This is a genomic window from Bacillus sp. D386, from assembly GCF_006346415.1.
This window is the reverse complement of sequence record NZ_VEMV01000003.1, coordinates 173,014-230,684: the sequence shown is the minus strand read 5'-3', so window position 1 is coordinate 230,684 and position 57,671 is coordinate 173,014. Positions and strand designations below refer to the sequence as shown.

The following is a 57,671-nucleotide window of genomic DNA, read 5'->3' as shown; positions in this document are numbered from 1 at the left end:
TAATTTGTTCAATCACATCTTTAAGCTGATCAATCGTTTCACCTGTTGACGTCTTCCATTCTCTCCATTGTTTCCCGTATACATTGCCAAGCTCTCCATACTTCGCCGCAAAGGCATCATCACTTAAGATTTTCTCTTTAAATAAATCCATTTGTTCCAAATATAATTGATTAAAATTTTCATCCTGTAAAGAACGAATACCAAAATCAGTCATATCAGGACCTTTATACTCTGAGCTTTCAACCCATTTTTTAAAGGCCCATTCATTCCAAATATTATTATTATGCTGTAGCAAAAACTTGATATTCGTATCTCCGTTAATAAACCACAGTAATTCACTTGCAATCAAGCGAAATGGTACTCTTTTGGTTGTTAATAATGGAAAACCATCCTTCAGATTAAATCTCATTTGGTGGCCGAATACAGAGATTGTACCTGTCCCTGTACGGTCTTCTTTTTTTGTCCCGTTATTTAGAACATGCTGGCAAAGATTTAAATAGGCCTGTTCATTTTTCACCATTTGTTGATCCTCCTATTTTATTGTTCTTTTACTGTGTACCCATTCTTTTCAATATTTTTTATGATTTCGTATGTGAGAGGGGCCTTTTCCAAACATTCTGCTTTAGTTTCTTGATTGAAGTAATACATCGCAAAAACCTCAGCAAAGTACTCCTCTGAATAATCAATAAAGTATGCTTGATTCGGGAATAGTTGTTGCACTTCTTTTAACCAAGCATCTTGAAAGTAGCCCGTTTCACTAATATTATTCAATATAATTTGATCGACTGAATGTCCAAGCTCATGTAGTTCTAGATTAGTTGAACCATGGCCCGCTCCTTTTTCACTGTGCCCGATTTTTACTAAGACTGTTTTACTGCCACCCATTCCGGGTACTTCATCCCAATTTTTCGAGGAATACCCTCTTGGCTGAACTCCTTTTAAATGGGCAGCCTCCCGTTGATCCGTCAATGCTCCCGTAAATAACTTAATCTTAATTCTATTCTTTTTTAATACTTGAAGTAAGCCTTCAGGTAACCCACTTATTCTTTCTATAATAACCTCAGCCTCATCCCATTGATCTTGATCATCAGGTAAAACAATTATAGTTGATACCAATGATTTATTCTCAATGCCAGATAAATTCTTTAAATAAACTGACTCTGCATAATTTTGCCCTAATGGAAATAATATAAGAGTGGCTACCATAATGAATATAAAAATGAATACAAGTAAATTTCTGGCCTTCATCACAATTCACTCCGAAGATTAATTTTTATATCATAAAAACCCTATTACCAGTCAATGAGAATATATAGGGTTATGTATAAAACTTCGTGAAGAAATCTAGATAGGCGTATATGTATGGTTTAACCATTTATCAACAATGGCATAGATCCATTTCGACAAATCATTAAAAATTATACCATATGATGAGAGTTTCGAAGTGAACGAGTGGTCATAAAAATTATGGAAGTTCATCTGACCGTTTGCAGCTAAACAGCACCATCACAGCATTCCAGCAATCCCCTTTTACAATAAAGTATCCAGGGAGAGGTGGTTAAGATACGGTTCCATCCTGATAAATATAATCTTGATGACGAATTAATGGAAGATTTGTATTCTGCTATGACAGATTGGAGATTAGTGGTATTCGATAGTCTAATTGCTCTTGGATTTTGCATAGGCTTTATTTTCATTCATCTCTCTTAAAAGAATTCCTGATCATATCCTGATCAGGAATTCTTTTAACATATTCTATGCCGACTGATTCTTTCTTTTCTTATAAAAGTGCAACAGAATGGTTGCGCCAAAAATCACAATGATAATGAAAAAGAACATAGTATGATCGATATGTAGACCAAAATTGGAACCAACCATTTTAACAGCAATAAAGGCAATCAAAATATAAGCAGCACTTTCAAGCTCTGGTATTCTATCGATTAACTTTAAGAATACACCTGCCACACCCCTCATCATTAAAACACCTAATATGCCTCCAACGAACAAAACCCAGACTTGATTACTTACACCAAAGGCAGCCAGTATACTGTCTACAGAGAATGCGATATCCATCAACTCTACGGATGCAACTGTCCCCCAAAAGTTACCGAACAATCGTTTGAGCAAGCCAGATTTTTTTACGTCCGGAACATCAGGAGTCGTTTCAAAATGTTTATACTTTTTGTAAAAATACTGAATGGAAAGCCATGCAAGATAACCTCCTCCAATCAGTTTCACCCACAAAATTTCAATTAAATAGACACCTACTCCTATAGCTAGGAAACGGAATAAATAAGCTCCAATCAACCCATAAAACAAAGCTCTTTTTCGTTGTTTTTCCGGAAGATCCTTTACCATTACAGCAAGGACGAGAGCATTATCGGATGATAGCAAGCCCTCCATCAGAACCAGTGTACCAATTAATCCCCAACTGACTGGGTCAGACAATACCTCTATCCACATCTGCCCATCAAAAAACATAGCGTATGTTTCTATTAACTGTGAAAAGAATTCATTCATGGTTGTCTTCATCTCCTGATTATTTTCTTTAACACAAAAAAGAAAATACGTTGATTACAACGTATTAACCTGAAAATAGTAATCTATCAATTAATGATCTGCTTAGCTAATCCACTTAGGAGGAGTGTTTTGACTCCAATAAATCCTTGCCATCGAGTGATGGGCGTCAAAATTATCTTTATATGTATGGTAATGAAATTCAAACCAATGGCCTTCTCCGGGCGGGTTCTCTCTCCTGACATGAAATCTGATGAGGTCTTCATTGGTTTCCCGATCATAAACATGAAATATTTTTTCACTTAAACCGCCGCTTGGCTTTTCTGATATCGCCATATTCAGCAGCTTTTCTTCCGGTACATCAGATGAAAATTCCTGCAAGGCGGATTCAATGTTCGGTAATACACTCGTATAAAATTCATCTTTTATATGGGGACCAATTCTACTCCCAAACTTTTCAAAGGATTGCTCCTCAGCGCGAAGCATAGCATACGATAAAAAATCACTTTGACTAAATACCGTTACAGGAGATTCGCTGCTTACATAATCAGTTTGGCCAATAACAGGATTGTTTTTGGCTTCTTTGACAGTACTTCCTTCATACCATTCCTGATACTGAGATGGAGATATAATTCCAAAGCTTAAAACAGAAAGCCCAACTACCAAGGATTTCTTAAGAATACTTGACCAATTTTTCAAATTAAAATCACCTGCCTATTCAGCAAAACGGGCTATTTCTTCACCCCGTTTTATTAATATTGGAAGAGCGAATTTTGATTTTTTTAACTATTCTAATTCTATCACACCAAAATGAAATTTTGCAGTTTTTCTTTTTTCAACGCTAAATCCAAACCGGGAAAATCGATCACTCCTGAAATGGTCCTTAAGAATAATCCTCTTTTTGGCAACTCTCTTGGCTTCCACTACTGCTTCATCTGTTAACTCCTTGTAGGAAGCAAATGAACTCAAAGACTGAATTCCAGCACTTTCAATGACTCTTTCTGTAAACATTGGATCAAAATAAACAACATCATAGGAGCGATCCTCAGCTTTTTTAAGAAAGGTTAAATAGTCTATGTTCACAGCTTCAATTCTCCCGGCAGCTTCGCCAAATTTCTCATTCTTAAAAGGATAATTTTGCAGTCCCTCCTTAATAACAAAGTAAACAAACGGATTTAACTCTAAAGCAGTTATTTTCCCGCTACTCCCTATGATATAAGAGGCAATCAAGGCATCCGCTCCCATACCAAGTGTACAATCAAGAATAGACATCCCTTGATTTAATCCGGCTGCCCTGACAAATGGATCCACTTCCCCTTTCTCAATTCTCTTCATACGGACTGCGGCCATATTTGGATGGAAAAATAATGGATCTATTCCATGCAGGTCATATAATTCTGTTTTGATCTTCCCCACTACCAGACATGGTTGGTTATAGTAAGATTGCAACTGTTTAATCGTTCTTTTATTGCGTTCAATATACGGGATCCCTAATTGTTCAGCTGTTCTTAATGCTTTTTGATTCAGCACATGATTCGTTTTTTCAATCGTAGTGACAAACACATAAAAAACTCCTTTAAAATCTGCAAGATTTCTTGTTGAGCAGGCTTCTTTAAATCTAAAGCGATAGAAACTTATTTACCCTCAGGCTCATATTAAAAAAAGGAATACTCATGTGAGCATTCCCTTACGTTTATTTACAATACTCAGAAAAAGCATTTAATAAATTCTCTTTAACGTCTTCTAAAGTATGTCCTTCAATCTCATGTCTTGGTATAAAATGAACCACTTCATTTCCTTTTAATAAAGCCATTGAAGGTGAAGATGGAACTTCCCCAAGATATTCTCTCATTCTGGCTGTTGCTTCTTTATCCTGACCGGCAAAGACTGTTACAAAATGATTCGGTTTAATTTCAGCATTTACTGCTTCTGCTGCAGCCGGTCTTGCCAAGCCGCCCGCACATCCGCATACGGAGTTGACTACAACCAATGTAGTACCTTCTGCCTTTTCCATAAATTCATCTACTTGTTCCGAAGTCGTTAATTCTTCAAAGCCTGCTTCAGTCAACTCTGCTCTCATTGGTTTAACCATTTGTCTCATATATTCTTCATATGCCATAGACATTCATAATTCCCCCATTCAAAGTCTTACATTTGTAGGATACATTAGATAGCTTACATGTGCAATCCATGTATTCCCTAATATTGTATGTAACATTACCTAATATAGATGTAAACTCCCCGTTTAAACAGAGGCATATACTCTTTCCTATGCTCAACTAAAGCAGCTGCCAAGTGATTCGACACTGCCTTCCTGATATGCTCTATTATTCTTGAACCTTGTTATTTTTTCTGGCTTCAGTCATTTGTTTCCATACAGACCCAAGGGCTTCATCACCATTTTTAATACGCTCACTGGCCATCTTCGCCTGCAGAGCCACTTCAAATTCTTCATCATTTTCCGCTTTTCGAAGCGCTGGCAAAGCATTTTCCCCACCAACCTCATACAAGTACATGGCCGCTCTCCAGCGTACTAGCTTACTTTTATCAGCTAAAGCTTCAATCATAGCCTGTTCAGCTTCCGGGAAGCCTAAATCAGACAAGCAGTCTCCCGCTGTTCTTCTGACCGTTACACTCTTATCTTTTAGTCCCTTATATAAATATGGCAAAACAATCGTGTCTTCAATCATTCCTAAATAGACCACAGCAAGCCTTCTGATAGATGCTTTTTCATCCTCCAATGCCTTATTGAGGAGTGGCAGATCCAAAACTTCCGGATCCTCCATCTGATCCAATGCTTGAAATCTGGCCTTCCAGTCTTCCTGATCCAAATCAGCTTCCGTAAGCTTTCTTCTTTTCACCTTAACGGGTTCGGACTTCTTGGTGGTGGTGTCCTGAGCGTCTGCAACAAGCTTCGCTAACCGTTCTTCTGGATATAAGGCGATGACTTCATCCATCACCTCTTTCCCAATCTGCTCAAGCTCCCCGTAACGATTGCCAAAATCAATCCATTTTCGGATCAACACAGCATTATCATCCTCAAGCTGAGATACTTGGAAAGCATCCATAAATGCTTTCGGCATAGCCCATCGTTTTTCTTCCAGGTCACTATTTGCTTTAATCTGGATAGGTATCCCTTTAAAAACTTGAATTTGGACCTTCACCTCTCCAAATCCTTTGCCTGTATCAACTGGATTAGCTCCAGTTTCTTCAACTGTCTCACCGAAAACGGTTCGAACCTGTGCCAATATACCAGGCCAATCATATTTAGCATTTCTTTCAACCGCCAGGAAGTCTGCTACATGGTATACACCTTTAACACCTTCAATATGTAAAATTTCTTTTATAAATGAAGGTGCGGTATCAATCGTATCCTTTTTATAATTCGTACTTTTACCAGCCGGCAATTCTTCATTTAAGATAACCTTCATCGTATTCGGGCTCGGTGTAGGCTCAATTGAGACAATCCTCATCATAAAATCCCCCTGATCTATTTATCTAGGGGGATTGTAGCATATCTATCAAAATATTTACATACTTACGATTTAGCCTTCTTGTATTTCTGAAAGATAGGACCATCGTTCAATCAAATGCTCCAGTTCTTCATTTAATTGAATTTCTTCCTCAGCTAATTTATTCGCCAGTTCAAAATCACTGCCTGCTTTATTTAGTTCGGCAGCGACTTCCTCCAGTCGTTTTTCAACCGCTTCTATTTTTTCATCGATGCCTTCCCATTCTCTCATCTCATGATAGGATAGCCGTTTTTTCGTTTTTGTCTCTTCTGCACGTTTTATTTTAGGAGTTGACTCTTTCTCAACGGCAGTTGCAAGTCTTTCCTGCTCCTGTTTCCATTCCAAGTAATCACTTGCCTGCCCATAGTATTGCTGAATCTGTCCATTCCCTGTAAATACCCATAATTTATGACATGTTTTATCCAAGAAGTATCGATCATGTGATACGGTTATAACAACACCCGGAAAATGCTGAAGATACTCTTCCAAAACAGTTAATGTCTGAATATCCAAATCATTTGTCGGTTCGTCCAATAAAAGTACATTTGGAGACTCCATCAATATCTTCAATAAATAAAGCCTTCTTTTTTCTCCGCCTGAAAGCTTCCCGATGACCGTCCCATGCGTATGTGGCTCAAAAAGGAAACGTTCCAGCATTTGTGCGGCCGAAATTCGCTCACCATCTGCAAGCGTGACCGCTTCACTTGTTTCCCGGATATATTCAATCATTCGCTTATTGAGTGGTAAATCTTCATTTTCCTGAGTATAATAGCCAATCAATACCGTAGAACCCCGATCAATTGAGCCACTAGTTAAAGACTCAGAACCGGCAAGCATTCTTAATATGGTTGTTTTTCCACTGCCATTGGCTCCAAGGATACCAATTCGATCTCCCTTTTGTAAAATGACAGAAAACCGATCGATTAAGAGTTTATTTTCATAGGATTTTGAAAGATTAACCAGCTCCAACACCTTTTTCCCAAGTCTGGTTGAAGCAACATCCAAACTTAAATCGTCACTTGCATTACCAGCATTCGCTTCCTCCTGCAAGGATTCAAAGCGCTGAATTCTCGCTTTTTGTTTCGTCGTTCTCGCTTTTGCCCCTTTCCGCATCCAGGCCAATTCCTGTTGGAACAGCCTTGAAACTTTATGAGCTGATTTTGCTTCCATCTCGTCTCTGATCGCTTTGATTTCTAAAAATTTCTCGTAGTTTCCGTCATAAGAATGCAATTGCCCCTTATCAAGCTCCCAAATCTTTTTAGTCACGGCATCTAAGAAATATCGATCATGAGTTACAAATAAAACCGAGCCTTGATATCCTTGGATATACTCCTGCAGCCACTCGATACTGTCATAATCCAAATGGTTTGTCGGCTCGTCTAAAATAAGCAAATCTGCTTTTTCCATTAATGCTTTAGCTAAAGCACAACGCTTTTTTTGCCCTCCGGATAAAGAACCCATTCTAACATTAAGGTCTTTGATTCCTAGCTTATTTAACATAATTTGTGCATTTGAATGGATCTCCCAGCCACCGTTTGCATCCATTTCACCCTGCAAATGAAACATTTTATCAAGAAGAGCTGAATCATTTGGGGACTCCTTCATATGTTCCAATAGCTCTTCGTACTTTCGTACAGTTTGAAATACAGGTGAGTCATTTCTATAAATAAAGGCTGATACCTTTTCATCTTCGTTTACTTCAACATTCTGTCCTAGATATGAAATCCGGTAATCCTTTGGCTTATCAATCAATCCCCCGTCCATTTCTTCAATGCCGGCAATGATTTTTAACAGTGAAGATTTCCCTGTTCCGTTTAAGCCGATTAAACCAATTTTTTCGTTTTCACTTATGCTAAAGTTAATATCCTTAAAGAGAGTCTTCTCTCCGTATTCCTTTTTAATGTCGATTCCTTTTAATACTTTCATTCCATCATATCCTTTTTAAACTGTTCTAAAAACAACAAGATAAATTGATGACGTTCTTCTGCCAACCTTTTACCTGTACGTGTATTCATCAAGGTTTTTAATAGTAGTAATTTATCATAAAAATGCGTGAATGTACTAGGGGCAGAATCATCCTTCGGTAAATAAATAGGATGCCCCTTATGACTGCCATATGCGAAAGCACGGGCTATACCAATGGCTCCCAATGCATCCAGACGGTCCGCATCCTGCACAATGGCTGCTTCAGGGGATAAGCCCTCTCTTAAACCCTCACTAAATGAGATACTGGAGACATCCCTTTTAATCTTTTCCCTAATTTCTTCATTTTTCACATTAGATTCGAGCCATTCGCTAAGTACCGCTTCTCCCGCTTTTTTTGTCCCATTTAATTTGGAATCGGATAGATCATGCAGTAGGGCAATCAGTTCAATTAGCTCAGGATCGCCTGTTTGCTCGGTTTGATAGATTAATAAGGATAGCCTTCTGACACGATCCATATGCTGCCAGTCATGGCCCGTTGTATCGTTAATAAAACGTTTTTTCACGAATTCTTCCGCTGCTTTAATAGCTTCGCGCATAATAAACTCCTTTACTTTTCTATCCATCCGATTCCTACTGTTTCAACGCCTGCGTGAAGGCAAAGGGCAGTCCCGAGCGGATGTATCGTAATTGATAATTCCTCACTGATTCTTTCAACCATCCGGACCCAATCGCTTGTTTGACTGATCTGTTTTCCATACAGCATAAAAACTTCTTCAATCTGGGAGGACCCGAGGGATTGTTTTAAATAGGATTGGATTTTTTCTGTTGCCTTTTTCCATGTACGAACCTTGGTTTTAATCTGTAGACTTCCTTCCTGGAAGGTCACAATTGGCTTTATATTTAAAAGACTTCCCAGGTAATAGCTTGAGGTGTTAAGCCTGCCGCTATTATGAAGCTGCTGAAGAGATCCTATCCAAACATACACTCTTAACTTAGATTTAAGCGCATGGATTGCTTCCACAACTTCTGTAGGTTCATTTGAAGTTTCCCATATTTTAATAGCTTTCTTTATCAATAACGTCAATGGATAAGCAAGATAATGAGTATCCACATTAAAAACCGGGATATCCACCAGCTCGGCAGCTTGAACACTTGTAGAATATGTACCGCTTAATTTATCAGAGATATGAAAGGAGAAGATAGAGTCATAGGTATCAGCCAACTTGTCGTAAAGCTTTTTGAAATCGCCAATCGATGGCTGCGATGAGGTAAGAGTGGATCCCTTTTCTATGTGTTCAACTAATTCATCGGTTGTTAGATCTACACCATCCAAATAAGACTTTCCATCAATTATCATATGGATCGGTAAAACATAAACATCTTTATTGGCTCTAAGTTCATCATCTAATACAGCAGAGCTGTCTGTTACCCACGCTACTTTTTTCATCATGCAACCAACCCCCATACCTCATGGAATACATAACCGATAAATGGCGTTACTCCTATTATAACCAAAAGCGTTTTTAAAAAGATACAAATATAAGACCTCTCCTTTGCTAGGAGAGGTCTGTCCTATAATAAATCAACGATACTTTTCTCTACTTCAGAAAGTTTTGTAGAGGGTGCAAAACGTTTTACAATCTTTCCATTTCGATCAATGAGAAACTTTGTAAAGTTCCATTTAATCGCCTTGGAACCCATCACACCAGGGGCCTGTTCTGTTAAATAATTAAATAATGGATGAGCTTGGTCTCCTCTTACATCCACTTTTGCGAACATAGGAAAGGTAATTCCATAATTAGTTCGGCAGAATGAATGGATTTCCATTTCATCTCCGGGTTCTTGATTCATAAATTGATTGCACGGAAATCCAAGAATAACCAAGCCCTGCTCCTTATATTTTTGGTAAAAGGATTCTAACTCTTTATACTGTGGAGTAAACCCACATTTACTGGCAGTATTCACAATAAGCAGGACCTTCCCCATATAACTTTCAAAGGAAACTTCATCTCCAGTGATTAAGTTAGCCTTAAAATCATAAATGTTCATCATCTTCACTCCCGCTAAAAATACATGACTGATCAAGTTTTACTTTCGTTCAAAAAAATCTAACCTTCTGCTTTCAGTATATGATGGATTTGGCTGACATAGGTATGTAATTGATCAATTTCATCCTCATAAATTGGCTTATCCTGCTTAATTTCAATCGTTACGAATGGATCTTCATGTTTAAATCCAATCGGAGTATGTTTAAAAACCCGGTAATGATACCCTTTATCCCAGATCTGCTTCAATATATGAATATTGCGGAGAGGATGCTCAGGATCGATATATCTAAATTTAATTTTAAGATCACATCCCGGCTCGCGTTTCGTTATGGATGATAGCTTTTCTGACGAGAAAGCTTGTAAACCTGCACTTAAAGAAAGTGTACATTCAACCGCTTTTTCCATCGAAGTATCAAGCCTTGTACTAATCTCAAAAATTCTTGACATATAGGCTAAGTCAACATAATCATGCCTGTCTATGATGGCTAACTCGCCTTCTAAGTCTAAATCATAAAAGGCACCTTCAACTACTACTTTCAGGTTTTCAAAAACTGATGGATCAAACATGAGATCACCCCCATTTTACATAATCTACCTACCCTTATTAAAACAATCCGACCGCATTGCCATTCTCGTCGACATCCATCTTTAAAGCAGCTGGTCTTTTAGGTAATCCAGGCATTGTCATAATATCTCCAGTAAGTACCACAATAAAACCTGCTCCTACAGAAGGCTTTAGCTTTTTGATATACAATGTAAATCCTTCAGGCCTGCCCAACAGACTTGGATTGTCCGATAATGAATACTGGGTTTTAGCCATACAAACAGGGAGCTGCCCCCATCCTTCTGATTCATATTTATGTATTTGTTGCAGAGCTTCAGGAGAATATTCAATCTTTTGTGCCCCATATACAATTTTTGCGACTTTTTCAATTTTCTCTTGAATGGAATCCGTTGATTCGTATAGACGTTTAAATGTATTGGTATTCTCCTTCATAAGGTCTTCAAGTTTTGCTGCAAGGTCCAATCCGCCCTGCCCACCTTTTTCCCACACTTCTGTTAAAGAGAAAGGTAATCCATGTTTCTGACATAAAGTATTGAATCGTTCCACCTCTGCATCAGTATCTGCAGAAAATTTATTTAAAGCGACGATAAAAGGCAATCCAAAAGCTTGAATCGTTTCACAATGCTTCACTAAATTCTGGAACCCTAATTCAATCGCATTTAGATTTTCCTCTTTTAATTTATCCGATTGTACGCCACCATGCATCTTTAAGGCTCTTAATGTTGCCACGATAACGACAGCATCCGGAGTAAGATCAGCAGCGCTTGTCTTAATATTCAAGAATTTTTCTCCGCCAAGGTCCGCACCAAATCCTGCTTCTGTAACACAATAATCAGCTAGCTTAAGGGCTGTTTTTGTAGCAAGTACACTGTTGCATCCATGTGCAATATTTGCAAACGGACCACAATGAATTAGCGTAGGCGTATGTTCAATAGTTTGAACCAAATTAGGCTTTAAAGCATCCTTCAACAATAAAGTTAGTGCACCCTCTACACCCAAGTCTGAAACAGAAACAGGTGTATCCTGATAGGTGTATCCAATCACAATCTTCCCTAATTTATCTTTTAAGTCATCTAAATCTATCGCGAGACAAAGAATTGCCATGATTTCAGATGCTACGGTTATATCAAAGCCATCTTCACGGGGAATTCCGTGCTTATCCCCGCCAAGCCCGATTACAATATGCCGAAGGGCACGGTCATTCATATCAAGGACCCTTTTCCAAATAATTTTCCGTGGGTCAATCTGCAGTTCATTTCCCTGCTGAATATGATTATCAATCAGAGCTGCCAGTGCATTATTTGCTGTTGTGATGGCATGTAAATCACCAGTAAAGTGCAGGTTAATTTCGTCCATTGGGAGTACCTGTGAATAACCGCCGCCAGTTGCACCTCCCTTTACACCCATGACTGGTCCAAGAGAAGGTTCTCTCATCGCTATCATTGCTTTCTTTCCAAGAAGAGAAAACGCATCTCCTAGACCAACGGTTACCGTTGATTTCCCTTCCCCTGCTTTAGTAGGATTGATGGAAGTAACGAGAATTAATTTCCCATCCTTTTTGGTGCTGCGGGATTTTAACACATCAAGAGAGATTTTCGCCTTGTATTTCCCGTAAGCTTCCCAATCTTCTTCCTTTAATCCAATCGTTTCAGCAATTTCTTTTATGGGTTTCATTTTTGCATTTAAAGCAATCTCGATATCACTTTTTACAATTGTGTCCAAATTCATGCTGAGCCCCCTAAAAATCAATAGTCATAATTAGTTTAACAAAAAATATATATCAAACACACATTATTATTTACAACCTCTCAAAAATATGAATACAATGGTAATATTATTTAATATTTTGAAAATTTAAACAAACAAGGAGGTCCATATCTTGCCGATTACGATTCCAAATAAACTACCCGTCAAACAAATTTTAGAAGAAGAAAATATTTTCGTAATGGATGATAACAGAGCTCTTAGTCAGGATATCCGACCTTTAAACATTCTCATTTTAAACTTAATGCCTGAAAAAGAGAAAACCGAAGCACAGCTGCTTCGATTACTAAGCAATACTCCTCTGCAAGTCAAAATAACCTTTTTACGAATGGAAACACATGAAAGTAAAAACACACCCCATACACATTTGGAACAATTCTACTCAACCTTCCCCGAAGTATCAACGAAGCGCTTCGACGGCTTAATTATTACTGGAGCGCCGGTTGAAAAGCTAGACTTCGAGGAAGTTCACTATTGGAATGAGCTAATCAACATAATGGATTGGTCAAGGGAGCATGTAACCTCATCCCTTCATATATGCTGGGGAGCCCAAGCAGCCCTATACCATCATTTTGGAATATCAAAGCAATTATTAAATAAAAAATGTACAGGCATCTATAAGCATAAAGTATTGAAACCATTCGAAAGCCTTGTAAGAGGATTTGATGATGTTTTTTACGCTCCGCATTCAAGATATACAGATATTGAAGCAGAAGAGATCCGCAATCATGAGGAGTTAATCGTCTTAGCAGAATCGGAGGAAGCAGGTTTGTTCCTGGTCGCTTCTAAGGATAAACGATTAATTATGGTAACCGGTCATCCAGAATACGATTTGGCTACCTTGTCCCATGAATATAAGCGTGACTTATCAAAGAGCTCAGGTGCCCCTATTCCTCAAAATTATTTTCCTGAGGACGACCCGCTGCAGCTCCCATTTCATACATGGAAAAGCCACGCAAGTCTTCTATTTTCTAATTGGCTGAATTATTATGTCTATCAGACGACACCTTACCAGTGGAAATAATGATAAGTATTCTTACAATAGAAATTCTTATATAAAATATAAAAGACAGCCTATCAGCTGTCTTTTTCTTCTAATATCCAATATCCTCTTATACTTCATTAATAATCTTAACGATTTCAATATCCCTAAATGCCATTAAATCTATGATTCCCCTTTCAGTCTTTATTAAAGACTTAAGTGGATTATATCGATTTATGAGAAGAATCGAACCATATTCGCCATTATTCAGCTTTACTTTTTTGCCCACCAGCGCCTGAAGCAATCTATCCATGAAAACCAATAAAATATGAGCATCTAATGTTCCATATACATCATTCTGCATTTGTTTGATGATTAAATAAAATGGTGTTGCTTCGTGATAAACTCTTTCTGAGGACATCGCATGATATATATCTGCTATGGCGACAATCTTAGCAAAGTAATGAATTTGCTTACCCTTTAATCCATGAGGATACCCCATTCCATCTTCTCTCTCATGGTGCTGCAAGGCAACAATGGCAGCCGAATCAGGGATATGGTCGAGACTACTTAATAGTTCATGCCCATAGACGGTATGTTGTTTCATTATATTATATTCCTGAGAGGTAAGTTTACCTGATTTATCTAAGATGTTCTCCGGAACCATGGTCATGCCGATATCATGCAAAACAGCAGAAATCATAAGGTCTTCCAGCTCATCTATAGGCAATCTCAGCCATCTCCCGATTAGACCGGATAGAATTCCTACGCAAATGGAGTGCCAGTATGTATACTCCTCTTTACGTTTAGTTTGATGAAGCAATTCAAAAATTCGCGGACTCGATGATGCACTCTTGATAACAGGGATAATCTCCTGTTTAACCCGATTGACGGAAATTTCTCCACGTCTCTTTATATCCTTAAATATATGCCGAATATCCGTACATGCCTGATCCATGCAAAAAGAAACCTCTTCTGTCGTCATCATTCGGAATTCCCCATTATCTTTGATAGAAGGTGTTTTTTGTTCCACCTTATCTCTTATTTCTTTTTGTAATTGATTCATATAAACTCTTTCCAGCAAATAATTAGAAAAACCATTATGATGTGTATCCATCAGACACCCCGACATATGTTTTCATTTCATTTTAACAATTATACCATATTTACCCAATTATCCAGTCACCTCTTAAAAATTTTCAATATTTTTTAAAATCCATTTTGACACTGTATATTTGAATGTTGTATATTGAAATTATCATGACTTATCTAAAGTTTATGATAAATAGTAATTGGCTTTTGAGCCACAGTTTTAGGAGGAATAAATCTATGCAAAACGGTAAAGTAAAATGGTTTAACAACGAAAAAGGTTTTGGTTTTATCGAAGTTGAAGGCGGAGATGATGTATTCGTACATTTCACAGCAATTCAAGGTGAAGGATACAAATCTTTAGAAGAAGGCCAAGAAGTTACTTTCGAAATCGTAGATGGAGAAAGAGGACCTCAAGCCACTAACGTACAAAAAGCCTAATAATGAACCAAAATTAACAGCCGCCTATTGGATAGGCGGCTTTTCTGTTTTCTTATTTAAATTTCCGCCTATATGTTTCAAGGATTCACCAACTGTACACTGATTGATACAAAAACGGTGTGCATGAGTACGGCCGTTATCCCGAACAAGCTGTTTGTGTAGAAAGCAGCCATCACAATACGTACTTAACAAAAAATCAACCTGTTTAAGAGCATCTTTTTTCCCCTTTTTCTTATTCATCGATAACATCACCCCATTTTTGGTAATTCAAGTTGACTGTCTATCTCAATTCCCTCTAGTGCCTGTGTTGCCAGCCGATGTGCTTCCTCATTATCTTTTCTTGGAACTGCCATTGTCTCAAAGTGCAAGCCAAGATTCTTAAGCTGTTCTTCGATCCGATCCAGCCACTTATTTAAATTTTCTTCATAACAAGGCCATTCTCCTGTTAATTGTTTCAATACGACCTGAGAATCCCCTTTTATCATAACTTTTTGATGTTTAACTCCCAGTTCATCAAGCCTTTTGACAGCTGCTAATAATGCACAATATTCCGCTTCATTATTGTCCTCTATATAATCAAAGACTTCATTGCTCCGTATGCGAAACCTTTTATTGTTTTGTGTGTAATAAATCGCAATGCCAGCTCCTGCAAAGGTTTCACCCGGTCTGTGACTTCCATCAAAATAAATCGTTACATTCTGTGGGGTTTCTTCTATTTCCTCTGTCAGCTTTTGAAACTGTTTCTTTGTCCATTCTTGTCCCAGTTCATCAATAAAAATGAAATCTCGCCATCTTCCCGTGCTTTCGAGATCATTGACAAGCCTTAAAGCAAATTGACTTTCCATTTCTTCTGATGTGAAGGTTATAGGAGGTATTTTGGATTTATTGTAGATACCCTTTATTGTTACGTTCATTTCTTTCTCCCTTCCCAATCCTTTATACAATTAATTCATTATATATAAATTATCCTGATACCACTAAAACTATGACAGTAGACATTTAATAAAAATTCATGTACTTTTTAACTTGAAAGGATGTTTTCTTATGATAGAAGTATATGTAGATGGCGCAGCTAAAGGAAATCCAGGTCCAAGCGGTGCCGGTATTTTTATAAAAGCAGATGGTGAAGTCCACCGATATTCCATACCCCTTGGCATCCATAATAATCATGAAGCTGAATACTTAGCCTTGATCCATGCTTTGAAGATATGCCTGGATAAAAATTACGATGTCATCTCTGTTCGAACCGATTCAAAACACGTGGCGGATGCAATGGAAAAAGAGTATGTAAAAAAAGAATCCTTTAGACAATTACTCAATCAGGCACTGGAGCTTTCGTCTCAATTCTCCTTATTTTTCATCAAATGGATTCCAGAATCGCAAAACAAATCAGCTGATCTGTTATCCCGGCAAGCTGTGCAAATGAACGAGCAGAAATAATCATTCAGTTGAAACGGTATGGAATAAAAATAGAAAAGAGGAAAAATCATTGTCGCAAGGGCTTATCCATCATATTGAAATCAATGTATCAGATTTAAATAAATCCATTGACTTTTGGGGCTGGCTTCTAGCTGAATTGGGATATGAACTTTACCAGGAGTGGGATAGTGGACAAAGCTTTAGAATAGGGGATACCTATATAGTCTTCGTTCAGACAGAGGATAAATATATGGATATTCCTTATCACAGATGTGGAACGGGATTAAACCATTTGGCGTTTCATGCCGAATCCAGGCAACAGGTAGACGATCTAACAAAGAAATTAAAAGAAAAGTATATATTAATTCTTTATCAGGATCAACATCCATTTGCAGGTGGGAAAAATCATTATGCCGTTTTTTTCGAAGATCCTGACAGAATTAAAGTTGAATTAGTAGCACCCTAACCTTCCTTAGGTTAGTTGTTCTAATGTATAGTAGTTGAAATTGTAACCCTAGAACATCTTGCCAACTATTTAGGGGGAATTTTTTAGTAAGTCATAAAATAAAAAAGACATATGGTTTAATAGCCACAAAAAAATACCTTGATTTATTGAAATCAAGATACCTGTAAGCCATGTTCCTTCATTAATTGATTTGCTTCTTTTCTGTTGGAAACTTTACCATTCACCAAGGTTTCCAGCAGTGATATATAAAAACCTCCATCAAATCTCTTTTGAGCTTTCAATGTATTTTCCAGTGCAATGTTTACGATCCAGTCTGGTGCTGAAGTCAACTGTTTTCCAAAATAGATAAATCCTATTGCCTCTTCTCCAAGACGAAATCCTTTCGAAGATAATCTACAAATATAGTCTTCTAATTTTTCCATGTATCCCCCAAACACACTCCTTCACAAAATTACTCTTTTATTGTAAAACATTTTTAAAAAGTTGAATACAGGTTTTTGTCGAATTGTCTGAAAAAGGTTGATCACCCAGGTGACTTTTACAACTGAATTAACCCTTCCCTTATTTCCCGGTATCCAATTTTAATAAATATTCATCAATGATTTTTTTATGGCTTTTAACGATTCTTCCCGGTAATTCATGTGGATAAAAGAATTCAAACTTTATAGATTCACTTTCATCTACAACTAATTCACCTTCGTATTCATTTGTATAATACGCAATCGTGACACAATAGAATTCATCTCCATTAGCAGCCTTTACAAAATACTCCGGTCCGGAATATACATTAATAAAATGCAGCTTGCCCAGCGTAAGGCCGGTTTCTTCTGTCACTTCACGTCTGGCTACTTCTTCGGTCGTTTCTCCCAGCTCCATTAAGCCGCCTGAGAGCCCCCATGACTCCTTCGGAAATTTTCTTTGCTGCAACAACAGCCTGCCTTCCTTGTCAGAAATAACGACGACTGATCCAACTAATATTAAGGGACGATGACCCACAATAGCTCTTAAATCTTCAATATAGCCCAATCTCATCTCTCCTTTTATTTACCGCTCTGTAATACTAATCAATGTAACAGCGAAGATTTTGCATGTTTATATGAATCAATCAAAAAAAAAAAAAATCGAGCCCTAAACCTTCAGGCATAAAGCTCGATCATGACTACTCAATATATTTTTAGCTGACACGAATTCTTAATTCTAATTCTTCCAGTTCATCAGCCAAAATATCATGATTAATCTCATACATGAGATGTTCATGAGTCCAATCCTCAAATACATCTATTTGACATATAATTTGGGCCAATTCTTTGCTTATAAAGGCTGATTCCTGTCCTGCCGCCAGCTTTTTCTTGCATCGATTGAATTTTGGATCTAATAATTCCAGCTGTTCATATAGCCCCTCCAGCGTTTGGTAATGCTGGATAAGTGGTAAAGCTGTCTTTTCACCAATACCAGGACAGCCCGGAATATTATCACTTGCATCGCCCAGCAGTGCTTTTACATCGACCCATTGCGCTGATTCTATTCCATAATCCTCACGAAAATCTTCAATGGTATAAACACGATCTCCTGTTTTACTGGCAATAATTTGACTCGTATGTTCATTCAGCAATTGAAACAGGTCACGGTCATTACTGTAAATTAAGCATTTCCCCATGTTATTCGTACTCCACATAGTAGAAATCGCACCGATTACATCATCTGCTTCATAGGAAGGCACAGACAGCTGCTTAACGCCAATCCGTTCTAGACTTGAACGCAATGTTTCATATTGCATAATGAGCGGTGCCGGCAATTCTCCGCGTGTCGCTTTGTAAAAATCAAATTTTTGTCTGCGGGACGATTCTTCGCGCTTTACATCCCAAGCAACAGCTAAATGCGTTACTTGGTGAGTTTTAATAAGGCTGAACATTTTTTGAAAAAACACGCGCAGTGCATTGGTATAAATCCCATTTTTATTTCGATATAATTGATCTTCTGTTTTCCCATAAGCAGTTGCAAAATAACCTCTGCTAAGTAAGTTAAAACCATCTATTAATAATAATGTATTGGTATTTTGATTCATCCTAATCCCCCTGATGTTCTGATTCTCTGTTATCAGATTGTACCATATCCGGGCCTTATTCTCTTCTTAAAAATTTCCCATCAAATCAATTTACTGGTCCGTTTCTATTCTGTTTTCCGGATAGGATATCCAATCGCTAAAGCTGCCGGCATAGATTTTCACATTCGTAAAACCTGCTTCCTTGAGTGCAATATAATTAGGAGTTGCTGTAATACCGGAACCGCAATAAACAATGATTGGCTCATCTTTGTTCAAGTGATTAAAACGGTTTTCCAACTCTGGTACAGGCAAATATTTACCGTTCCTGAAATTTTCAGTCCAATCCATATTTATTGCACCGGGTATATGCCCAGCTTTATGATCAATCGGCTCATGGATTCCTTTATAGCGGTCTGATTCTCTGGAATCTATTAAATAACCTGGTCTATCATTCTCTGCCCAGTCTTTCACTTCAGGGTAAGTGACTAATAGATTCTTATTCATGACAGGGGCATAATCTGTTGGTGTCAGCACAGGAATATCCTCGGTTACTGGATATCCTTTCTCCAGCCAAGCCTTTAATCCTCCATTAAGTACATATACACGCTCATATCCAAATAATTGGGCTGTCCATAGAAAGCGACCGGCAAAAGCTCCCTCGCCGCCATCATAAGCAATAACGGTTGTCTGTTCATGTATACCGATGGCTTTCATTAGTTCAATAAAGTCTTCTCTCGCAGGAAGCGGGTGTCTTCCTCCATGTTCCTTAATTGGACCGGATAAATCCTGAGCAACATCCATAAAAGCAGCTCCCGGTATATGGCATTCTCTATATTGTTCTCGTCCCGCTGTTTTATTGGATAAATGGAATTGGCAATCGATGATACGTAAATCAGGATCACTCAAATGTTCAAATAACCATTCAGACTCTTTTACCAGCTGCAACTGCATTCTCCTCCTCCGATTCTAAAATTAACTTGATTTGCTTTTCAGCCTCCAGGTAAATTTGAGGATTAGATTTCTTGTTTAATGTCAATTCCATACTTTTCAATCGTTCATTGCCTTCGGTTTTCATCTCCTCAATTAATGAAAGACTTATATACTGAATGGCTGATTCAAAATACTCAAACAATTTGTTCTGTTGATCTGTATAATAAACATCTAGATAGTCGTTTAACTTCTCCAAAAAGGCATCAGCCATTGGTTTTCTACCATTCTTTTCAAAGAAATGCTGGGTACCCTTGAAAAGTCTCAGTTCTTCTTTGAAATCATCTGCCGTTAAATTTAATAGCGCTCGGTCGGTATTATATTCGTTTTGTAAATCTGACTTAGGCTCACTGAATGACCAATCTTTATGGATGGTTTGAATCTCTTGAACTAACTGGACATAGGTATCATGCATGGTCTTTTTGACCATAACCTCTAAACGCAAGGATGTAGCCTGTATTTCATTGGCCAATTCAATTCTGACTTGATCAAGTAAACGATTCGTACAGGCTAAAAGGGACTGCCGATGGTCCTTTAATGTACCGGGATTAAAAAATTCTTTAAAATAATTCGGGAAGTTCAGGTTAATCCTTTGCTTACTATAATGAATCAATTCTTCTGTTTCCTGCTTCATCCTGGCCATTTCATGAGTAAATCTTTTTTCATTTAATATCGCTAACACTCGCTCCCAGTTTTCATGCAATTGGACACGTCTTTTCGTCTTCTGCTCCTCGGTTTCATTGGACAGCTCGACAAGTCGACTGGTAAGCTGAAGTGCCTTATCCAAATCCAGCATAGCTGCATTAACTAATATACCTTTAAGCTCCTCCTGAATAAATGAATAGAAAGCTGATTCAAAATGGGAAAACAGCTCGATATATGCCTCATTTCCTGAATTGAGTTCTTCAGTCCTTTGTTGTAGCGCTGCACGGCTTGAAATTGGATAAATCCGTGGATGATGGATTCCTGAAGTTTGCAATTCACTGCGTAAATAATCCTCAACCACCTTTCTCTCCTCCAGATTTTCAGCCAAATCAGCCGCATTCAAAAGGAAAAACATCTTATCCATACTGAATGAATCCTTAACCCGTCCCAGTTGATCAAGGAAATTTCGGTCAGCCCGTGCGAATGGGTGATTATAATACGTAATAAAGCAAATCGCATCTGAATGCTTTATATAATTGAAGGAGGTACCTGTATGTCTCGCATTAACAGAATCCGCTCCGGGAGTGTCAACTAAAATAACGCCTTTTCGCGTTAAATCACAGTCATAATATAAATCAATGCGTTCGATAAAGCATGATTTTGTTTCATCTATTGCATACACAGAAAACTCATCCAATGAAACGGCAAAACTTTTACCAAGATTTTCTTCAAAGGAGTCAATCCCCTTTAAAAATGCCTCCAGGAAAGAAACCTTTAATCCTAGCGCATAGCTTTGTTTCTTGAGCATGGTTTGCGCCTGTTTCCTTGCCATCGCTAGATCCTGTACTTTTAAACCATCCTCAAACCACAGTTCATTTAAATCATCGAGCAGCATGGTCTCAGTCTTAGCATGAATGGTAGCAGTACCATGTTTATGTAGGCTCGTTGGCGGCAAAATACGATTAATGACAGCGGTAGTAGGATTCGGTGAAACGGGTAAAACGTTTGCTCCTAAAAGTGCATTGGCAAATGAGGATTTCCCTGCACTGAAAGCACCAAAGAGAGCTAAAGTGTAAGTTTGATTCATCAGTGAATCTGCCCTATTTTTCAGCTCCTGCGCTAATTTCTCAAGACCAGGTAAGTGGTTCAAAGCCTGGGAAGCTTTTTGCAGCTTTAAAGCCACTTGCTCAGATGTATAAATCGGCTGTGCCGTCTCCACTTTTTTTATTATCCGTTCAGGCTTTGGCTCAGGTTCAATATCTTTAACTTCTTTAATATCCATCTCCACAATTGAACCCTCTTTTTGCTGGCTTTGCAGGAATTCCATGACTTCTGTAAGGTTATATCTGGATCTTTTAGTCAACTCATTCATAATTTTATCTTTATAGCTCCGCTGATTAGTCAGCTGTACTTGCCAATCCTGCCAAATGTGAAGAATAGAATGGTCCGATTTTAATTCCTCCTTCACCCGGGTGAGACGCTGCTCTCTTTCCTCTTCCCACTGACTCACCAAGGTATTGAAAAGAGTTAACGCTTGCTTGCCCGCAGCTTTTTTAATGGAAGATGCCAAATCCTTGGAAAAATTCAACACCAAGTCACTGGTAACAGAAGCTAACTGATCTACCTCAATGATCGTTTCATAGGGAATATCATAGTCGAATGACTGGATGATATTCTGACTCTCCTGTTTGTGTCCTGGATAATCGTTCATCATTCTTTGAAAATATTCATTTAAATTCCACAAAATTGTCGATTCAGTCTGCTGTTTAATATTTTGAATCAGATTAGCTTTACGAGTTTCTTTTTCTTGTTCTGTTTTACTTTTTCCAAATATTCTCCCGACTTTAAAAGATGTAACCATTGATTCCAAATATGATTTCGCCAGTTCCCTGGATTCATATGGAGTGATATTGCTATTTTCGATAATATGCCCAATTTGTTCATCAAATTTATCTTCCTCATGCTCACGGAAATTAATAATGCTTTTACTAAATTTTTCAGCAGAATCAATAATTTCTAACAAGTGATGATTCTGTTTGTCATGCAGCTGCTGCTCCAGATGATTTCTGGCTTGATTGGAATCCGCTTCTTTCCAATTTAGATGCTCCGTTATTAAATGGTTAAGAAGTGAATTCACATCATAAGCTGGCGCAATATCAGCTAATTCAGCTATTTTTTCAGTTACACGGTGAGCTTGGTTAAAGGGATGATCCTCCGCTTTCATAGTAGTAAAGTAAAACTCTTCTACTGGTATATCCCAATCCTTAAAAGCTTGCTTTACACTTTGTTTAAGAGATGTAAAAGAAAGCTCATCCTCCTGATGTTTATCGATTTGATTAATGATGACATATATTCTTTTCCCCATACGTGCCAGATCTCTTGTAAACTGAAAATTTATTTCTGACTGAATATGATTGTAATCGGTCACATAAAAAACCGCATCTGCCAGATGAAATGAGGAGGCAGTCGACAATTCATGGGCTTCATCAGTTGAGTCAATCCCTGGTGTATCCAATAAAACTAAGTTGTCTGCATACGGAAAATTCTGAATCATCAAATCGATTTTTTGGATGGAACCTCCGTTTTTCGCAAATTCTTTAATTTTGTTAAAATCAATTGGCGGCTGAAAGATTAGACATTTTTGATCATTTAAAGTGACCCTGGCTTCTCCATTGCCGCTCCTTATTTTCACGATATTAGCACTTGTCGGAATGGGACTGGAAGGCAATATCGGCTGTTTCAAAATATAATTAATAAGCGTAGATTTTCCGGCCGAAAAATGTCCGCAAAATGCCAAGCTATACTCATTATCATTAACCTTATTCATAATATCGATCGTTTTTTGTGCCCGTACTTGATCCCCATCTTGTTCAAAGTACTTATAAATAGCGTAAAGCTGGTTAAGTGTTACTTCCCTTGTATGCAGTCTCATACTTATCCCCTTATTAATAATCATTTATCTATCTATTTTATCGAAAATTGGAATAGTTGCCCATAAATATCTATTTTGGTAAAAAAATAAGTTCAGACTTTTGTCTGAACTTACATACTTTGATTAGCTTGTGATTGAGCTGCTATAACTTTAGGATTTGCTACATTATTTAAAACATGAACCATGACTCCGCTAAAGGCTGTTACCGTTGCACCTACAAATACCCAAATCATCATCATGCACCTTCCCTGTCATGTAGTTAATTGATAACGTCTCTCATTATAGTTCCAGTGTATCATCAATGATAATCATTTTCAATCAAAATTCTGTTCAAAACAGATATTACCTATACACGCCTGTGCTTTATGTAAGTTCTAAACAACAGGTAAACAATCTCCCCTGAATACCAAGACAGATTGTTCATGATTTATCCGGTTAATTGCCGCTCTTCTTTTCGTTATGCTGAATCGTTATAAAAATTTCCTTCAATCGGTCCTGTCCACAGACATGGCAGACTTTCAGCATCTCATGTAATGAATGGCAATGAATACAATAATACTTTTTCATATGGTGTATCCACCTTTTTTACATACAGTATATGTAATATGGGGGGTGCTGGTTCCTCATTTAGAGTATATTAATTCATTTCTCTTTGTTCATTATTAAAACTGTAAACCACGCCAAAAGGCGCATTATATCAATGCATATGCCTATTTACTTTTATCTGTTCTAATTTCATGTAAATTGTACAGGAATAATATTGACGACCTACATATGATGATTCTGATTATATTTTAATAAAAGGAGTGAACTTTGTGAGTGATGAAAAGAATCAATCCCCACAGTTGATCCCTCAGCAGCTTATTAATTTACTAGTAAGTGATCTTTTTCGAAAAAATGGAATTAACGCTGAGAAGGCTAAAGAAAAGTTATCCGATGAACAAAAGCAAATGATAAAAGAGTTAGTTAGTGATTTGACCAACCAGGTGGAAACATTTGTAAAATCCTCATCAACCGAGGATAACAAAAGCAATGAAAAATGATCATTTTAAAACGCCTGATTAGCAGGCGTTTTTTTTTTTCGATGGACAAACACATTTGAGCTTTTTGTCCAATCAAAACAAAGGACAGCCTCATATTTTATAAAGACCAAATCACAAAGGAGTGGTAGAAAAATGTCAAATTATTTTGGTGACAATTGTGAAAGGGAAAGGGATGAGGAAAAGCGGCACACGGCAGAGATAGCCCAGGACGCTGATCAGTTCACTTCTGAAATCCAAGAATCAGATGAATTAATCATTATCAAGGATTCAGGTAACGTGTTTGTTCAAACTACAGAAACTCAAGCAGCAGTGTCCCTCCAATTAGCTTTGCAACTCGCAATCGCATTGGTAATTGAAATTTCAATTGCAGATTCAGATGATAGCGATGGTGTTGTTCAAGACCTTCTTCAGCACTTTAATTCTGAGCAAAAGAGTGTACAAAAAATTCATATCGAAAATTCAAGGGACGTTAGGGTTACAACTACTGACACAGATATCTCTGCAAACCTTCAAGTAATGCTAGAAGCACTTCTAGCTATTGTAGCCAGATTAGATATCGCGTAAATTCAAAAAATAAAATAAGAGGTGAGAAGAAAAATGAGTGAAAAGAATTGGAGAGCATTAGACAATTTCAAATGTAAAAATGATGATGCGGAAGTCACCCAAGAGGCTGATCAAATCACATCAATCACACAGCAATCCTATGAATGGATCGTCGTCAAAGATTCAGAGGATGTAGAAGTGCATACAACAGATACTCAAGTGGCATTATCTTTACAAGCAGCTATTCAAGTAGCAATCGCAATTGTTATTAGTATATCAGTTGGGGATAATGAAGCCGGCAAAGGGGTAGTTCAAGATTTAAAACAATTTTTCAAATCTAAACAACGAAATACCCAAAAAACAATTATTACTGGTTCAAAGTGTGTAAGGGTCGAAAGTACGGATACTCAAATAGCTTTAAATATACAAGTATTGATCCAAATTCTTGTGGCTATTGTTGCTAGACTAGATATTGGATAAAGATGATGCTCAAGATACTAAAGATGGATAACCTGTATAATATAGTAAAAAGACATGACTAGCTCATGTCTTTTTACTTTTTAATCACTATTTTGAAATAAACTCTTGGAAATTTACTAATAAGCCGGTCACTTACATTTTCGCCATTCCCCTGCCTTCTAGCAGAGTTATGCTCTATCAAACAAATATCACTTGATTCTTCACATCTATTTAATTATTCTTTACTTTGTTGAACAAAATGAATACTACCTTTTCAGTGGACACGCGGACAATCCAACAGTTTTTAGGCATTAAAATAGATAAACTTACCTCAAAATAAATCGAATTAATAAACTATTTCTTCCTTATTTTGAATCAGTGGACTATCTTTTTGGGTCTTTTTGAAGATTACATTAAACAATAGATTTAATCCTATCGCAGTTACTCCTCCAGCCACAATTCCGTTTTCAGTCAGGATTTTCAATGTATCTGGCAGATTAGCAAACATTTCCGGAACAACAGATACCCCAAGACCGATTCCGCAGGAACAAGCAATAATCAGCAAGTTTTCCTGAGAGTGAAGGTCTACTTGACTCAGCATTTTAATACCTGCTGCAACCACCATTCCAAACATGGCTACCATCGCTCCGCCCAGTACGGATGAAGGTATAATTGTCGTGATTGCTCCAATTTTTGGGCTGAAGCCAATCAGGACTAGAAATGCACCTGCCGTATAAATCACATTGTTGGAACGTACACCGGACATTTGGATTAATCCAACGTTTTGAGAAAATGTCGTGTAAGGAAGAGAGTTAAAGATACCACCGAACACAATCGCTAACCCTTCTGCCCGATAACCTTTAGCAAAATCCTCTTCTTTTAAATCCTTTTCACAAATATCAGATAAAGCAAGATAAACACCTGTTGATTCTACTAAGCTAACAAGTGCCACGAGAATCATCGTAATTATTGGTGCCCATTCAAAGGTTGGCATCCCGAAATAAAAAGGAGTAGGAGTTAGGAGTGCATCGGCATCGATTACAGCTTGGATGTTCACCTTTCCCATGAAAGCTGCTGCGACTGTACCTGCAATTAATCCAAGTAAAATAGAGATGGCTCTTATAAAACCTGTTGAAAACTTATAAAGAATAATAATAAATAGCAATGTACCAAATGCCAACAGGATATTAGATGTTGAGCCAAAATCACTCGAGCCTTCCCCACCAGCCATATTATTCATAGCTACCGGAATCAAAGTCATCCCAATAATCGTTACCACTGATCCAGTCACAACCGGAGGAAAAAATTTCAACAGCTTACTAAAATACTTACTTACCAAAATAACAAACAATCCTGATGCTAAAATAGCTCCGTATATAGCCGGTATTCCGTATTCTCCTGCAATATCAATCATTGGACCCACTGCCGTGAATGTACAGCCTAGGACAACAGGCAACCCGATACCAAAGAATCGATTCTTCCATACCTGCAAAAGTGTCGCAATTCCACACATCAGAATATCGATTGAAACTAAATGTGTTAATTGCTCCGGGGTTAAGCCAATACTTCCACCAACAATCAAAGGTACTACAACTGCTCCGGCATACATAGCTAATACGTGCTGGATACCCAGTGAAGCGGTTTTCCATTTATTCATTTGCATTGGCTGTTTCCTCCTCCAAAAAGATTACTTTATTTTTTTCAAGGGATTGGATACGAGCGAGTGATTCTACCCGATATCCTTTATCTCTTAAAATTTCACCGCCATCCTGGAAGGATTTTTCAATAACAATTCCCAGTCCGGCAATTTTGGCGTTCGCTTGGTTCACAATATCAACCAAACCAAAAGCAGCTTGTCCTTTAGCCAAGAAATCATCAATGATTAATACAACATCTTCTTCATTTAAAAACTTTTGGCCAATGCAGATCGTATTTTCTTCTTTTTTCGTAAATGAATAAACAGTGGACGTATATAAGTCGTCTTGCAGGGTCAATGATTTTTTCTTGCGGGCAAAAATAACTGGGACCTGAAGCTCAAGCCCTGCCATAACCGATGGAGCTATTCCAGATGACTCAATGGTTAAAACTTTCGTAATCCCAGCATCCTTAAACCTCTTCGCGAATTCTTTACCTATCGCCACCATTAATTCAGGATCCAGTTGATGATTTAAAAACGTATCTACCTTTAGGACCTCACTTGAAAGGACTTGCCCTTCCTCCATAATTTTAGCTTTTAACAATTTCAACTTTTACTCCTCCAATCCCTTGCTTCAAATAAATGAACAAATAAAAAGGACCTACAAATTGTCACCTACCTAAAAGTGGGTACAACAATTCATAGGTCCTTTATATCCGGACAAATATGAACAGCGCATTATTAACTCGGGCGCTTGTTTCCCACTCATAGTCAGATTATTTCGGTGGCGAACCACACTGGTAATCTGGTAGAAACTCGCAGGCCATATCCCTGCTATTATATGAGTGCGTATGTAATTAGTATGTTGAGAATTATATCAACAAAATACTCGTTTGCAAAGTGTTTTTTCGTCAAAAACTACTTTTATATTGTCCAATATTTGTGTCCAAATAAAAGACGAATCTTCTATAAAGAAACTGTTTTTCACAATTCAGCCATATTTATTTCATTCATCCTACCCATAAAACGCTTGTTATATCAATTTTACACTATTAATACAGTAATAACCTTATTGGTGAACGATTTGTGAAAATGAAATAACTATCATCCATTTCCAATATTATCTAGTAGAATATACTCAAAGCACATTTCCATTATTTTCGAGAGGGGAGAAAAACGTGGCAAAAACTAAATTAAACGTACCCGTCAAGGTTAAGAAGAACGAAGAAACTAATCTTTCCGGAACATTGATTTCTGTCTTAACACTTGGGGCATTCATTTTAATTGTATGGGCAAGCGTTTACTTTTTATTTTTAGATCGTTTGTAGAAGAAGGGAGAGATTATCGGTCATGCATATCCATAAATTTGAAAAGATATGGCTTATATTAGGGGTAACAGCACTTTTTGTATTTTTAACTGTATTAGGGGTCAGTGCATTTTATGATGGAAACCAACCGGCAAGCTGTCTGGTGACGATCGATCCGGAAAAAGTAACAGAAACTAAACCTTTTGATAAACCGGGTTTACATAAAGTTGAAGGGAAAGAATGGGATTACGAATTAGTATTCGTTGTTTCCGCGTTTAAATTTGACCCAGGTGAAGTTCAAATTCCTAAAGGTGCAACTGTAAAATTCATGGCTACCTCAACGGATGTTGTTCATGGATTTGAAGTGGCAGGAACGAATGTCAATATGATGATTGAGCCTGGCTATGTGAATGAATATACAAAGACATTCGATAAAACCGGTGAATATTTAATTTTATGTAATGAATATTGTGGTACGGGTCATGCCATGATGACGTCTAAAATCGAGGTGGTTGACTAATGAATAGGAATCAAACTGATCTTAAAGTAAACAGAGCTGATGGTAAGCTCGCAATGGCCCACTTCTATGTGGCATTTATCGCACTGGCTCTTGGTGGATTCGCTGGCCTTTTACAGGTTCTTGTCCGCTCAGGAAAATACACCCTGCCCGCCGGGATTACATATTATCAAGTTCTTACTGTTCACGGTGTTTTACTAGGACTTATACTGACTACATTTTTTATAATGGGCTTTCAATTTGCAGCAATCAGCAAAACAAGCGGAACACTATCTAAAAAGGCAAGAACGGTTGGTTGGATTGGTTTCTGGATGATGACCATCGGTACAGCTATGTCAGCTACAATGATTCTACTTAATGAAGCATCCGTTCTTTATACTTTTTACGCACCATTACAGGCTCATCCAATTTTTTATTTCGGGCTGGTATTTGTTGTAGTGGGAAGCTGGCTGGACGGCGGAGCTATGGTTGCAGCTTATATTAACTGGAGAAAACAAAATAAGGGTAAAGTTGGACCTTTATTATCATTCATGGTCATTATCAATAATGTATTATGGTTTACAGCTACCCTTGGTGTCGCGGCTACTGTGTTGGTACAGATTATTCCATGGTCACTTGGATGGGTTGATTCTATTAATGTTCTTATTAGCCGTACGTTATTCTGGTATTTTGGACATCCGCTCGTATATTTCTGGTTATTACCGGCTTATATGGTTTGGTATGTCGTCATTCCGAAAGTAATTGGCGGAAAAATATTCTCTGATTCATTAGCGAGATTATCGTTTATTTTATTCTTACTGTTTTCTGTACCTGTTGGCTTCCACCATCAATTAACGGAGCCTGGGATTGATCCTGCATGGAAATTTTTACAGGTTATTTTAACCTTCCTGGTCATCATTCCATCCTTAATGACAGCTTTCTCCATGTTCGCCACTTTTGAAAGTGCGGGGCGTGCAAAAGGCTATAAAGGAATCTTTGGATGGTTTAAAGCCCTTCCTTGGGGTGATGCGCGCTTTACGGTTCCTTTTATCGGAATGGTTGCTTTTATCCCTGCTGGTGCAGGAGGAATTGTCAATGCTTCCAACCAATTGAACCAGGTTGTACATAATACGATTTGGGTAACAGGACATTTCCACTTAACACTTGCTACCTCTGTTGTCTTAACTTACTTTGGTGCCATGTATTGGTTGGTTCCACATTTAACCGGCCGTAAGCTTACTAAAAAGATGAATAAATTAGCGATCATCCAAGCAATGACATGGGCAGTTGGAATGACCTTTATGTCAGGCGCCATGCATTTTGCAGGTCTGCTGGGTGCACCAAGAAGATCATCCTACTCCACATATGGCGGTTCCGCTCAGGCAGCTGAATGGATTCCATATCAAATCGCTCAGGCCGTGGGAGGCTCCATCCTCTTCATTGGTATCATTTTGATTTTGGTTATCTTCGTTAATCTAGCTTTCTTTGCACCAAAAGGTGATGAAGAGTTTCCGATTGGTGAAGTATCAGAAAAGGCTGAAAAAACACCTTTCATACTTGAAAATTGGAAGCTATGGATTGGTATTACAGCAGTGTTAATCATTCTCGCCTATACCCTGCCATTTGTAGACATGATCCAAAATGCCCCACCTGGGTCAAAAGGATATAAGCTCTGGTAAAAATGACATAACAAAACCAATAGGCAGATGTGGAAGACAACTATGTTTTCCGCATCTGTTATTTTAATTATTTTGATATTTGAGAGTTTATTTGTTTATAAAAATGTATTTTCATATATTGGTGAACGCTTTAAAGTAACAATCATACTATTTAATCTAAGTAAAAACTGATTAGTTAACCATTATTGAGCGAAAATGAATTATATGAGCGAATTCCATAATATATGTGCGATTTTTAACTTAAATGAGCGAATTCTTAAATATATGAGCGTTCTCAGAATTAATTGCGCGAATGGGAGAATTATTGAGCAGTTCTGAGCCTAATTGAGCTTTAAAAATAGCCTTTGAGCGATTTATTTAAGGATTGAGCTAAACTAATTCATCCGTTCCAACCGTCATAATCAGCCTCTTTCTTCCCCTGTCATCCATTCTCCACAGCAAGTGAACAAGCCAAAACCTTTCCTCAGCAATAAATAAAGGCGCCGTCAAGCATCTAAACTTCTACTTAACGAACACCTTTTTATTGTTTATAAATCATACAGTGCAGTATATTTTTCTTTTAAATACGTTATCAAATACTGTGGATTTAATCCTTCTCCCGTAGCATCCTTTATAATCTCTAAAGGCAATTTCAACTTTCCATACTGATGGACATGCTTCGTTAACCATCCAGTAATTTTGTTATAGTCTCCATTTTCAATAGTTTCATCGAAGTTCGGAATATCCTTCAGCATTGCAGCTTTGAATTGAGCTGCATACATATATCCGAGTGCATAGGATGGGAAATACCCAAACATGCCACCTGCCCAATGGACATCCTGTAAAACTCCTTCACCATCATTTTCAGGCCGGATTCCCAAGTACTCTTCATACTTATCATTCCAATGCTTCGGCAAATCAGCTACTTTTAGATCACCATTAAACAATCCCTTTTCTAATTCATACCGAATCATAATATGCAAAGGATACGTGAGTTCGTCAGCCTCAATCCGAATTAAGGAAGGCTTTGATTCATTAATAGCCTTATAGAACGTATCGAGGTCAATATTATCAAATTGTTCAGGCGAGACAGCTTTTAATTTATCAAAATTATGTTTCCAGTAGCTAAGATTACGGCTGATAAAGTTTTCAAAGAATAAGGACTGAGATTCATGGATACCCATTGATGTACCGGTACATAAAGGTGTTCCTTCTAATTCTTTATTAATATTTTGTTCATATACGGCATGTCCGCATTCGTGTATGGTACCAAATAGAGCAACACGGAAATCTTCCTCAACATATTTCGTTGTAATCCTCACATCATTTGCGTTTAAAGCTGTAGCAAACGGATGGACTGTATTATCCAGACGTCCCGCTTCCAGGTCATAACCTAATTCCTGAATCAATTCCATACATAATTTTTTCTGTGCATCTTCACTAAATGACTTATATATAAAGTTCGTTTCTAGATTCTTATTCGATTCACCAATCTTTTTCACAAGCGGTACAATTTCTTCTCTTAGCCTGGCAAATACATCATCCAATATCTCAACTGTCATACCCTGTTCATACAAATCGAGTAATCCATCATAAGGATGATCAGCTTTTCCCCAATAGGATAAAAAGTTCTTATTCACATCAATTAATTGTTCCAAATATGGCATAAACAACGAAAAATCAGATGTTTCTTTTGCCGTTTCCCATATACTTTCAGCCTTGGACTGTAGTTCAACATACTCCTTATACTCATTTGCGGGGATTTTACTCATCTTCTCGTATTCTTTTTTACATTCCTCAACAATGGCAATTGTATTTGAATCCAACTGCTCCTTCAGTTCAGGCTTTGATAACTCTTCTATGTATCGTTCCATTTTAGTTCCGGTTGCCATTTCAAAATGTTCTTTCGATAAGATGGATAGCACTTGACTTCTCTTATCAATCGTTTTCTTTGGAGCCCCAGTGCGCATGTCCCACCCAATCAGTGCAGATGCTTCTCTGAATGCATCCATGGTATGTATATAGTCTAAAAACTCTTTTTCTAATAGGTTTGTCATATAGATCCCCCTTCTCCTTAAAGTATACTGAATATTTTACCATATTAAGTATACTAGGTAGATAGTTTTATATACGAATATGCGTACTTTTCCTACCAGTTCTGAAAAAGTCTAATTACCTAGTATTCCACCATTTCAAATTAAATAAAAAATGCCAACCCTTGGGGTTAGCGTTTACTTTTATTGCTGATTGTCTTCAAATTCCCTTTGTGTTTTTTCCGCGGCATCTTACCCCAATATTGAAAATAAATCTGTACAAATAAAATCCTTGAATACCTTTCGTTTTTTCGTGGCGTGTTTGATAACACATGAATTTCTTGATCACTTACGAGTACTATTTCAGATATTTTTACCTGATTACTTTTTCGCATATAAAAACCATAAACAGGCTGGATAAAAAATTAATTAGGACAGATAAAGCTATAGAAATATGGTATACACAAAATAAATCCCTTTAAGGGTGCTTATTTCTGCCCTCAAGACTAACTTATTTCCTTTGCCTCCTTTATTTTATGAAGTCACTAATTGCGTCTCTAAGGCTTTGTATTACAAGGCAAGAAGTAAGTCCTCATATCTGGGCTTTTCTTTTTCCAAGAAGTAAACGAAACTAAAAAATGTAAATCAAACAAGCAATGATGATTAATACTACAGCGATAGTCCAAAGCATTAGAATCAACTCCTTTCAAATAGAAGAGAAGTAGTGACTATGATTATTTGTATAGCAAGACGCCGCAAAATAGACCAATTAGGCATGTACCAATTATATTTTTGACCACATAAAATAATCAGCTCCTACACAAAAAAGATGAGAAAGACAAAAAAAAGACGACTCTATAAGAATCGTCAATCTATAATGTGGTAAACGTAAAATCAGGTTATTTAATATCTCTGGAAATGACGTCATATCAACCTTTTCTCGGCGGTCTCTTTCCCCAATACTGATAGTAATCCGTACGGATAAAACCATTAAACAGCTTTCGTTTTTTAGTGGCCGGTTTGCCATAAAACTGCTCAAAGTTTTCATCAGAAGTCAGCATATAAACAGACCAAGTTTCAAATGGACGGAGTGCTTCCCCCATCTCTTTATACATTTTCTCAACGGAAGGACGGTCGCTGAGGCGTTCACCATATGGAGGATTCCCAACAATTACGCCATATTCCTTGGTCGTTGTAAAATCACGGACCTGCATTTGTTTAAAGTTAATTAAATCCCCAAGTCCTGCTTCCATAGCATTTTCTTTTGCGATTTCAATCATCTTATGGTCAATATCAAACCCCGAAATGTCTAATTCCTGATCATAATTGGCCAGTTCTTCTGCTTCCTCTCTGACTTTATCCCAAATAGATGAATCAATAATAGGCCAGTCTTCGGAAATAAAATCACGATTAAATCCAGGCGCAATATTTTGGCCGATTAACGCAGCTTCTATCGCAATCGTACCCGATCCGCAGAATGGATCAACAAATGGACGGTCCGGAGTCCAATTCGTCAGCTTCACTAATGCTGCTGCAAGGGTTTCTTTTAATGGCGCTTCACCCTGCCCTGTTCTGTATCCACGTTTATGAAGGGCCTGAGGGCCGGTTGTATCAATCGTTAATGTGGCTTTATCTTTTAAAAGCGATACTTCTACACGATATAATGGTCCATTTTCATCTAACCATCCATCTTTTTTATATGCTTTTTTCAAGCGGTCCACTATGGCCTTCTTCGCAATCGCCTGGCAATCTGGAACACTGAATAATTTAGATTTGACCGATTTACCTGATACAGGAAATTCAGCCGTGACATCCAAATAATTCTCCCAAGGAAGTTTTTTTGTACCTTCAAATAATTCATCAAATGTATAGGCCTTAAATTCGCCTACAAGAATTTTCACCCGGTCTGCTGTTCTAAGCCACATATTGGCTCTGGCAATGGCAAGCTCGTCTCCCTGAAACAGTACTCGTCCATTCTCGACTGTACATTCATACCCAAGGTCACGTACTTCCTGTGCGACAATCGCCTCAAGACCCATTGCTGCTGTAGCTATTAATGTAATCTTCATTGTTTCACCCTATCTAATCATATTACTTTTCCATTAAATTAAGTCGTTCGCGTCTTTTATCATACAACTCATACATTTTGAATGCAAACCAAATCAGCATTTCTCGTCTATATTACCGCATTAAATTGTGGTTGGTTTCATCCATAGCTTCGAAAAATCTGCATAGCCAAAATTCTTAATGCTAATATTCATAATATCATCTGAAAACAGTACACTTCGTTTGGAATAGTATAACGGCAATATTAAAGCAGATTTCATTAATCTTCGTTCCATTTGTTCATGAAGCTCACTCCACTTTTCAAAAGGAGTATTAGCATACTGGTTTAATATCTCGAATCGCTCTCCTTTATCTCCTAGGACTTGGGCAAGCGGAGAGGAACTCAACAATAAAAAATGAAAAAAAGATAAGCTATGATTCATTTCAAATACTTCTCCATGGATAAAAAAATCTGTACCATGATCTGTATATCCATTTTGCAGACTTTCTTCAAACGTGATCTCTTTTAATTTAACAGGAATACCTGCGGTTTCCAAAATCCCCTTTAACCAAAAGATAAGCTTTTCTGTATATGGAGTAGTCTGTAGAACAAGTGGTTTGGATACCTCTATAAATGGAACTTGATCCACTATGTATGGGTCAGATGGAGAGCGCAAAATACCACTTTGATTCGGTATAATTTTTGGATCCAATTGATTAATTTCATTTCTCCTTGCACTGATAACATATTGGATATAATCTCTTACTTCCTGCTTATTTATATCTGAATTGCGGTACGCATTCATAATCACAATACCAAACCCTGAATCACTCTCAACCTTATATGTTTCGATATCATCCTCTTTTACAGAGGATCGATAAATAGTCTCAAACCCCATCGGCATCTGAACAAATTCTATACAATCGAGCAGAGCTCTTTCCTTGTAATAGTCTTCAAACGCACGAAGAATTGTTTTTGTTTCATCATTTTTTTCCAGATAAAAGCTGCCCGTTCCAATTAATTTTCCATTGTTTACTTTATATATACTTGAGTTTATGGTGCTTAAGAGATGCAATATATAGCTGCACTTTTGTTTCAAGTTAATTTCTACCACATACTGTGCGGGGGAATGAATTCTTTGGACAATAAACCATATATCCCTGTGAATTGGATGATCACGCAAAGATTCCAAGCACCTTACAACATCATCTGCTGAAAGGTAGGAACCATCATGAAATTTGACTCCTTTTCTTATGTAAAGTCTTAACAAGCGATTCGAGCTTTCCCAGCTATGAGCAAGCTCAGGCCATATTTCATTATCTTCAGTCAGGTAAATCAAGCGATTGTAAATATTAGAAACTAAGTTAGCGCTATGTATATCGAGAGCTTCAAGAGGATGAAAGGACAAAAATGGATCCTTTCTAGGAATGATGAGTTTATCCTTTCCCTCATCATTAAATCCAAGCTTAGTTTGAAAGAGTCTCATCAGACGTAGTTTGCATTCAGAGGACCAATGCAGAGTTAGCCATTTTGCACTTTTTTCAATTGATTCATGATTGATTATATATTCCATTTCTTTTTCATATATGGATTCCACATTTTTGACCCACTCTATCTTAGTTGAATGTCCCCGTCCTTTTCCTGGCTGCAATCTAAACCACCCCTCCTCATGCCATCTTTGCATATATCTGGAGGTTTGCTTTGGACTAAGTTCGAGTATATCCGCTATCTCTGCCTGTCTTACATATCCCGTTTGAATATGCTGCCAAAGAGTCAGTAGTTTAGGTTCCATCATCTACCCCTTTTCACCATAAAAGTAGACATTTATCAATTAATTGTCTATTTTCAGAAGCATCAGTCTAGTTTAATATAATCGATACAAAGGGGGTAAAACAATATGAAATTGAAGAATTTGCCACAAAATATTAAAGTACGGTTAGGCACATCTTTTTTTAACAGAATGGCATCAAGCTCTGTGATGCCATTTATGGCTTTGTATTTTGCTCATGAATTGAACAAAATCTGGGCAGGTGTCTTCTTGATTTTTACCGTCCTTATTACATTCGTTGCTAACCTGCTGGGAGGATATCTATCAGACCGTTTCAAAAGGAAGAAAATTTTATTAATGACTTCCTCTACAAGTGCCTTCATGTTTTTGATGATGACTTTGACCTTAATCCCTGAGAATGACTGGGTTTGGCTATTTGCAATTTGCTATGTTGGATATATGATTTCAAGTAGTCTTGGAAGGCCAAGCATGAGTGCAATTATTATGGATTCTACTACAAAAGAGACAAGAAAATTTGTTTATGCTCTTGATTATTGGCTCATTAATTTATCCATGGCCATTGGGGCAGCAATGGGAGGACTTTTATACAGTAATCATCAACTTGAATTATTTATCATCTTAACGTGTACATCCACCTTCATTGCCATTGCTTATAAAATTTGGCTGATTGAAGGTACGGTCCGTCAGTTAAAGCAATCACATAAAAACTTTCTGATTGATTTACTTCATAACTATAAAATTGCCCTTCAGGATACTCGCTTTGTAAAACTCGTACTTGGATTCATGTTTATCCTTTCCGCTGAATTCTCACTAAATAGTTATATTGGGGTTCGATTATCAGAATCCTTTGAAGTCATTAACGTATTCGGATACCAAATTGGCGGTGTCCAAATGTTAAGTTTGATGAATATAGAAAATATGTTATTAGTCGTCCTTTTAACGTTTATTGTTTCCAATATTACGAATCGTTTTTCAAATAAACGTGTGTTAATCATTGGCCTGCTTATTTATGGTGTAGGGTATACATTTGTTACATCAGCCAATAGCTGGTATATGCTCTTATTATTTGGGTTTATTGCCACGATTGGCGAATTGATGTATTCACCTGTTTATAATACTGAACAGGCAAATATGATTCCTGAGGATAAAAGAGGTTCTTATTCTGCTTTTAGTAATATATCCTATAATGGCGCCGACTTAATTGCAAGATCAACCATCATAATAGGCGCTTTTGCCGCTCCGATGATGATGTCCGTTTATATCGGCCTGGTTATTGCGGTCGGAACTTCTCTTGTATATTTCAGCCTTTTTTATAAAGAAAAATATCAAAGAAACATCCAGACAAATACATAGTAATAATTTGAGTCAAGCTTTACCTGAAGCATAATGATTGTCATAAAGTACCGCATTAAAACAGGCTGCCGATCTAATCGGCAGCCTTTCATTCTTCCCTTAGTGGAAGTAGTTTTATTCAGGTAATACATTTCCAAGATAACGTCCTGTAAGCCATGTTCTGTTCCTTCGTACTGCAATCGACTGGAATGTCTCGTACTCCGGTGGTAATCATCTATCTTCAGACTCCTACGAGTCTGCCCTTTCCCCTCGTTCATTTCCTTGGGAAAGGCGCCCCTACCAAATTTGGGTTTCTCGCTCGCGGGGTTTACCTCGTTCCACCCTTTTTGTTTCCAAAAAGGCTCCGTCACTGTGGCACTTTTATAGGTACCGGTGCCATATTCTAAAAGAACTTAGGCACTTTCCCAGCCGTCAGCCTAAAACAGACTGCCCTAGCTTATTGGGCTAGGCACGAACACTACAGGCATCTCAGCCTGTGCGAGCATGGACTTTCCTCTACAATTTGCATTGCAGCGATTACCCAGACGTTATCACATGCAAAATTCATTATACCCTCATTTCAACTATAAAACAACTGTTATCATTTGGAAGATATTTTATTCGTAAAGCTTACTTCCAAACACATGCTTTTCTAAGTTGGATAAGCGTTTTAAAATATCGAAATTGGTGGTACCTGTTGCTTGCTGAACTGGTTGTACAGTTCTTTTCGGCTGTTCTTCCAATTGTTTTTTCAGCTTCATATTCTCTTGCTGAAGTGTTTCAATTTCCTGATGAAAAACCTCATAATCCTTTATAACTAGATCCAGAAATTGATCAACATCTTCTTGTTTGTATCCTCTGACACCCGTTTTAAATTCTTTCTCTAAGATATCCTTTGCGGTCAACTTTGTTTTATCTGAGAGCATTTTATTCACCTCAAATTCATACGACTAATATATAATATTTTTTCAAAAAAAGTGCTGTTTGTCAATTTCCTCTTAATAATCTTCCCATTGTGCCTCATCAATTAAACTTTGCAGGTCCCAAAATGTTATTTGATTAATAGGATAATCCTGTTTATTTTGTTTCTTTTTACCTTCAAACCAGCTATATTTAGGGCTTCCGTCCTTTTCATCATCGTACAATATTAACATTTCATCGCTTTTATCGACAATAAATTGGTTCTTTAGCTTTAACTGCCACGGTCCTTCATACGGTTTCTTTGAAATAGCCTCAACATAGTCTGCCTGAAGGAGTACCTCTTCATACAGCTCTTTAACCGGTTCTTTCCAATTATCTTCCTGATTTAAATAGGGCAGTAAAACACCTAGCTTAAGATCTGGATACTCTTCCTGCAAGTCAAAAATCACCTGTGCAGCCCATAGTTCTACTCCGGGTTGCCCTGAAATGATTACCCATTCCATACCTTCCTCGAGAAGAGTTAACAAGCGACTCAGCAGTGCTTTTTTTATGTATTTGATACCCTCGTGATTTTGATCAAAAATACCAAGCTCGTGGGCCTTATATCCTGTTACGAATACGACTTTTCCCATATAAGTTCACATCCATTTATACATTATACATTAAATCATAAAAAGAAGAGGCTTTACGCCTCTTACTTTTAGCAGCAAAATCCACTGCCACTGCCACTTCCAAATCCACTTCCACTTCCACTTCCAAATCCACTTCCTAGTCCGCTACCACTTCCTGAGCAACCAGGTCGCGGTGGAGTTGGTGTACCAAATTGATTAGATTGATTATGAACACTATTGGCACTTTGGAAAGAATGTGGGAAATGATGTTGATGTTGATACACATGCTTATTTACTTCAAGAGTTTGAACAGGATGCACATGCGGAACTATATGTGTATAGCAATTTTCCTTAACAAATTGAATCGGCTGGTGGCAAACCGGTGGGCACACCTGCACTTTGTTACACCCTGGTACTTGAATAGGACCACAATGATGTTGATGACGACGACCGAACATACGCGTCTCTCCTTTCATTATCTATATAGCTTACATAAATAGACTATGAAAAGATGGATAAGACTGTACTAAGGCAATTACCTATTTTCCGTTTATAAAAAAATGTTTCAGCATCAGAACTGCTACATTATAATTAAATAGAATTAAAAATTACCATCGATAATCCAATAACAACAAAGAATAAATAAAAGACAACCTTATACATCCGATTTATGTTCACTTCCTTCTGCAAATTATCAAAGGTGTATAACATTAATTTACATGGGATGGACAAACATAACAACCATTATTTAGTTTTCTTTTATTCCAATTTCTTCTTTATCTAATTTACGCTCCAGTCGACAAATGCGGTGAAGAGTTGATTTTTCATGAATACCATGCTTATGAAAGGAATATTCCCTTATTTTCACCAAAGCTTTATTTGTATACTCCAGAGCTTTAGCATAATCCTTTTTCTTATGCTCAAAATATTTTGCAAGCTCAATCAGGGAACAGCAAACAATTACTGGTGTCTGTGCATCGCACGCCTCTTCCCAAAGCTTTACTGCTGCTTCATCATTTTTATTCTTTTTATGTTCGTTTGCCAAATGAAATAGTACATTCAATCGTTCTTCATCATGCTTGGATTCAGAAATTCCTTTTTCAAAGGAACCAATAGCACGCTCTCGATCCTTTAAATAAGAAAACCACCTAGCCAGTTCAAATGAATCCTCATGCTCCAATGCATCATCATTTAATAATAGGGCGGATTGATGAATGTATAAGGTGATTAAAGATAAAACGTCCCATTCATTATGTTTCATAATTTTAAAAATAGCTTCCGGATTCTTCCTATCAATATAATCAAAATAAATGATAGGGGCAAGGTATCCCGGCACATCATCCTTCCTCTCGAAACCAAGTACCTCTTTTTCAACAACTGATAGCTTTACGCGATCCAATTTGTTTTTCCACAGTCTTCTAGAAGCATGATATAAATCGAAATGACCGAAATTAGGTAATTTCGGCAAGTGCTGACGCAAAAGAGTATGCTGCGTAACTACTTGCGGCCAGTCAAATGCCTTTCCATTATAGGTGACCAACGTCTCATAATTCACTTTTTCTAAAAAGGTCTTATAAAACGGAATTTCAAACCCTGGTCTAGGGAGAAAATGTTGTCTGACCTTGATATTCTCATCCTCCAAAAAAGCATATCCAAGCAAAAAGATGGAAGTTCCTGCACCACCACCCAAACCGGTTGTTTCTGTATCGAAGAAAAACATTTGATTTGCTTCAAATCCTTTGGCAGAAAGAGGGTGCTTTAGATCGCTCTCATTCCAAATCTTCACAATTTGTGGAAGCATATCAAATGTATACTTTCCATGCTGATAATCAAGTGGATAGCTGACCTCCCTGATTAGGCAATATTCATTCTCGTAAATAACAGGAAAGGCCCCGAATTCGCTCCATTGCTCAAAGAAAGGGATGTCAACATTTTTAATAGGTGTATCGGGTTCAGGTTCAGAGCATACTTCCATACGTTTTTTTGAGCCTTCTCCAACATTTGTATTCAAATGCTTTTTCATCCGGTTTAGTTTATTTTTAATGGACATGTAATTTGTCACCGGCCATTCGGTTTCCAAGAATGGATAACACTTTAATGGAATCCTCCTTTAAAGACGAGCCAGTGCCTTCCATTCCAACACAGGATGGGCAGCCATTTTCACATGGACAGACTCTAATTGCCTGAATCGTCTCTTGAATAATTTGTTCACTGTTTTCGTACATATGCTTGCTTAAACCAATTCCTCCCGGATAATGATCGTAAATAAAGATGGTTGGAAGCTCATTATGCGTTGCCTTAACTTGGGGGTAAACATGAATATCCCCTGGATCACACAGCACATAGACTGGAATGATGCCTCGCAGAGCGTGAGCAGCACCCATCAGCCCCTCCTCGAGCCTCTCTTCCTTCCAATCGACACTCCCTTCCATAAGAGAGAGCATACATGCATTCGTATGAATTTCTTCTTCTGGTAAGTGAATTGGTCCCGATCCAATATTTTCATGTGAGTCAAATCTGATTTTCTTGAAAATCGTTGCCATTGCTCGAACGGAAACATCTCCAAATGTAGTTTCACTTTTCGGATTAACGTTTGTTCGGTCAATTTCCAGCACATCTACCTGAACTGCAAGATTTGCATCCGTATAGTAATCCACATTGACCTCGCGTACATATGCCTTCTTTTCTTCCCAATCCAAATACTCTACCTGATATTGGATTCCTTGATGTAAGTATATGGCTTCATCATGTAGAAGAGTCATAGCTGAGAATCGGTCCGTTTCTCCGATAACCTGCACTTTTGGATTAGTTCGGTCTATAATGACCACATTCTCCTGCGAAGCAGATCTAAGACTGATTTCATGTGCTGGGAAAGCATCATTCATCCAATGCCATGTATCTTTATTTTTGTGCAATACATGCTCCTCTGCCAAATATTCCAGAATTTCTGTAACCTCTGCAGCGCCAAATTCCTCCCCTTCTTTAAACGGGATTTCAAAAGCTGCACATTTTAGATGATCAACAAGGATTACCAGATTATCAGGATTAATTCTCGCTGTTTCCGGACTTTTATTAAAGAAGTAATCAGGATGTTGGATGACAAATTGATCTAATGGACTGGAGCTCGCAACCATGATAATCAACGCCTCGCCGTGACGCCTTCCTGCCCTGCCTGCTTGCTGCCAGGCACTGGCTATCGAGCCTGGGTACCCCGTCATAATGCATGCCTGGAGCTGTCCTATATCCACGCCCAGTTCAAGTGCATTCGTGCTGACAACCCCATAGATTGATCCATCTCGCAATCCCTTTTCAATTTGCCTCCTTTGTGTCGGCAAATATCCCCCGCGATAACCCGTAATCGCCTTCGGTCCCAATTGTTTCGAAATTAATTCCTGTAAGTACGTAACCAATATTTCAACACGGACACGGCTGCGCGCAAAAACAATTGTTTGGATTTTATTCCTTAAAAGAGTGCTAGCTATCTTTCTGACCTCTAATATGGAGCTTCTGCGGATATTAAAAGGTTTATTGACGATTGGCGGATTATAAAACACAAAATGCTTTTTGCCTGCTGGTGCACCATTCCGCTCAATTAAGATCATTTTAGATTCCGTTAATTGTTCTGCAAGTTCCTTCGGATTGGCAATCGTTGCAGACGTACAAATAAAAATCGGATCACTTCCGTAAAAACGGCAAATTCGCTTTAACCTTCTGATCACATTAGCCGTATGACTTCCAAATACTCCCTTGTACGTATGAAGCTCGTCAATAACAATATACTTCAGATTTTCAAATAAACTGACCCATTTCGTATGATGGGGTAATATTCCGGAATGTAACATGTCCGGATTTGTCATTACGATATGGCCTGCTTTGCGGATTTTTTGCCTGATACTAGTCGGTGTATCACCATCATACGTATAGCTGTTAATATCTGCATCTGCAGCATCAATCAGTTCCTCTAATTCAGATTTTTGATCATAGCTCAATGCTTTTGTCGGAAATAAATAAAGAGCTCTTGTATCTGCATTCTCAAGAATCGATTGGAGAATCGGTAAGTTATAACACAATGTTTTCCCTGAAGCAGTAGGAGTGACCGCCACAATATTCTTATTATTTCTTATATATTTATAAGCTTCGGCCTGGTGGCTGTATAGAGCTTCAATCCCTCTTTTTTCAAGGGCAGACTTTAACTTTTCATTTAATTCAGTTGGAAAGGGTGAATACGTAGCTTTTTTTTCATCGATGGTATGCCAAAAAGCAATATTGTCTTTGTATTGTTCATCCTGTGAAAATCATCTATGAACTCCACTAAATTTTTCTTCCCAAACATGATGCACACCTCATTTCTGTCATCATTGTACCGAATGAACGTTCCCTTGAAAAGGAAAAAGTCGCATCTTTTTCAAGATACGACCTTCCAATTATTGATTCACTTTTTCTATGAATGAGGTAATAGCCGTGGATACTTGCTCCGGGGTCTCAAATATTCCCATGTGCCCGGCTTTATCAATAACTATTTGTGTAATATGCTCTCCGCTCACAGTAAATACTTTCTCTATCGGTACAACCTCATCTCTTGCACCGGCTACGAGAAGAGCTGGGATATCGTTCCTTTGCAGCACATAATTCTTATCTTCACGATTTTTCATAGCCTTTAAAGCACCGATGATGCCTGTTGGTCTCGTTTCAACGCCAATATCATACAAAGTTTTCAGCATCTCTTGTTCGTTTTCCCTTGTTTCTTTTGACAGCAATTTAGGGATGAGATCCTTAACGAAAAAGGAAACTCCCTGTTCTTCTACTGTAGAGACACCTGCTGACCGTTTTTTCTTTGCTTCAGGGGAATCTGGTAATGCAGTGGAATGAATGAGTCCATATCCGCTGATAAGATCGGGATGGTGATCCACAAAGTCAAGGGTAATATATCCTCCCATTGAATGACCAAATAGATAAGCATCCTTTAAATCATGTTCAATAAAGAAATTATACAAATCCTCTGCCATATCATGAATATCGTATCCAATCTTTGTAGTATCTGTTTCGCCATGACCTCTTACATCAACAGCAATTACTCGGTAGAATTTCCTTAAATAAGGAATCACTTTTTCCCAGTAATCCTTGCTTCCGCAAAAACCATGCAGTAAGATAATAGGCTTTCCAGCGCCTTCTTCCTTAAAAGCTAATTTCACAAGATTATTCTCCATTTACTTCCACACCTTTTCATTTAATGATAATTAAATCTAAAGATCCGTCCCCGCATATTTTCTACGTTCAGGGTGGAGTCTTTTACATGTATGTATGATTCGATATTAAAAAGAGACAAGCTCAACTTCTAAAACTTTCTCTATATTTACCCATTCATTTTACCATTATCCCTCCTGTTATAACATTGCTTAAATATAAAGCAAAACCGCCATTATATAGCCAAATGACTATGATATCTTCGTTTACATCGTACTCCTTTATCACCCTAATTATTTAACAATTAAGAATAGCCTGCATATGCTAAAGATAGAATCATCAGAGGAGGAGAATATATGGCTCAAAACAAGAAGAATGGTGCATTTGAACCGCTCCGTAACTTCATTTCACAAATGGATGATTTGTTAACCGAGAACACAAGGAGCGGACTATTACAGTCTATGGATGATTTTTTCCAGAACCAAAAAATGTTTGCAAGCTTTCCCGTTGAATGGGAAGAAACAGAAACCCATTATATTATTCAAGCTCCTATCGCAGGTGTCGACAAAAATTACATTGAAATTGATATATCGGGTAGTAAATTAACAATATCATATGAAACTGTACGAAAAGTAAATAAAGGCGATCAAATCTATGCTACAGAAAAACAAAAGAAATCGAGAAGCTTTACATTCCATTACCCAATTGACGAAGAACAAATTGAGGCTAGCCACGAAAATGGCTTATTAACAGTCAAAGTCCCCAAATCAAAAAAGAAACGCATATCTATCCGATAAATAAAAAACTGCCGATCTATAACCGGCAGTTTTTTATGTGGTTACTTTAAATATAGAACCTACACCTTTTACTAAATTGGATACCTGATTCATTGAATTTAACATCATTCCCGCAGTATCAATCATTTTATTAAAATCGATACTGCCTTCCTGTGTTTTAAATTGATTAAGAACCGATGAAAAATTACTGCCCTGATTTTTTTGCATAAAGCTTTGTTTAGGATATGGATTAGTAATAGCTGTATTCATCTGCTGTAAAGGATAAAAATCTTCATCCTTAGAGTATAATGGGTTTTGAAATGGATTCACCTGTTCTTTTGGGTATTGATTCGGCATTTCCTGCTGCGGATAGCCGTAAAAATGTTGATCCTCCATCATACCGCCTGACATTGGCATACTTCCTGGATACTGCTCCATATAGTATGGATTAAAGGATGGCTGTTGATACATTTGGTTAGGATAGTAGGGTTGGTAAGCAAGGTTTCCTTCAAAAGGATTCAATTGTTGTTGCTGAATGCTCTCCGGCCCCCAACTACCCTGTGGTTGAACTTGAGGAGCCCCAGTTCCAGCCGGATAGATGTTTCGATATTCATATGGAGGCAAGCGGGATGCAGCCGGCATTCCATAATAAGGATTAAAATCACCATTACGCCTTCTAGCTTTCTTCTCAAGAAGTGGTTTAAGCATAACTCTCCCTCCGCTCTAACTATATACTTATACAGTATGCAGCATCTGGGATTGGGTGCTATACCGTTACTCCCCGTTCACTTCTTCCATCCGAATCTGTTCGAGTACAAACAAAGCTGCATTGCAATGTTTAATGAATCTCGACTTGCTTGACTCCGGAAAGTAACAATGGACAGAAACTTGTAAAACATTATTATGGGTATTCTTAATCTGCATGAGGGATAGATATTTAGGTCTTTTATCAGCTACCCATTGCTCAGCCTCAATAAGCCATTCATCTGCCAGCTGCTTAGTATGGTCGGCAAACGGCTTAATCACAGTGTGGAAATCTGCACGCTCTTCCGTTTCGCGTGCTTCTCTATAGATTTTTTCAGCATCTTTAACGATTTCTATCAAATCGATTGTCTTTTGATAAAAGTTATCTTTCATTTACATTACACCCTTGTTCTTTTTACCTAATCTAAACAGAATTTCCGAAAAAATGATACTATCTTGTATTTTACGTTAAATGAGCCAATTTCAATATAGACAGTTGTGTATCATGTTTGTAATCATCAATAAAATTATTCATTTTAATTTGAATATCTGCCATATCCATATCAATCTTCCTGGCTTCAGTTTTGATTGTATACGTGAACTCGGCTATTGTATCATTTACTTCATTATCTGTTTTTCTAATTATTTCTTCCTCAAGGGCTATTATTTCCTGCTCCAATTCCCTTAGCAATGTGATGATATTTTCTTTGGAACTCATGCACCTCACCCTTTCCTCATTCTTATACACTTAAGGTTTCGATTTAACTATTTCAATCCCTTCATTGACGACAAAACTAGAAGAGTATCGGCAAAGAAAACAGAGAGGGCGCACGTATATGCTTCCTTCGACAACTTGCATAAACTCTCTCAACATAGACAACCTAATGAATAGGAGGTGTAGTCATGAAGAAAAATACATCAGCTGCTCAAGAGAAAAAAAAGAAAAGCAATAACGCATCCAGCAAGCATACAGGCAATCCAAAACTAGATGGTCCAGATAAACCATCAACTTAAATCGTTAGCTACCACTTACTTAATAGCCGGAGGATTTTATATTCTCCGGCTTTTTATTATCCTCTTTCACTTATGTCGCTTAAAAGATGACCTCGGTAACATTCTTCTATCTAATCATATACTCTAACCCTTTTATCTAAAAAGTACCTTTGACGAATCCAGCCAATTTATTATAAACTTCGAAGTGCCTTAGTTTCGTTTACATTCTATCAATTTAGTATTTATTGAACGAGAAATACACGTTTTCTTATAATAAGATTACATAAATGAGTATCTGTACCAATTATTTAAACTTTCTTTGTAAGTAATAATGAATTTTACAATTTTGATGCTATTTTTGTTATGATAAGGATGGGCTTGGAGGGATACTATGTCTATAAAATATCCTAATGGAAAACAATATAACCCGATTGTGAAAACAGGCAGCAAAGTACTGAAACAGAAAAAAGTGAATTATTCTAATCGGGGAATGACATTGGAGGATGACTTAAACGAAACAAATCTTTATTATATAGAGAATAACATCGCAATTGTTCACAAAAAGCCAACACCCGTTCAGATTGTTAATGTTTCTTATCCTAAGAGGAGCGCTGCAGTCATAAAAGAGGCCTATTTTAAGCAAGCCTCCACAACGGATTATAATGGTGTATATAAAGGTAGATACATTGACTTTGAAGCGAAGGAAACCAGACAAACAACCTCTTTCCCTTTAAAGAATTTTCATGAACACCAAATTGTCCATATGCGCAATATCATTAAACATGGTGGAATAGCCTTTATTATTATGCGCTTCAGTGTAACAGAGGAAATTTACTATTTACCGGCTGAGACACTAATCTATTATTGGGAAGAGATGCTATCTGGCGGTAGAAAATCTATACCAAAAAAGGATATCGAACATACAGGTGAAGTGATTCCGCTTGGGTTTTCACCAAGAATTGACTATATTAAGATAATTGACAAAAAATATGGTACCCAACTATTTTAAATGGTCCTTTATCCTGAAAGGAAGGTATGTAACACAATGTCAGATCAATACAAAACGAGGACAGAAAAAAGGAAATATGCAAATTCCAAAAGAAATAAAAAACAAAAGAAACAATCAAAATCATTATTAAAAAGAACCTTAATTGTTTTAGTTGCACTATTTATTATTGCAGGTATTTCAGTTGGAGGAGTTTTTGCATACTGGGCTGTCACAGCTCCTGAGATTGATGACAGCGCCCTGATTGATCCTATTTCTTCGAAAATCTATGATAAAAACGGAGATATATATACAGAAGTAGGCTCAGAAACAAGAGATTACGTCGATTATAAGGATGTTCCTAAATTGATGGAAAATGCCATCCTGGCAACTGAAGATGTGCGTTTTTATAAACATCATGGAATTGATATTATTCGCGTTGGCGGAGCTTTAATTGGAAACATAACAGGCGGCTTCGGCTCTCAGGGAGGTAGCACCATTACCCAGCAGGTAGTGAAAAACTCTTTCCTTAAATCAGAAAAAACGATTAAACGTAAAGTACAGGAAATGTACCTTGCTTTTCAACTTGAGCAAAAATATTCTAAAGAACAAATTTTTGAAATGTATGTTAACAAAGTATATATGTCATCCGGAGTCCATGGGTTTTCCACAGCATCCAAGCTGTACTTTGGCAAAGAATTGAATGAGCTTACCTTATCTGAAGCTGCCACGCTGGCAGGTATGCCGCAAAGCCCAAATAATTACAACCCGTTTACGTATCCGGAAAAAGCGGAAAAACGAAGAAACATCGTACTTAAACTAATGGAAAAAGCAGGTTTCATCACTGCGGAAGAGCGCGAAAAAGCGCAAGCCGAAAGTGTTGAAGATAGCTTAGTACCAGAAGAAAAACGCGAGAAAACAACAAACACAAAATATAATGCTATTGTTGATCAAGTCATCGATGAAGTGGAAGAAATCGGAGACTACAATATATACACAGATGGCCTTCAGGTATATACGTCCATCGATCCTGATGCACAGGAACTAATGGAGGAAATACTGAATAGCGATAAATATATCGACTACCCGAATGATAAATTCCAGGCTGGTACGGTCTTTATGGATACAAAGACCGGAGAAATCAACGCAATGGGCGGTGGAAGAAACCAAGAAGTAGCCCGTGGCTTTAACTATGCAACAGATTTAAAAACAAGGCAGCCGGGTTCAACCATTAAACCAATTCTTGATTACGGTCCAGCAATTGAATATTTGAAATGGTCGACTGCTCATATTATTAAAGATGAACCATATAAATATAGTTCCGGACAATCAATTGGTAGTGCAACGGGTACCTATAAAGGGAATGTAACGATTCGTGAGGCGCTTTATAAATCACTTAACGTCCCTGCAGTTAAAACACTCCAAGAGGTTGGTGAAGATCAAGCTGGTAAATTTGCAAAAAAATTAGGTGTTGACTTTGGGGAAATTTACGAAGCATCCGCAATCGGCGGTGTAGACAAAGCAGCATCCCCTCTACAAATGGCAGGTGCCTATGCTGCATTTGGTAACGAGGGTATCTATAATAAACCGCATGTCGTAAAAAAAGTAGTTCTAAGAGACAATGATACTGTTATTGAAACGGCACCGGAACCACAAGTTGCCATGAAGGATTATACAGCCTTTATGATTACAAACATTTTGCAGGATGTTGTGACTAAAGGTACAGGAACTGCAGCCAATATTCCAGGTCTTCACATTGCAGCAAAAACAGGAACAACAAACTACTCTGCAGAAGACCGGGCAAAATATAATATCAGTAAGAGCAGTTCACCGGATGCGTGGTTTATTGGATATACAACGAATTACACCATGTCTGTTTGGACGGGCTATGATCAACAATTAAAAAATCCGATGAGTAAGCAGGAAACAAAAATAGCCGCAAAAATCTTTAAAACAATGATGGGCAAAATGTCTGAGAATGTGACAACTGATAATTTCAAACAGCCAAGTTCGGTTGTCAAAGTTGCCCTTGAAAAAGGAACAAACGCTAAAGCAAGTGAATATACACCAAGTGATCAAATTGTATATGAGTACTTTGTAAAGGGACATGAACCTACTAAAACATCAGAAAAATATACAAAACCAAATGCGCCTTCTGGTCTCAACGCTGCTTTTGATGAAGCATCTAATCGAATAAACGTGAGCTGGAAATATGATTCTTCTAATGACGCAGAATTTAATGTTCAGGTTGTCGTGGATGGCGGAGACAGACAAACGTTAACCACTACAAAGGAAACTTCCTTTAGTCTCGATGCTCCAGAAGCCGGGAAAAAGTATACGTTCTATGTAACAGCTACTGTAGACGGCCAGGAGAGTGACTCAGCATCTACATCTGTTTCTATTCCTGAAGCTGCTCCAGAGGAGGAAGAACAGCCTGAAGAGCCGACTGAGGACAATACAGAGGATCCAAACCAACCTAACCCAGACAATGGCACAGGTAATGAAGAAGATCCGAATGAAGGTAACAATCCTGAAGAAGGTACTAATCCTGGTGAAGGCACCAACCCTGGCGAAGGCACCAACCCTGGCGAAGGCACCAACCCTGGCGAAGGAACTAACCCTGGTGAAGGAACTAACCCTGGTGAAGGCACCAATCCTGGCGAAGGTACTAACCCTGGTGAAGGCCAGCCAGAACCACAGGATGAGGATGGGCAAGAACAGCCTGCTGCGAGAAGTAATAGTACTTCCCAGCCTGACGAAACTTCCTATCTGATTCCACCTGCTATTCAAGAAATGCCTAGACATATACGTAAAATTGCCTAAACCGTAAACCAGAACATTTTGAAATGAAAAGTTTCAAATTCCTATAAACAATAACTAAAATGCACTTCATGGTTAGACTTATTCTAACAATGAAGTGCATTTTTTTATGCTATATATGCGAATAACTTTCTACTGTAAACTAATCACAATAGATAACTCTGCCTATAGATAAAGTTATCTAACTGCAGAAGTCACCTTTATTTCATCCCCCCTGCTTCACCACAATATACTCCAATCCTCAAAAGATACAATTACTACTACATCAATTTTTTGATCCACTTAATGCAATCCCTTCAATAAACTGCTTTTGGAAAATAAAGAAGGCGATAATTAGTGGAATAATTGCCATGAATGATCCAGCCATCACTAAAGGATAATTAGTAGCATATTGTCCGTTTAGAGTTGCCAAGCCCGCAGATAGCGTCATTTTGTCTGGGGATGTATTTACAATCAACGGCCAAAGCAAAGAATTCCAGCCATATAGCAACGCAAAAATCGATACTGAAATGAGCGCAGGTTTAGACAAAGGCAGGATAATACTGAAAAATATACGTAACCTGGAGCAACCATCAATAACGGCGGCCTCTTCCAATTCTTTTGGGATTGTCATAAAAAACTGTCGCAGCAAAAATGTACCAAAAGCTGAAAACAGACCTGGAATAAATAAAGCTGGAATTGTATTTAATAGATTCATATCTTGGATGATTAAGTATTGTGGAAGTAAAAATATTTGCCCAGGAACCATTAAAACGGATAACATCAGGATAAATAATGTCTTCTTAAAGGGGAATTCAATTCGTGCAAAGGCATAAGCCGCCATTGCAGAAAGAAACACTTGTCCTAATGTGATGACCGCCGTAGAAACGAAAGTATTTAAATAATATTGACTAAAAGGTAAAAGTGTAAAGATGTCGCTAAAGTTATTCCATTGGGCAACTTCAGGAAAAAACTTTGGAGGAATACTGATTGATTCACTTTTTGTCTTGAGTGCAGTTAGCACCATCCAAATAAAGGGGAACACCATCATAATGGAACCAAATATAAGTAATACGTGAACAACCCATTTTCCTTTGTTTTTTTTCTTCATCATCTTGTCCACCTCTTATTCATAATGCACCCATTTCTTTTGAAATCCAAAATTAATAACGGTAATGATCATAGTTAAAAGTAATAAAACAACGGTAATAGCGGCGCCATATCCTTTGTCATTTAATATAAACGCATGCTTATAAAATAAATAGGCCAGGGATTGGACACTTTCAAGAGCCGGATTAGTCTGGGAATACATTAGAAAAATCAAGTCATACACCTGCAGTGCAGAAATCAGCGACGTAATCAAGCTAAAAAAGATTGTCGGAGTTACTATCGGTAACGTAATCTTAAAAAACTTTTGCAAGGAACCAGCCCCATCTATTTCTGCCGCTTCATAGAAAGATCTCGATATTCCTTGTAATCCAGCTAAGAATATAACTATTGAAGTACCAAGGGAACTCCATATACCTACAATAATTAAAGATATCATGGCTGTGTTTGAGCTTGTCAGCCAAGCTGGTCCCTGAATACCAACCTGAGCAAGGATTTGATTTATAATTCCGTAGTCTGAGTTATACATCCATTTCCAAATCATAGCGACTGCAGATGTCATCGTAACAGCCGGAAGAAAGTAGATAACCCGGTAAAAAGATACACCCTTTATTTTGTTATTTAAAAGAGTTGCGATTAATAATGAAATGACCATCGAAATAGGTACAGTAAATATAGAATAGATTATGGTGTTTTTCAAAGCTGATAATACTTCTCCATCTCCAATTAGCTTCTTATAATTAGCAAGTCCGGTGAAAGTATTTCCACCGAACATGCCCCATTTTGTAAATGAATAGAAAACGCTTTGAATCATCGGAAAAAGATAGAAAACGAACAATCCAAGAAATAGAGGGCCGATAAAAAATATAGCTGCCAATATATCTCTTCTCTTATATTTCGATCTTTTATAAGGGATTACGTTACCGTCGTTTTTTGCCAAATCAATCATTCCCTACTCGATTATTTTTTCAATAGTTCATCCGCTTGCTTGGCCAATTCTAAACACGCTTCTTCCACTGTTATTTCACCTGTCCATGCTTTTGTTAGTATATCAGCCTCAATTGCAATGGCAGCTGAGTTATTTTTCTTATTCGGAAGCGGTACTGCATACTCGACAGCATCTATGAATACTTTTAGGTTTTTATCTGGATAAGCATTCATCCATCCCTCTTGTGAGCCTTCATAGGCTGATAGAACCTTTCCTGAGTTAGCGGTATGCTCATTCGCTTCTTTAGTAGAAAGGTAAGCAACCCATTTTTTAGCAGCTTCTTCATTTTCTGTTTTGGCAGAAATAGCATTCGCTAAGGCATTTGACGTTGTAGCTCGGATTTCACCTTTTGGCATAGGTGCCACATCAATATTCTCTATCCCGTATTCATCAGTAAAATACGTTGGTACCATATAAGAACCATCCAGAGTCATAGCAATACGTCCATTTAAAAACAATTCGGATACTGTCGTACTAGCCATTTCTTCAACTGTTGGACTGGATCCTTCTTTAACAAAGTCATACCAAAATTGTACGCCAGCTATCGTTTTTGAATCAGAAAAACCAGACTTTGTCCCATCCTCAGCAAACGGAGCTCCTCCACTCTGTAATAACGTTTCATAATATCCACCCTGCCACGTTACTGGCGCAGCCATGCCATAAATATTCTTGTCTTTATTTGTAAGCTTCTTGGCTACTTCTCTCCATGTATCCCAAGTCCATGTGTCATCCGGATAGGCAATGTTTGCTTCATCGAAAATCTTTTTATTATAGTAAAGTGCATGTGAATCGAAATCCTTTGGAATTGCATATAGCTTCCCATTTCTTGTATAGGAATCCAAATATTGTTGAGGGAACTTATCTTTATCAAATTCAATGTCATCTAAGGGAAGGACAACCTCATTATCAATATAATCAGGTACACGCGGGAAATTAATCCAAAAAACATCTGGGGCATTATTTCCTGTTATGGCTGTTTCTAATTTTGTCCAATATTGCGCCCACGGTGTGATTTCAAACTTTACTTTAATACCTGTTTCCTCTTCAAATTCTTTTGCGAGCTCTTCATAAATTGGCGCTTGCTCCTTATCCCATAAAGCATAAGTAATTTCTTTTCCGTCCCCTTTAGCATCGGACTTAGAATCATTCGAACAACCAACCAACATTGCACTGATAATCAAGAAAAAGACTGCTAACCACTTTACTTCCTTTTTCATAAATATCCCCCTTTAATTTGGTCTTACTTGCTTAATATATATTTCATAGCATTGCTGGTGTCATATGCTAGTTGTATCGAGTTTTCTTTGTAAGGACTTAACTCACAAATCACATCCCCGTTGTATCCTATTTCTCTTAGAGCCTCCATAAGAGACGACCATTTCATATCTCCGCTTAAAAGACCCGTAAATCCACGTATATTCCCTATATCCTGGCGAAAATCTTTAATGTGTACCTTCGTGATTCGTTCACCTAAAATGCGCACCCACTGCTCTGGAAAGCCAAATTGCAACACATTTCCTGCGTCAAAATAAGCCTTTACCGAAGGATGATTGATTTCATCAAGGAAACGACGCATCTCAAGTGGGCTAAGTAAAAATTTATTCCAAACATTCTCCACACCTATAACAATTCCGAGTGGTTCTGCATATATAGCTAATTCTTTTAGAGCCGATTGAGCCAAGTCATAGCAGTCATCATAACTATTTGTTTCCGTTACAACACCAGGGACGATTAATACAGTATCTCCACCAAGGACAGCACATACCTCAATCATTTTCTTAGCGATTTCTAATCCCTTTACCCTTACTTTCTCGTCGTATGAGGTCAGAGGGTATGTCCAATGTAAGCTTGTCGCAATACTACTGATTGGTAACTGATAAGTCACTGATAAATTTTTGATTGTCTCAAGCTCTAACTCTGTAGTTTCAAGGGTTAAAGCTGGGTTATCTATTAACCCTAATTCAGAAGTAATGGAATCCTGAGGCATACTTTCAGACATATTCAGTTCAATTGAATCGAATCCAGCTTCCTTTGTTACTTTAAAAGTAGTTTCCAATGATAAATCAGGTGAAAAACACCAGCTATTTATACCTTTTCTCACTTTCTCAGCCTCCTTTTAATTAATTACTCTGTTTCCTTTTTCAATCGATTGATAGGCCATCCTCGCCATCTTTACAGTGAATAGGCCATCTTCTCCTGATACTGGTGAAGGCATATTTTGATCAATGGCGTCTTTGAAAGCTTTTATCATGGCCATATCCATATCTTCTTCGTAATATGTAAAAGCAGGACTTGCTTTTTGATTGTAGAGTAATGCCTTTCTTCCAAATCCATCGGCGTGAATCCACCCTTTATCTGTGACCAATGTAAGTGAGGCATCACCCCATACTGGATACTCTTTAGGTCTGTTCCATGATGTATCCAGACTCATAAATGTCCCATCCGTAAATGTCACATGCAAGAGCCCTGTATCCTCCACATATGACTCACCAAGTAAATTCTCACCTCTAGCAAATACGGAATCTATTTGAGGAGCAAAAAACCAATTTACTAGATCTGCCATATGAATCGTATGATCAATGATAGCTCCTCCGCCAGAGAGTTTATTCTCTACAAACCAACCACCAGGTGATTTACCATGATTTGTGGCATTAATTGCAATTAGCTTTCCGCATGTCCCTTCGTCTATCATTTGTTTTAAGGACTGCATAGGTTGAGAAAAGCGAACTGGATGAGCAACCATCAATTTAACACCAGCGGCGTAGCAAACCGAAATCATCTTTTCAGCATCTTCAACCGTAAGTGCCATCGGTTTTTCGACAATCACATGCTTCTTATAAGCAGCAGCTGAAACAGTATATTCACAATGAAACACATTCTCTGAACAGATCAGAACCGTATCAATATCTGTTTGCAAAAGGTCATCCAATTGTTCATATGGGAAAATCCCATACTTTTCACTAAATTGAAACATTTTCTCCTTATCCCGATCATAAATACCGACAATTTCAATTCCAAGTGTCTTTAAACATAATGTGTAGCTATACACGTGCATATGAGCACAACCAATGATTCCTACTTTCATGAAGATCCTCCTTTCTCTACCAAAGCCACTTGCCCTGTCTGAAGACTTTGGATTGCTTTACCCCACCATTTCTCAACACGATCATCCTTCATATATTCAGGATTAATCTCAAGCACTTGCAGAAAATCTGATTGTAAAGCTTGTTCAACTGACGAATCAAACACATACAACCCAGTTGTTCCGGCTATCTCCATTTGTTTTATGTAGATTGATCGACTTGGTGAAAAATCAAAAAAGAGGTTAGCTACCGTCCTATCCGTAAATTGACAAGTGATTAGCCAAACATTTTTTTCTTGGCTTGCAGACGTATTAATATCTTTCAAATCCTGATTTATATGAATGTTAGATATCCAATATAAAGCTTCCTTTATATGCTGAGTGATGATTTCAAATGGTTTTTCTGGAGCATGGAAGTTATATCGAATAAAGGTAACGTTCCCTACATTCCCTTCTCGGACTTCTCTTAGGGCAGCTTGATCTTCTAACTTCACAGAGAACCCTCCATTACAATATATTTGTCCTCTTCAATTGATTGTTGGGCAGCAATGACTAGCTCAGAAACGGTGAAACTACTTTCCAGATTAGAACGCGGTTGAGCCCCTGTTTGAATACAATGAAGAAAATCCAAAATCATTTCAGCGTCTCCTCCACCATGGCCAACTGTATTCTCTATTTCGTAGACTAACTTTTCTTTTTTCAAACGATCATGAACTATGATTCTATTGTTCTCATCATCAAAGTATAGCTCACCCTTCGTACCAAAAAACTGAAATTCCCTCCGATAATAGGCTGCAAATTGGCATAATGTATACGTAACTTTCGCTCGATTTTGGTATTGAATTAGCAGAGCCTGATGATCATCTACATTTACCTCAGAATCAAACACACAGTGATCTGGCCAACTTTCTTGCCACTCAATTCCTTTATGCTTCTTGATATTAATTAGGCTCTCCTCACATGTCCATTTATGCTGACATGTTCGACAGTGCAGTTCTTCCTTTAAAGGAGATCCAAACTTTTTGATGGACCCAGGTTCACCAAACACTTCTAAACCTCCAAATGCTGCTACCTTTACCGGCTTGGCTCCAATCATCCAAGATAAAATATCCAGACTATGTGTAGCCTTTTGAAGTAATAAACTGTAGGACTTAGATTTCAGCCTATGCCAATCATGAAAGAATGCGTAACCACCATAGTTAATGTGGTCTGTTCCATTTGCAAGGAATATATCGCCAATAATTCCACTGCTTATTAAGCTTTTTGCTTTAAAATATAATGGTGCGTATCGCAGGACATAACCAACCTGAAAAACTTTTTTATAATCTTTTAAGGCGGAACGAATCATAGAGATTTTTTGCAATGAAATATCTAGAGGTTTTTCGCATAAAATATGTTTGCTAAATTTTATCGCTTCTAAAATAATTTCAGCATGGGTATCATCCGGAGTAGCGATAAAAACTGCATCCACATCCGTGCTCTTTAGCAAGTTTCGATAATCAGTGGTTGATCGAATTTGTTTTTCTTCAAATAAGTTAAAATTTGTGCCTTGTTCATCACATACATAGACTACTTCTATTTCTAGATGAGGAATTAGGGACTGAAGAGCGAATTTACTGCCTCGATTGCCTAATCCTATAACTCCGAACCTAATCAACTGCTTTCTCCCCTTCTTCTTTCAGCCTCAATTTATGTTCAAATGCTTGAATCGACCTGGCATATTCACTCGGACTTAATCCAGTTTGTTGTTTAAAGCAATTCGAAAAATAATGAACTGAATCAAACCCTAAATTTTGAGCAA

The 57,671-nt window shown here is 37.7% G+C and carries 59 protein-coding genes, 1 other RNA gene, 1 pseudogene and 1 riboswitch (2 of these 62 only partly in view); of the genes and pseudogenes, 15 read left to right on the top strand and 46 right to left on the bottom strand.

Translation table 11 applies throughout. The annotated features are described in order from the left end of the window. On the bottom strand, window positions 1-520 hold the 5' portion of the coding sequence (locus FHY45_RS09975; RefSeq protein WP_139891785.1) for a thymidylate synthase. 437 nt of this gene lie to the left of the window's left edge; the window shows 520 of its 957 coding nt (coding positions 1-520); the start codon lies at window positions 518-520; its stop codon lies beyond the left edge, outside the window. Between the two features lie 17 nt (window positions 521-537). Further along, complete coding sequence (locus FHY45_RS09970; protein WP_139891784.1) at window positions 538-1,248, bottom strand: anthrax toxin lethal factor-related metalloendopeptidase; 711 nt, start codon at window positions 1,246-1,248, stop codon at window positions 538-540. A gap of 306 nt (window positions 1,249-1,554) precedes the next feature. Here FHY45_RS09970 and FHY45_RS20525 point away from each other — a divergent pair, with 306 nt between their 5' ends. After that, window positions 1,555-1,710: a hypothetical protein gene (locus FHY45_RS20525; RefSeq protein ID WP_180349947.1), complete on the top strand. Its 156-nt coding sequence runs from the start codon at window positions 1,555-1,557 to the stop codon at window positions 1,708-1,710. A 45-nt stretch (window positions 1,711-1,755) separates the two neighbouring features. Here FHY45_RS20525 and FHY45_RS09965 read toward each other — a convergent pair whose 3' ends face one another. The 11 genes from FHY45_RS09965 to FHY45_RS09915 all read right to left on the bottom strand — a co-directional run bounded on the left by FHY45_RS09965 (window position 1,756) and on the right by FHY45_RS09915 (window position 12,296). Further along, window positions 1,756-2,520: a TerC family protein gene (locus tag FHY45_RS09965; protein WP_139891783.1), complete on the bottom strand. Its 765-nt coding sequence runs from the start codon at window positions 2,518-2,520 to the stop codon at window positions 1,756-1,758. A gap of 102 nt (window positions 2,521-2,622) precedes the next feature. Next, on the bottom strand, window positions 2,623-3,216 hold the full coding sequence (locus FHY45_RS09960; RefSeq protein ID WP_139891782.1) for a YpjP family protein: 594 nt from the start codon (window positions 3,214-3,216) through the stop codon (window positions 2,623-2,625). 87 nt (window positions 3,217-3,303) lie between these two features. Next, window positions 3,304-4,080 carry a class I SAM-dependent methyltransferase gene (locus FHY45_RS09955; RefSeq protein ID WP_139891781.1) on the bottom strand — a complete coding sequence of 259 codons (777 nt, stop codon included), beginning with the start codon at window positions 4,078-4,080 and terminating at the stop codon, window positions 3,304-3,306. A 130-nt stretch (window positions 4,081-4,210) separates the two neighbouring features. Further along, window positions 4,211-4,642 (bottom strand): BrxA/BrxB family bacilliredoxin, encoded by a 432-nt coding sequence (locus FHY45_RS09950; RefSeq protein ID WP_066107248.1) that lies wholly within the window; start codon window positions 4,640-4,642, stop codon window positions 4,211-4,213. A gap of 202 nt (window positions 4,643-4,844) precedes the next feature. After that, window positions 4,845-5,990: a conserved virulence factor C family protein gene (locus FHY45_RS09945; protein WP_139892005.1), complete on the bottom strand. Its 1,146-nt coding sequence runs from the start codon at window positions 5,988-5,990 to the stop codon at window positions 4,845-4,847. A 72-nt stretch (window positions 5,991-6,062) separates the two neighbouring features. Further along, window positions 6,063-7,955, bottom strand: coding sequence for an ABC-F family ATP-binding cassette domain-containing protein (locus FHY45_RS09940; RefSeq protein WP_139891780.1), 1,893 nt, complete (start codon window positions 7,953-7,955; stop codon window positions 6,063-6,065). Continuing rightward, window positions 7,952-8,578: an HD domain-containing protein gene (locus FHY45_RS09935; RefSeq protein ID WP_257469019.1), complete on the bottom strand. Its 627-nt coding sequence runs from the start codon at window positions 8,576-8,578 to the stop codon at window positions 7,952-7,954. The genes FHY45_RS09940 and FHY45_RS09935 overlap by 4 nt, the downstream gene beginning before the upstream one ends. After that, entirely contained in the window at window positions 8,563-9,405 is an 843-nt protein-coding gene (locus FHY45_RS09930; RefSeq protein WP_180349946.1) for a DegV family protein, read from the bottom strand. Before FHY45_RS09930 ends, FHY45_RS09935 begins: the two co-directional genes overlap by 16 nt. A gap of 122 nt (window positions 9,406-9,527) precedes the next feature. After that, window positions 9,528-10,004, bottom strand: coding sequence for a glutathione peroxidase (locus tag FHY45_RS09925; protein ID WP_139892004.1), 477 nt, complete (start codon window positions 10,002-10,004; stop codon window positions 9,528-9,530). A gap of 59 nt (window positions 10,005-10,063) precedes the next feature. Next, on the bottom strand, window positions 10,064-10,570 hold the full coding sequence (locus tag FHY45_RS09920; RefSeq protein ID WP_139891778.1) for a hypothetical protein: 507 nt from the start codon (window positions 10,568-10,570) through the stop codon (window positions 10,064-10,066). Between the two features lie 37 nt (window positions 10,571-10,607). Further along, window positions 10,608-12,296: a formate--tetrahydrofolate ligase gene (locus tag FHY45_RS09915; RefSeq protein ID WP_139891777.1), complete on the bottom strand. Its 1,689-nt coding sequence runs from the start codon at window positions 12,294-12,296 to the stop codon at window positions 10,608-10,610. 151 nt (window positions 12,297-12,447) lie between these two features. On the opposite strand from FHY45_RS09915, the gene metA reads away from it, so the two are divergent. Next, window positions 12,448-13,356 (top strand): homoserine O-acetyltransferase MetA, encoded by a 909-nt coding sequence (gene metA / locus FHY45_RS09910; protein ID WP_066107265.1) that lies wholly within the window; start codon window positions 12,448-12,450, stop codon window positions 13,354-13,356. 88 nt (window positions 13,357-13,444) lie between these two features. Here metA and FHY45_RS09905 read toward each other — a convergent pair whose 3' ends face one another. Then, window positions 13,445-14,431 carry an HD-GYP domain-containing protein gene (locus tag FHY45_RS09905; protein WP_180349945.1) on the bottom strand — a complete coding sequence of 329 codons (987 nt, stop codon included), beginning with the start codon at window positions 14,429-14,431 and terminating at the stop codon, window positions 13,445-13,447. A 212-nt stretch (window positions 14,432-14,643) separates the two neighbouring features. On the opposite strand from FHY45_RS09905, the gene cspD reads away from it, so the two are divergent. Beyond that, complete coding sequence (gene cspD, locus FHY45_RS09900) at window positions 14,644-14,844, top strand: cold-shock protein CspD (RefSeq protein ID WP_066107270.1); 201 nt, start codon at window positions 14,644-14,646, stop codon at window positions 14,842-14,844. Window positions 14,845-14,868: 24 nt separating this feature from the next. Here cspD and FHY45_RS09895 read toward each other — a convergent pair whose 3' ends face one another. Together FHY45_RS09895 and FHY45_RS09890 are read right to left on the bottom strand one after the other, a co-directional pair. Continuing rightward, complete coding sequence (locus FHY45_RS09895; RefSeq protein WP_066107273.1) at window positions 14,869-15,084, bottom strand: zinc-finger domain-containing protein; 216 nt, start codon at window positions 15,082-15,084, stop codon at window positions 14,869-14,871. Between the two features lie 8 nt (window positions 15,085-15,092). Then, a complete protein-coding gene (locus tag FHY45_RS09890; protein ID WP_139891775.1) occupies window positions 15,093-15,758 on the bottom strand; it encodes a reverse transcriptase-like protein in 666 nt (221 codons plus the stop codon). A gap of 130 nt (window positions 15,759-15,888) precedes the next feature. Here FHY45_RS09890 and FHY45_RS09885 point away from each other — a divergent pair, with 130 nt between their 5' ends. Together FHY45_RS09885 and FHY45_RS09880 are read left to right on the top strand one after the other, a co-directional pair. After that, window positions 15,889-16,284, top strand: a complete 396-nt coding sequence (locus FHY45_RS09885) for a reverse transcriptase-like protein (protein ID WP_139891774.1) — start codon at window positions 15,889-15,891, stop codon at window positions 16,282-16,284. A gap of 49 nt (window positions 16,285-16,333) precedes the next feature. Next, window positions 16,334-16,729, top strand: coding sequence for a VOC family protein (locus tag FHY45_RS09880; RefSeq protein ID WP_139891773.1), 396 nt, complete (start codon window positions 16,334-16,336; stop codon window positions 16,727-16,729). Window positions 16,730-16,881: 152 nt separating this feature from the next. On the opposite strand, the gene FHY45_RS09875 is transcribed toward FHY45_RS09880, so the two are convergent. The 7 genes from FHY45_RS09875 to FHY45_RS20915 form a co-directional block, all read right to left on the bottom strand. Beyond that, window positions 16,882-17,151: a DUF6123 family protein gene (locus FHY45_RS09875; RefSeq protein ID WP_066107287.1), complete on the bottom strand. Its 270-nt coding sequence runs from the start codon at window positions 17,149-17,151 to the stop codon at window positions 16,882-16,884. A gap of 139 nt (window positions 17,152-17,290) precedes the next feature. Then, window positions 17,291-17,755 (bottom strand): NUDIX hydrolase, encoded by a 465-nt coding sequence (locus FHY45_RS09870; RefSeq protein WP_066107291.1) that lies wholly within the window; start codon window positions 17,753-17,755, stop codon window positions 17,291-17,293. Window positions 17,756-17,903: 148 nt separating this feature from the next. Continuing rightward, the gene (locus tag FHY45_RS09865; protein WP_066107294.1) at window positions 17,904-18,794 is read right to left on the bottom strand and encodes a 5'-3' exonuclease; all 891 of its coding nucleotides are present in this window, start codon (window positions 18,792-18,794) and stop codon (window positions 17,904-17,906) included. A gap of 90 nt (window positions 18,795-18,884) precedes the next feature. Next, complete coding sequence (locus FHY45_RS09860) at window positions 18,885-19,724, bottom strand: sulfurtransferase (RefSeq protein WP_139891772.1); 840 nt, start codon at window positions 19,722-19,724, stop codon at window positions 18,885-18,887. Beyond that, window positions 19,696-23,337 (bottom strand): dynamin family protein, encoded by a 3,642-nt coding sequence (locus FHY45_RS09855; protein ID WP_180349944.1) that lies wholly within the window; start codon window positions 23,335-23,337, stop codon window positions 19,696-19,698. The genes FHY45_RS09860 and FHY45_RS09855 overlap by 29 nt, the downstream gene beginning before the upstream one ends. Before the next feature lie 110 nt (window positions 23,338-23,447). After that, window positions 23,448-23,573 (bottom strand): hypothetical protein, encoded by a 126-nt coding sequence (locus FHY45_RS20920; protein ID WP_257469018.1) that lies wholly within the window; start codon window positions 23,571-23,573, stop codon window positions 23,448-23,450. 199 nt (window positions 23,574-23,772) lie between these two features. Next, the gene (locus tag FHY45_RS20915; protein ID WP_257469017.1) at window positions 23,773-23,904 is read right to left on the bottom strand and encodes a hypothetical protein; all 132 of its coding nucleotides are present in this window, start codon (window positions 23,902-23,904) and stop codon (window positions 23,773-23,775) included. A 248-nt stretch (window positions 23,905-24,152) separates the two neighbouring features. On the opposite strand from FHY45_RS20915, the gene FHY45_RS09850 reads away from it, so the two are divergent. The 3 genes from FHY45_RS09850 to FHY45_RS09840 all read left to right on the top strand — a co-directional run bounded on the left by FHY45_RS09850 (window position 24,153) and on the right by FHY45_RS09840 (window position 25,403). After that, a complete protein-coding gene (locus FHY45_RS09850) occupies window positions 24,153-24,380 on the top strand; it encodes a spore coat protein (RefSeq protein ID WP_139891770.1) in 228 nt (75 codons plus the stop codon). A gap of 132 nt (window positions 24,381-24,512) precedes the next feature. Then, a complete protein-coding gene (locus FHY45_RS09845; RefSeq protein ID WP_066107304.1) occupies window positions 24,513-24,944 on the top strand; it encodes a spore coat protein in 432 nt (143 codons plus the stop codon). 33 nt (window positions 24,945-24,977) lie between these two features. Continuing rightward, window positions 24,978-25,403 carry a spore coat protein gene (locus FHY45_RS09840; RefSeq protein ID WP_066107306.1) on the top strand — a complete coding sequence of 142 codons (426 nt, stop codon included), beginning with the start codon at window positions 24,978-24,980 and terminating at the stop codon, window positions 25,401-25,403. Window positions 25,404-25,728: 325 nt separating this feature from the next. On the opposite strand, the gene FHY45_RS09835 is transcribed toward FHY45_RS09840, so the two are convergent. Together FHY45_RS09835 and FHY45_RS09830 are read right to left on the bottom strand one after the other, a co-directional pair. Continuing rightward, entirely contained in the window at window positions 25,729-27,045 is a 1,317-nt protein-coding gene (locus FHY45_RS09835; RefSeq protein WP_139891769.1) for a nucleobase:cation symporter-2 family protein, read from the bottom strand. Next, entirely contained in the window at window positions 27,032-27,628 is a 597-nt protein-coding gene (locus tag FHY45_RS09830) for a xanthine phosphoribosyltransferase (RefSeq protein WP_139891768.1), read from the bottom strand. The genes FHY45_RS09835 and FHY45_RS09830 overlap by 14 nt, the downstream gene beginning before the upstream one ends. Window positions 27,629-27,766: 138 nt before the next feature. Further along, window positions 27,767-27,883, bottom strand: a riboswitch (purine riboswitch). A gap of 313 nt (window positions 27,884-28,196) precedes the next feature. Here FHY45_RS09830 and FHY45_RS09825 point away from each other — a divergent pair. Genes FHY45_RS09825 through FHY45_RS09815 form a run of 3 tightly spaced genes read left to right on the top strand, consistent with a single transcriptional unit; the run spans window position 28,197 to window position 30,500 of the window. Then, on the top strand, window positions 28,197-28,346 hold the full coding sequence (locus tag FHY45_RS09825; RefSeq protein ID WP_066107311.1) for a cytochrome c oxidase subunit 2A: 150 nt from the start codon (window positions 28,197-28,199) through the stop codon (window positions 28,344-28,346). A 22-nt stretch (window positions 28,347-28,368) separates the two neighbouring features. Then, the gene (locus tag FHY45_RS09820) at window positions 28,369-28,845 is read left to right on the top strand and encodes a cytochrome c oxidase subunit II (RefSeq protein WP_139891767.1); all 477 of its coding nucleotides are present in this window, start codon (window positions 28,369-28,371) and stop codon (window positions 28,843-28,845) included. Next, on the top strand, window positions 28,845-30,500 hold the full coding sequence (locus FHY45_RS09815) for a b(o/a)3-type cytochrome-c oxidase subunit 1 (protein WP_139891766.1): 1,656 nt from the start codon (window positions 28,845-28,847) through the stop codon (window positions 30,498-30,500). The genes FHY45_RS09820 and FHY45_RS09815 overlap by 1 nt, the downstream gene beginning before the upstream one ends. A 527-nt stretch (window positions 30,501-31,027) precedes the next feature. Here the strand turns inward: FHY45_RS09815 and FHY45_RS09810 are convergent. The 3 genes from FHY45_RS09810 to FHY45_RS09800 form a co-directional block, all read right to left on the bottom strand. Further along, window positions 31,028-32,536: a carboxypeptidase M32 gene (locus FHY45_RS09810; RefSeq protein WP_139891765.1), complete on the bottom strand. Its 1,509-nt coding sequence runs from the start codon at window positions 32,534-32,536 to the stop codon at window positions 31,028-31,030. Between the two features lie 905 nt (window positions 32,537-33,441). Then, the gene (locus FHY45_RS09805) at window positions 33,442-34,581 is read right to left on the bottom strand and encodes a THUMP domain-containing class I SAM-dependent RNA methyltransferase (protein ID WP_066107325.1); all 1,140 of its coding nucleotides are present in this window, start codon (window positions 34,579-34,581) and stop codon (window positions 33,442-33,444) included. Window positions 34,582-34,701: 120 nt separating this feature from the next. Beyond that, window positions 34,702-36,351 carry an ABC transporter substrate-binding protein gene (locus FHY45_RS09800; protein ID WP_180349943.1) on the bottom strand — a complete coding sequence of 550 codons (1,650 nt, stop codon included), beginning with the start codon at window positions 36,349-36,351 and terminating at the stop codon, window positions 34,702-34,704. Between the two features lie 105 nt (window positions 36,352-36,456). Here FHY45_RS09800 and FHY45_RS09795 point away from each other — a divergent pair, with 105 nt between their 5' ends. After that, window positions 36,457-37,701 carry an MDR family MFS transporter gene (locus FHY45_RS09795; protein WP_139891763.1) on the top strand — a complete coding sequence of 415 codons (1,245 nt, stop codon included), beginning with the start codon at window positions 36,457-36,459 and terminating at the stop codon, window positions 37,699-37,701. 144 nt (window positions 37,702-37,845) lie between these two features. Here the strand turns inward: FHY45_RS09795 and rnpB are convergent. The 7 genes and pseudogenes from rnpB to FHY45_RS09760 form a co-directional block, all read right to left on the bottom strand. Beyond that, window positions 37,846-38,229, bottom strand: an RNA gene (gene rnpB, locus FHY45_RS09790) — RNase P RNA component class B. Window positions 38,230-38,297: 68 nt separating this feature from the next. Beyond that, the gene (gene gpsB / locus FHY45_RS09785) at window positions 38,298-38,606 is read right to left on the bottom strand and encodes a cell division regulator GpsB (protein WP_139891762.1); all 309 of its coding nucleotides are present in this window, start codon (window positions 38,604-38,606) and stop codon (window positions 38,298-38,300) included. 72 nt (window positions 38,607-38,678) lie between these two features. Beyond that, window positions 38,679-39,233: an SLOG family protein gene (locus FHY45_RS09780; RefSeq protein WP_139891761.1), complete on the bottom strand. Its 555-nt coding sequence runs from the start codon at window positions 39,231-39,233 to the stop codon at window positions 38,679-38,681. A 68-nt stretch (window positions 39,234-39,301) separates the two neighbouring features. Further along, complete coding sequence (locus tag FHY45_RS09775) at window positions 39,302-39,670, bottom strand: CotD family spore coat protein (protein WP_180349942.1); 369 nt, start codon at window positions 39,668-39,670, stop codon at window positions 39,302-39,304. Window positions 39,671-39,960: 290 nt separating this feature from the next. Beyond that, on the bottom strand, window positions 39,961-41,262 hold the full coding sequence (locus FHY45_RS09770; protein WP_139891759.1) for a ribonuclease H-like domain-containing protein: 1,302 nt from the start codon (window positions 41,260-41,262) through the stop codon (window positions 39,961-39,963). Next, window positions 41,252-43,545: pseudogene (locus tag FHY45_RS09765) on the bottom strand (DEAD/DEAH box helicase). Before FHY45_RS09765 ends, FHY45_RS09770 begins: the two are co-directional and overlap by 11 nt. A 91-nt stretch (window positions 43,546-43,636) precedes the next feature. Next, the gene (locus FHY45_RS09760; RefSeq protein ID WP_066107345.1) at window positions 43,637-44,419 is read right to left on the bottom strand and encodes an alpha/beta fold hydrolase; all 783 of its coding nucleotides are present in this window, start codon (window positions 44,417-44,419) and stop codon (window positions 43,637-43,639) included. A gap of 333 nt (window positions 44,420-44,752) precedes the next feature. Between FHY45_RS09760 and FHY45_RS09755 the strand changes: the two genes are divergently transcribed. After that, window positions 44,753-45,193, top strand: coding sequence for an Hsp20/alpha crystallin family protein (locus FHY45_RS09755; RefSeq protein ID WP_066107346.1), 441 nt, complete (start codon window positions 44,753-44,755; stop codon window positions 45,191-45,193). A gap of 33 nt (window positions 45,194-45,226) precedes the next feature. Here FHY45_RS09755 and FHY45_RS20910 read toward each other — a convergent pair whose 3' ends face one another. From FHY45_RS20910 to FHY45_RS09740, 3 genes are all read right to left on the bottom strand, one after another. Further along, on the bottom strand, window positions 45,227-45,880 hold the full coding sequence (locus tag FHY45_RS20910; RefSeq protein WP_225983585.1) for a YppG family protein: 654 nt from the start codon (window positions 45,878-45,880) through the stop codon (window positions 45,227-45,229). Window positions 45,881-45,946: 66 nt separating this feature from the next. Further along, window positions 45,947-46,309, bottom strand: a complete 363-nt coding sequence (locus tag FHY45_RS09745; RefSeq protein ID WP_066107351.1) for a YppE family protein — start codon at window positions 46,307-46,309, stop codon at window positions 45,947-45,949. Between the two features lie 70 nt (window positions 46,310-46,379). Beyond that, a complete protein-coding gene (locus FHY45_RS09740; RefSeq protein ID WP_066107354.1) occupies window positions 46,380-46,634 on the bottom strand; it encodes a hypothetical protein in 255 nt (84 codons plus the stop codon). A 666-nt stretch (window positions 46,635-47,300) separates the two neighbouring features. Here FHY45_RS09740 and recU point away from each other — a divergent pair. Together recU and FHY45_RS09730 are read left to right on the top strand one after the other, a co-directional pair. Continuing rightward, entirely contained in the window at window positions 47,301-47,918 is a 618-nt protein-coding gene (gene recU, locus FHY45_RS09735; protein ID WP_139891757.1) for a Holliday junction resolvase RecU, read from the top strand. A gap of 36 nt (window positions 47,919-47,954) precedes the next feature. Further along, complete coding sequence (locus tag FHY45_RS09730) at window positions 47,955-50,717, top strand: PBP1A family penicillin-binding protein (protein WP_139891756.1); 2,763 nt, start codon at window positions 47,955-47,957, stop codon at window positions 50,715-50,717. A 262-nt stretch (window positions 50,718-50,979) separates the two neighbouring features. On the opposite strand, the gene FHY45_RS09725 is transcribed toward FHY45_RS09730, so the two are convergent. The 8 genes in view from FHY45_RS09725 to FHY45_RS09690 are tightly spaced (at most 23 nt apart) and all read right to left on the bottom strand, a layout consistent with a single transcriptional unit that may run on beyond the window. Continuing rightward, window positions 50,980-51,807, bottom strand: a complete 828-nt coding sequence (locus FHY45_RS09725; RefSeq protein ID WP_139891755.1) for a carbohydrate ABC transporter permease — start codon at window positions 51,805-51,807, stop codon at window positions 50,980-50,982. A gap of 12 nt (window positions 51,808-51,819) precedes the next feature. Then, entirely contained in the window at window positions 51,820-52,749 is a 930-nt protein-coding gene (locus tag FHY45_RS09720) for a carbohydrate ABC transporter permease (protein WP_139891754.1), read from the bottom strand. Between the two features lie 11 nt (window positions 52,750-52,760). Next, window positions 52,761-54,005, bottom strand: coding sequence for an ABC transporter substrate-binding protein (locus FHY45_RS09715; protein ID WP_139891753.1), 1,245 nt, complete (start codon window positions 54,003-54,005; stop codon window positions 52,761-52,763). A 23-nt stretch (window positions 54,006-54,028) separates the two neighbouring features. Further along, a complete protein-coding gene (locus FHY45_RS09710; RefSeq protein WP_139891752.1) occupies window positions 54,029-54,889 on the bottom strand; it encodes a sugar phosphate isomerase/epimerase family protein in 861 nt (286 codons plus the stop codon). A 15-nt stretch (window positions 54,890-54,904) separates the two neighbouring features. Beyond that, entirely contained in the window at window positions 54,905-55,873 is a 969-nt protein-coding gene (locus FHY45_RS09705) for a Gfo/Idh/MocA family protein (protein ID WP_139891751.1), read from the bottom strand. Beyond that, window positions 55,870-56,364 (bottom strand): hypothetical protein, encoded by a 495-nt coding sequence (locus tag FHY45_RS09700; RefSeq protein ID WP_139891750.1) that lies wholly within the window; start codon window positions 56,362-56,364, stop codon window positions 55,870-55,872. The genes FHY45_RS09705 and FHY45_RS09700 overlap by 4 nt, the downstream gene beginning before the upstream one ends. Next, a complete protein-coding gene (locus FHY45_RS09695; RefSeq protein WP_139891749.1) occupies window positions 56,361-57,527 on the bottom strand; it encodes a Gfo/Idh/MocA family protein in 1,167 nt (388 codons plus the stop codon). The genes FHY45_RS09700 and FHY45_RS09695 overlap by 4 nt, the downstream gene beginning before the upstream one ends. Further along, window positions 57,520-57,671, bottom strand: partial view of an AraC family transcriptional regulator gene (locus tag FHY45_RS09690; protein WP_257469015.1) — the final stretch only. Its footprint extends 715 nt past the window's final position; only the last 152 of its 867 coding nucleotides appear in the window; its start codon lies beyond the right edge, outside the window; the stop codon is at window positions 57,520-57,522. The genes FHY45_RS09695 and FHY45_RS09690 overlap by 8 nt, the downstream gene beginning before the upstream one ends.

What these genes read in the sequence shown, in the direction of transcription:
- FHY45_RS09970 (WP_139891784.1), bottom strand. Translation starts at nt 1,248, where the DNA reads ATGAAGGCCAGAAATTTACTTGTATTCATTTTTATATTCATTATGGTA.
- FHY45_RS09965 (WP_139891783.1), bottom strand. Translation starts at nt 2,520, where the DNA reads ATGAATGAATTCTTTTCACAGTTAATAGAAACATACGCTATGTTTTTT.
- FHY45_RS09950 (WP_066107248.1), bottom strand. Translation starts at nt 4,642, where the DNA reads ATGTCTATGGCATATGAAGAATATATGAGACAAATGGTTAAACCAATG.
- FHY45_RS09945 (WP_139892005.1), bottom strand. Translation starts at nt 5,990, where the DNA reads ATGAGGATTGTCTCAATTGAGCCTACACCGAGCCCGAATACGATGAAG.
- FHY45_RS09940 (WP_139891780.1), bottom strand. Translation starts at nt 7,955, where the DNA reads ATGAAAGTATTAAAAGGAATCGACATTAAAAAGGAATACGGAGAGAAG.
- FHY45_RS09935 (WP_257469019.1), bottom strand. Translation starts at nt 8,578, where the DNA reads ATGGATAGAAAAGTAAAGGAGTTTATTATGCGCGAAGCTATTAAAGCA.
- FHY45_RS09930 (WP_180349946.1), bottom strand. Translation starts at nt 9,405, where the DNA reads ATGATGAAAAAAGTAGCGTGGGTAACAGACAGCTCTGCTGTATTAGAT.
- FHY45_RS09925 (WP_139892004.1), bottom strand. Translation starts at nt 10,004, where the DNA reads ATGAACATTTATGATTTTAAGGCTAACTTAATCACTGGAGATGAAGTT.
- FHY45_RS09920 (WP_139891778.1), bottom strand. Translation starts at nt 10,570, where the DNA reads ATGTTTGATCCATCAGTTTTTGAAAACCTGAAAGTAGTAGTTGAAGGT.
- FHY45_RS09915 (WP_139891777.1), bottom strand. Translation starts at nt 12,296, where the DNA reads ATGAATTTGGACACAATTGTAAAAAGTGATATCGAGATTGCTTTAAAT.
- FHY45_RS09905 (WP_180349945.1), bottom strand. Translation starts at nt 14,431, where the DNA reads ATGGATACACATCATAATGGTTTTTCTAATTATTTGCTGGAAAGAGTT.
- cspD (WP_066107270.1), top strand. Translation starts at nt 14,644, where the DNA reads ATGCAAAACGGTAAAGTAAAATGGTTTAACAACGAAAAAGGTTTTGGT.
- FHY45_RS09895 (WP_066107273.1), bottom strand. Translation starts at nt 15,084, where the DNA reads ATGAATAAGAAAAAGGGGAAAAAAGATGCTCTTAAACAGGTTGATTTT.
- FHY45_RS09890 (WP_139891775.1), bottom strand. Translation starts at nt 15,758, where the DNA reads ATGAACGTAACAATAAAGGGTATCTACAATAAATCCAAAATACCTCCT.
- FHY45_RS09885 (WP_139891774.1), top strand. Translation starts at nt 15,889, where the DNA reads ATGATAGAAGTATATGTAGATGGCGCAGCTAAAGGAAATCCAGGTCCA.
- FHY45_RS09875 (WP_066107287.1), bottom strand. Translation starts at nt 17,151, where the DNA reads ATGGAAAAATTAGAAGACTATATTTGTAGATTATCTTCGAAAGGATTT.
- FHY45_RS09865 (WP_066107294.1), bottom strand. Translation starts at nt 18,794, where the DNA reads ATGAATCAAAATACCAATACATTATTATTAATAGATGGTTTTAACTTA.
- FHY45_RS09860 (WP_139891772.1), bottom strand. Translation starts at nt 19,724, where the DNA reads ATGCAGTTGCAGCTGGTAAAAGAGTCTGAATGGTTATTTGAACATTTG.
- FHY45_RS09855 (WP_180349944.1), bottom strand. Translation starts at nt 23,337, where the DNA reads ATGAGACTGCATACAAGGGAAGTAACACTTAACCAGCTTTACGCTATT.
- FHY45_RS20920 (WP_257469018.1), bottom strand. Translation starts at nt 23,573, where the DNA reads ATGATGATTTGGGTATTTGTAGGTGCAACGGTAACAGCCTTTAGCGGA.
- FHY45_RS20915 (WP_257469017.1), bottom strand. Translation starts at nt 23,904, where the DNA reads ATGAAAAAGTATTATTGTATTCATTGCCATTCATTACATGAGATGCTG.
- FHY45_RS09845 (WP_066107304.1), top strand. Translation starts at nt 24,513, where the DNA reads ATGTCAAATTATTTTGGTGACAATTGTGAAAGGGAAAGGGATGAGGAA.
- FHY45_RS09840 (WP_066107306.1), top strand. Translation starts at nt 24,978, where the DNA reads ATGAGTGAAAAGAATTGGAGAGCATTAGACAATTTCAAATGTAAAAAT.
- FHY45_RS09835 (WP_139891769.1), bottom strand. Translation starts at nt 27,045, where the DNA reads ATGCAAATGAATAAATGGAAAACCGCTTCACTGGGTATCCAGCACGTA.
- FHY45_RS09820 (WP_139891767.1), top strand. Translation starts at nt 28,369, where the DNA reads ATGCATATCCATAAATTTGAAAAGATATGGCTTATATTAGGGGTAACA.
- FHY45_RS09815 (WP_139891766.1), top strand. Translation starts at nt 28,845, where the DNA reads ATGAATAGGAATCAAACTGATCTTAAAGTAAACAGAGCTGATGGTAAG.
- FHY45_RS09810 (WP_139891765.1), bottom strand. Translation starts at nt 32,536, where the DNA reads ATGACAAACCTATTAGAAAAAGAGTTTTTAGACTATATACATACCATG.
- FHY45_RS09805 (WP_066107325.1), bottom strand. Translation starts at nt 34,581, where the DNA reads ATGAAGATTACATTAATAGCTACAGCAGCAATGGGTCTTGAGGCGATT.
- FHY45_RS09800 (WP_180349943.1), bottom strand. Translation starts at nt 36,351, where the DNA reads ATGGAACCTAAACTACTGACTCTTTGGCAGCATATTCAAACGGGATAT.
- FHY45_RS09795 (WP_139891763.1), top strand. Translation starts at nt 36,457, where the DNA reads ATGAAATTGAAGAATTTGCCACAAAATATTAAAGTACGGTTAGGCACA.
- gpsB (WP_139891762.1), bottom strand. Translation starts at nt 38,606, where the DNA reads ATGCTCTCAGATAAAACAAAGTTGACCGCAAAGGATATCTTAGAGAAA.
- FHY45_RS09780 (WP_139891761.1), bottom strand. Translation starts at nt 39,233, where the DNA reads ATGGGAAAAGTCGTATTCGTAACAGGATATAAGGCCCACGAGCTTGGT.
- FHY45_RS09775 (WP_180349942.1), bottom strand. Translation starts at nt 39,670, where the DNA reads ATGTTCGGTCGTCGTCATCAACATCATTGTGGTCCTATTCAAGTACCA.
- FHY45_RS09770 (WP_139891759.1), bottom strand. Translation starts at nt 41,262, where the DNA reads ATGTCCATTAAAAATAAACTAAACCGGATGAAAAAGCATTTGAATACA.
- FHY45_RS09760 (WP_066107345.1), bottom strand. Translation starts at nt 44,419, where the DNA reads ATGGAGAATAATCTTGTGAAATTAGCTTTTAAGGAAGAAGGCGCTGGA.
- FHY45_RS09755 (WP_066107346.1), top strand. Translation starts at nt 44,753, where the DNA reads ATGGCTCAAAACAAGAAGAATGGTGCATTTGAACCGCTCCGTAACTTC.
- FHY45_RS20910 (WP_225983585.1), bottom strand. Translation starts at nt 45,880, where the DNA reads ATGCTTAAACCACTTCTTGAGAAGAAAGCTAGAAGGCGTAATGGTGAT.
- FHY45_RS09745 (WP_066107351.1), bottom strand. Translation starts at nt 46,309, where the DNA reads ATGAAAGATAACTTTTATCAAAAGACAATCGATTTGATAGAAATCGTT.
- FHY45_RS09740 (WP_066107354.1), bottom strand. Translation starts at nt 46,634, where the DNA reads ATGAGTTCCAAAGAAAATATCATCACATTGCTAAGGGAATTGGAGCAG.
- recU (WP_139891757.1), top strand. Translation starts at nt 47,301, where the DNA reads ATGTCTATAAAATATCCTAATGGAAAACAATATAACCCGATTGTGAAA.
- FHY45_RS09730 (WP_139891756.1), top strand. Translation starts at nt 47,955, where the DNA reads ATGTCAGATCAATACAAAACGAGGACAGAAAAAAGGAAATATGCAAAT.
- FHY45_RS09725 (WP_139891755.1), bottom strand. Translation starts at nt 51,807, where the DNA reads ATGATGAAGAAAAAAAACAAAGGAAAATGGGTTGTTCACGTATTACTT.
- FHY45_RS09720 (WP_139891754.1), bottom strand. Translation starts at nt 52,749, where the DNA reads ATGATTGATTTGGCAAAAAACGACGGTAACGTAATCCCTTATAAAAGA.
- FHY45_RS09715 (WP_139891753.1), bottom strand. Translation starts at nt 54,005, where the DNA reads ATGAAAAAGGAAGTAAAGTGGTTAGCAGTCTTTTTCTTGATTATCAGT.
- FHY45_RS09705 (WP_139891751.1), bottom strand. Translation starts at nt 55,873, where the DNA reads ATGAAAGTAGGAATCATTGGTTGTGCTCATATGCACGTGTATAGCTAC.